The 56,929-nt window shown below is 61.6% G+C and carries 56 protein-coding genes (1 of these 56 running past the window's edge); 19 read left to right on the top strand and 37 right to left on the bottom strand.

Annotation, left to right across the window (positions count from 1 at the left end):
• The first annotated feature begins 54 nt into the window (after positions 1–54).
• The 5 genes from AADV58_RS12785 to AADV58_RS12805 all read left to right on the top strand — a co-directional run bounded on the left by AADV58_RS12785 (position 55) and on the right by AADV58_RS12805 (position 3,222).
• Entirely contained in the window at positions 55–417 is a 363-nt protein-coding gene (locus AADV58_RS12785) for a DUF1493 family protein (protein ID WP_028995287.1), read from the top strand.
• Positions 418–477: 60 nt separating this feature from the next.
• Positions 478–1,500: a GTP pyrophosphokinase gene (locus tag AADV58_RS12790; protein WP_051295438.1), complete on the top strand. Its 1,023-nt coding sequence runs from the start codon at positions 478–480 to the stop codon at positions 1,498–1,500.
• Positions 1,501–1,569: 69 nt separating this feature from the next.
• Complete coding sequence (locus AADV58_RS12795) at positions 1,570–1,944, top strand: hypothetical protein (protein ID WP_028995288.1); 375 nt, start codon at positions 1,570–1,572, stop codon at positions 1,942–1,944.
• Entirely contained in the window at positions 1,932–2,780 is an 849-nt protein-coding gene (locus AADV58_RS12800) for a hypothetical protein (RefSeq protein ID WP_169720493.1), read from the top strand. Before AADV58_RS12795 ends, AADV58_RS12800 begins: the two co-directional genes overlap by 13 nt.
• A gap of 52 nt (positions 2,781–2,832) precedes the next feature.
• Entirely contained in the window at positions 2,833–3,222 is a 390-nt protein-coding gene (locus tag AADV58_RS12805) for a hypothetical protein (protein WP_157272509.1), read from the top strand.
• 72 nt (positions 3,223–3,294) lie between these two features.
• On the opposite strand, the gene AADV58_RS12810 is transcribed toward AADV58_RS12805, so the two are convergent.
• Positions 3,295–4,491 (bottom strand): IS256 family transposase, encoded by a 1,197-nt coding sequence (locus tag AADV58_RS12810; RefSeq protein ID WP_341743058.1) that lies wholly within the window; start codon positions 4,489–4,491, stop codon positions 3,295–3,297.
• A gap of 278 nt (positions 4,492–4,769) precedes the next feature.
• On the opposite strand from AADV58_RS12810, the gene AADV58_RS12815 reads away from it, so the two are divergent.
• From AADV58_RS12815 to AADV58_RS12835, 5 genes are all read left to right on the top strand, one after another.
• Positions 4,770–5,435, top strand: a complete 666-nt coding sequence (locus AADV58_RS12815) for a hypothetical protein (protein WP_028995290.1) — start codon at positions 4,770–4,772, stop codon at positions 5,433–5,435.
• 155 nt (positions 5,436–5,590) lie between these two features.
• Positions 5,591–6,127, top strand: a complete 537-nt coding sequence (locus AADV58_RS12820) for a hypothetical protein (protein WP_157272510.1) — start codon at positions 5,591–5,593, stop codon at positions 6,125–6,127.
• Between the two features lie 95 nt (positions 6,128–6,222).
• A complete protein-coding gene (locus AADV58_RS12825) occupies positions 6,223–6,837 on the top strand; it encodes a DUF1294 domain-containing protein (RefSeq protein ID WP_028995291.1) in 615 nt (204 codons plus the stop codon).
• A gap of 118 nt (positions 6,838–6,955) precedes the next feature.
• A complete protein-coding gene (locus AADV58_RS12830; protein WP_028995292.1) occupies positions 6,956–7,411 on the top strand; it encodes an RDD family protein in 456 nt (151 codons plus the stop codon).
• Positions 7,412–7,432: 21 nt separating this feature from the next.
• On the top strand, positions 7,433–8,074 hold the full coding sequence (locus AADV58_RS12835; protein WP_028995293.1) for a hypothetical protein: 642 nt from the start codon (positions 7,433–7,435) through the stop codon (positions 8,072–8,074).
• A gap of 15 nt (positions 8,075–8,089) precedes the next feature.
• Here the strand turns inward: AADV58_RS12835 and lolA are convergent, their stop codons facing one another.
• Both lolA and AADV58_RS12845 read right to left on the bottom strand, forming a co-directional pair.
• Positions 8,090–8,710: an outer membrane lipoprotein chaperone LolA gene (lolA, locus tag AADV58_RS12840; protein WP_043421457.1), complete on the bottom strand. Its 621-nt coding sequence runs from the start codon at positions 8,708–8,710 to the stop codon at positions 8,090–8,092.
• Between the two features lie 72 nt (positions 8,711–8,782).
• On the bottom strand, positions 8,783–11,080 hold the full coding sequence (locus AADV58_RS12845) for a DNA translocase FtsK (RefSeq protein WP_341743378.1): 2,298 nt from the start codon (positions 11,078–11,080) through the stop codon (positions 8,783–8,785).
• Positions 11,081–11,255: 175 nt separating this feature from the next.
• On the opposite strand from AADV58_RS12845, the gene trxB reads away from it, so the two are divergent.
• The gene (trxB, locus tag AADV58_RS12850; RefSeq protein WP_028995296.1) at positions 11,256–12,215 is read left to right on the top strand and encodes a thioredoxin-disulfide reductase; all 960 of its coding nucleotides are present in this window, start codon (positions 11,256–11,258) and stop codon (positions 12,213–12,215) included.
• Entirely contained in the window at positions 12,175–13,068 is an 894-nt protein-coding gene (locus tag AADV58_RS12855; RefSeq protein WP_341743379.1) for a Smr/MutS family protein, read from the top strand. The genes trxB and AADV58_RS12855 overlap by 41 nt, the downstream gene beginning before the upstream one ends.
• Positions 13,069–13,113: 45 nt before the next feature.
• On the opposite strand, the gene AADV58_RS12860 is transcribed toward AADV58_RS12855, so the two are convergent.
• The 22 genes from AADV58_RS12860 to gyrA all read right to left on the bottom strand — a co-directional run bounded on the left by AADV58_RS12860 (position 13,114) and on the right by gyrA (position 37,597).
• The gene (locus tag AADV58_RS12860; protein ID WP_341743380.1) at positions 13,114–15,156 is read right to left on the bottom strand and encodes a sodium-translocating pyrophosphatase; all 2,043 of its coding nucleotides are present in this window, start codon (positions 15,154–15,156) and stop codon (positions 13,114–13,116) included.
• A gap of 517 nt (positions 15,157–15,673) precedes the next feature.
• The gene (locus AADV58_RS12865) at positions 15,674–16,012 is read right to left on the bottom strand and encodes a P-II family nitrogen regulator (protein WP_028995298.1); all 339 of its coding nucleotides are present in this window, start codon (positions 16,010–16,012) and stop codon (positions 15,674–15,676) included.
• A 28-nt stretch (positions 16,013–16,040) separates the two neighbouring features.
• Positions 16,041–17,657, bottom strand: coding sequence for an NAD+ synthase (locus AADV58_RS12870; protein ID WP_341743381.1), 1,617 nt, complete (start codon positions 17,655–17,657; stop codon positions 16,041–16,043).
• 1 nt (position 17,658) lies between these two features.
• Complete coding sequence (ppa, locus tag AADV58_RS12875; protein ID WP_028995300.1) at positions 17,659–18,207, bottom strand: inorganic diphosphatase; 549 nt, start codon at positions 18,205–18,207, stop codon at positions 17,659–17,661.
• Positions 18,208–18,272: 65 nt separating this feature from the next.
• Positions 18,273–19,058, bottom strand: a complete 786-nt coding sequence (locus tag AADV58_RS12880) for a 3'-5' exonuclease (protein ID WP_028995301.1) — start codon at positions 19,056–19,058, stop codon at positions 18,273–18,275.
• A complete protein-coding gene (cysM, locus tag AADV58_RS12885; protein ID WP_028995302.1) occupies positions 19,055–19,954 on the bottom strand; it encodes a cysteine synthase CysM in 900 nt (299 codons plus the stop codon). Before cysM ends, AADV58_RS12880 begins: the two co-directional genes overlap by 4 nt.
• Complete coding sequence (rfaD, locus tag AADV58_RS12890) at positions 19,947–20,945, bottom strand: ADP-glyceromanno-heptose 6-epimerase (protein ID WP_028995303.1); 999 nt, start codon at positions 20,943–20,945, stop codon at positions 19,947–19,949. The genes cysM and rfaD overlap by 8 nt, the downstream gene beginning before the upstream one ends.
• 9 nt (positions 20,946–20,954) lie before the next feature.
• Positions 20,955–21,881, bottom strand: a complete 927-nt coding sequence (gene rfaE1, locus AADV58_RS12895) for a D-glycero-beta-D-manno-heptose-7-phosphate kinase (RefSeq protein ID WP_043421499.1) — start codon at positions 21,879–21,881, stop codon at positions 20,955–20,957.
• Between the two features lie 7 nt (positions 21,882–21,888).
• The gene (gene lapB / locus AADV58_RS12900) at positions 21,889–23,061 is read right to left on the bottom strand and encodes a lipopolysaccharide assembly protein LapB (RefSeq protein WP_281984081.1); all 1,173 of its coding nucleotides are present in this window, start codon (positions 23,059–23,061) and stop codon (positions 21,889–21,891) included.
• Complete coding sequence (locus tag AADV58_RS12905) at positions 23,058–23,345, bottom strand: LapA family protein (protein ID WP_341743382.1); 288 nt, start codon at positions 23,343–23,345, stop codon at positions 23,058–23,060. The genes lapB and AADV58_RS12905 overlap by 4 nt, the downstream gene beginning before the upstream one ends.
• A gap of 67 nt (positions 23,346–23,412) precedes the next feature.
• Positions 23,413–23,697, bottom strand: a complete 285-nt coding sequence (locus tag AADV58_RS12910; protein ID WP_028995306.1) for an integration host factor subunit beta — start codon at positions 23,695–23,697, stop codon at positions 23,413–23,415.
• 12 nt (positions 23,698–23,709) lie between these two features.
• Entirely contained in the window at positions 23,710–25,386 is a 1,677-nt protein-coding gene (rpsA, locus tag AADV58_RS12915; RefSeq protein ID WP_281984077.1) for a 30S ribosomal protein S1, read from the bottom strand.
• A gap of 51 nt (positions 25,387–25,437) precedes the next feature.
• Positions 25,438–27,372, bottom strand: coding sequence for a bifunctional 3-phosphoshikimate 1-carboxyvinyltransferase/cytidylate kinase (locus AADV58_RS12920; protein ID WP_028995308.1), 1,935 nt, complete (start codon positions 27,370–27,372; stop codon positions 25,438–25,440).
• Between the two features lie 67 nt (positions 27,373–27,439).
• Positions 27,440–27,988, bottom strand: coding sequence for a dTDP-4-dehydrorhamnose 3,5-epimerase (rfbC, locus tag AADV58_RS12925; protein WP_028995309.1), 549 nt, complete (start codon positions 27,986–27,988; stop codon positions 27,440–27,442).
• The gene (gene rfbA / locus AADV58_RS12930; protein ID WP_281984072.1) at positions 27,988–28,884 is read right to left on the bottom strand and encodes a glucose-1-phosphate thymidylyltransferase RfbA; all 897 of its coding nucleotides are present in this window, start codon (positions 28,882–28,884) and stop codon (positions 27,988–27,990) included. Before rfbA ends, rfbC begins: the two co-directional genes overlap by 1 nt.
• On the bottom strand, positions 28,881–29,945 hold the full coding sequence (gene rfbB, locus AADV58_RS12935) for a dTDP-glucose 4,6-dehydratase (protein WP_028995311.1): 1,065 nt from the start codon (positions 29,943–29,945) through the stop codon (positions 28,881–28,883). Before rfbB ends, rfbA begins: the two co-directional genes overlap by 4 nt.
• 47 nt (positions 29,946–29,992) lie before the next feature.
• Positions 29,993–30,826: a DNA ligase gene (locus AADV58_RS12940; RefSeq protein WP_341743383.1), complete on the bottom strand. Its 834-nt coding sequence runs from the start codon at positions 30,824–30,826 to the stop codon at positions 29,993–29,995.
• 2 nt (positions 30,827–30,828) lie between these two features.
• Entirely contained in the window at positions 30,829–31,707 is an 879-nt protein-coding gene (locus tag AADV58_RS12945; RefSeq protein WP_028995313.1) for a prephenate dehydrogenase, read from the bottom strand.
• Complete coding sequence (hisC, locus tag AADV58_RS12950; protein ID WP_298399852.1) at positions 31,708–32,796, bottom strand: histidinol-phosphate transaminase; 1,089 nt, start codon at positions 32,794–32,796, stop codon at positions 31,708–31,710.
• Between the two features lie 9 nt (positions 32,797–32,805).
• Complete coding sequence (gene pheA, locus AADV58_RS12955) at positions 32,806–33,897, bottom strand: prephenate dehydratase (RefSeq protein ID WP_298399854.1); 1,092 nt, start codon at positions 33,895–33,897, stop codon at positions 32,806–32,808.
• A gap of 4 nt (positions 33,898–33,901) precedes the next feature.
• Positions 33,902–34,987: a 3-phosphoserine/phosphohydroxythreonine transaminase gene (serC, locus tag AADV58_RS12960; protein WP_298399856.1), complete on the bottom strand. Its 1,086-nt coding sequence runs from the start codon at positions 34,985–34,987 to the stop codon at positions 33,902–33,904.
• Positions 34,988–37,597 carry a DNA gyrase subunit A gene (gyrA, locus tag AADV58_RS12965; RefSeq protein WP_341743384.1) on the bottom strand — a complete coding sequence of 870 codons (2,610 nt, stop codon included), beginning with the start codon at positions 37,595–37,597 and terminating at the stop codon, positions 34,988–34,990. It abuts the gene before it with no gap.
• Positions 37,598–37,687: 90 nt separating this feature from the next.
• On the opposite strand from gyrA, the gene AADV58_RS12970 reads away from it, so the two are divergent.
• The 3 genes from AADV58_RS12970 to ubiG all read left to right on the top strand — a co-directional run bounded on the left by AADV58_RS12970 (position 37,688) and on the right by ubiG (position 40,516).
• Positions 37,688–39,046, top strand: a complete 1,359-nt coding sequence (locus AADV58_RS12970) for a TRZ/ATZ family hydrolase (protein WP_341743385.1) — start codon at positions 37,688–37,690, stop codon at positions 39,044–39,046.
• A gap of 44 nt (positions 39,047–39,090) precedes the next feature.
• On the top strand, positions 39,091–39,747 hold the full coding sequence (locus tag AADV58_RS12975; RefSeq protein ID WP_341743386.1) for an OmpA family protein: 657 nt from the start codon (positions 39,091–39,093) through the stop codon (positions 39,745–39,747).
• Positions 39,748–39,817: 70 nt separating this feature from the next.
• A complete protein-coding gene (ubiG, locus tag AADV58_RS12980) occupies positions 39,818–40,516 on the top strand; it encodes a bifunctional 2-polyprenyl-6-hydroxyphenol methylase/3-demethylubiquinol 3-O-methyltransferase UbiG (protein ID WP_341743387.1) in 699 nt (232 codons plus the stop codon).
• Here ubiG and AADV58_RS12985 read toward each other — a convergent pair.
• Entirely contained in the window at positions 40,503–42,647 is a 2,145-nt protein-coding gene (locus AADV58_RS12985) for an ABC transporter substrate-binding protein (RefSeq protein WP_341743388.1), read from the bottom strand. The genes ubiG and AADV58_RS12985 overlap by 14 nt on opposite strands.
• A 79-nt stretch (positions 42,648–42,726) precedes the next feature.
• Between AADV58_RS12985 and AADV58_RS12990 the strand changes: the two genes are divergently transcribed.
• The 3 genes from AADV58_RS12990 (at position 42,727) to AADV58_RS13000 (ending at position 45,956) form a co-directional block, all read left to right on the top strand.
• The gene (locus tag AADV58_RS12990; RefSeq protein ID WP_341743389.1) at positions 42,727–43,182 is read left to right on the top strand and encodes a peroxiredoxin; all 456 of its coding nucleotides are present in this window, start codon (positions 42,727–42,729) and stop codon (positions 43,180–43,182) included.
• Between the two features lie 30 nt (positions 43,183–43,212).
• The gene (locus AADV58_RS12995; RefSeq protein ID WP_341743390.1) at positions 43,213–44,631 is read left to right on the top strand and encodes a PhoH family protein; all 1,419 of its coding nucleotides are present in this window, start codon (positions 43,213–43,215) and stop codon (positions 44,629–44,631) included.
• An 80-nt stretch (positions 44,632–44,711) separates the two neighbouring features.
• Positions 44,712–45,956: a transglutaminase-like domain-containing protein gene (locus AADV58_RS13000; RefSeq protein WP_341743391.1), complete on the top strand. Its 1,245-nt coding sequence runs from the start codon at positions 44,712–44,714 to the stop codon at positions 45,954–45,956.
• Between the two features lie 9 nt (positions 45,957–45,965).
• Here the strand turns inward: AADV58_RS13000 and dnaB are convergent, their stop codons facing one another.
• The 9 genes from dnaB to AADV58_RS13045 form a co-directional block, all read right to left on the bottom strand.
• Entirely contained in the window at positions 45,966–47,372 is a 1,407-nt protein-coding gene (dnaB, locus tag AADV58_RS13005) for a replicative DNA helicase (RefSeq protein ID WP_028995324.1), read from the bottom strand.
• Positions 47,373–47,435: 63 nt separating this feature from the next.
• Positions 47,436–47,882, bottom strand: a complete 447-nt coding sequence (gene rplI / locus AADV58_RS13010; RefSeq protein WP_028995325.1) for a 50S ribosomal protein L9 — start codon at positions 47,880–47,882, stop codon at positions 47,436–47,438.
• 18 nt (positions 47,883–47,900) lie between these two features.
• Complete coding sequence (gene rpsR / locus AADV58_RS13015; RefSeq protein ID WP_028995326.1) at positions 47,901–48,176, bottom strand: 30S ribosomal protein S18; 276 nt, start codon at positions 48,174–48,176, stop codon at positions 47,901–47,903.
• Positions 48,148–48,543, bottom strand: a complete 396-nt coding sequence (gene priB / locus AADV58_RS13020; protein WP_342664006.1) for a primosomal replication protein N — start codon at positions 48,541–48,543, stop codon at positions 48,148–48,150. The genes rpsR and priB overlap by 29 nt, the downstream gene beginning before the upstream one ends.
• Positions 48,503–48,880: a 30S ribosomal protein S6 gene (gene rpsF, locus AADV58_RS13025; RefSeq protein ID WP_028995327.1), complete on the bottom strand. Its 378-nt coding sequence runs from the start codon at positions 48,878–48,880 to the stop codon at positions 48,503–48,505. The genes priB and rpsF overlap by 41 nt, the downstream gene beginning before the upstream one ends.
• A gap of 132 nt (positions 48,881–49,012) precedes the next feature.
• A complete protein-coding gene (locus AADV58_RS13030; RefSeq protein ID WP_341743392.1) occupies positions 49,013–50,752 on the bottom strand; it encodes a hypothetical protein in 1,740 nt (579 codons plus the stop codon).
• Between the two features lie 43 nt (positions 50,753–50,795).
• A complete protein-coding gene (locus AADV58_RS13035; RefSeq protein WP_081700223.1) occupies positions 50,796–51,461 on the bottom strand; it encodes an energy-coupling factor ABC transporter permease in 666 nt (221 codons plus the stop codon).
• 9 nt (positions 51,462–51,470) lie between these two features.
• Positions 51,471–52,403 (bottom strand): electron transfer flavoprotein subunit alpha/FixB family protein, encoded by a 933-nt coding sequence (locus tag AADV58_RS13040; protein ID WP_341743393.1) that lies wholly within the window; start codon positions 52,401–52,403, stop codon positions 51,471–51,473.
• A gap of 1 nt (position 52,404) precedes the next feature.
• Positions 52,405–53,154 (bottom strand): electron transfer flavoprotein subunit beta/FixA family protein, encoded by a 750-nt coding sequence (locus AADV58_RS13045; RefSeq protein WP_341743394.1) that lies wholly within the window; start codon positions 53,152–53,154, stop codon positions 52,405–52,407.
• Between the two features lie 113 nt (positions 53,155–53,267).
• On the opposite strand from AADV58_RS13045, the gene AADV58_RS13050 reads away from it, so the two are divergent.
• The gene (locus AADV58_RS13050) at positions 53,268–53,891 is read left to right on the top strand and encodes a TetR/AcrR family transcriptional regulator (protein WP_341743395.1); all 624 of its coding nucleotides are present in this window, start codon (positions 53,268–53,270) and stop codon (positions 53,889–53,891) included.
• A gap of 7 nt (positions 53,892–53,898) precedes the next feature.
• On the opposite strand, the gene ppx is transcribed toward AADV58_RS13050, so the two are convergent.
• Both ppx and AADV58_RS13060 read right to left on the bottom strand, forming a co-directional pair.
• A complete protein-coding gene (ppx, locus tag AADV58_RS13055) occupies positions 53,899–55,386 on the bottom strand; it encodes an exopolyphosphatase (RefSeq protein ID WP_341743396.1) in 1,488 nt (495 codons plus the stop codon).
• Between the two features lie 131 nt (positions 55,387–55,517).
• A protein-coding gene (locus tag AADV58_RS13060) for a propionate--CoA ligase (protein WP_341743397.1) crosses the window boundary here: on the bottom strand, positions 55,518–56,929 show its 3' portion. Its footprint extends 481 nt past the window's final position; 1,412 of the gene's 1,893 nt are visible here — the last part of the coding sequence; its start codon lies beyond the right edge, outside the window — the gene reads right to left on this strand; it ends in the stop codon at positions 55,518–55,520.

The following is a 56,929-nucleotide window of genomic DNA, read 5'->3' on the forward strand; positions in this document are numbered from 1 at the left end:
GACCTGCGCAAAAAGCCGCGCAGGCCGGTGAATTCAAACGTTAGGCAGCAATCTATGAGTCGGTTCACATTCGAAGATATCCGCGCATTTGCGGTTGCTGAACTGTGGGACTTGCGCGCAGCGATCACCGAACGCACAGCGCTTGCGCACGACTTCCAGATCGCAGGACTAGACGGGCAAGAATTCATGGCGGCATACGCGCAGAAGTTCGACGTCAACATGAAGGACTTCGACTGGATCGAGTATTTCGGTCCGGAGGCTGGCGGGAATCCGCTCGGTCTACCTCTGTATCTGTGGCAACGCTACATTCGAGGCATTCCGGCGCGAGACCTTTTGGACCTTCCGGAACTCACCCTTGGGCATCTTGTGGAGTGTGCCAATGAAGGTCAATGGAAGAGGCCCGCGCAACATGCCTAACAGGTCGTTCGTGTGGGACGGCTTCGCCGCCCCGCAACTTCAACGTTAGCCACCACAAATATGGACATCGACGCTCTGCACATTCAATACCAAGATCACGCTGGACGCGCGGAGCGCCTTCGCGAGGCCGTAGTCGTTCAGCTGTCTGCTCTGTTAGCGGCCAACGACGTAACTTTGGGCGTCCCGATGGAAAGCCGAGTCAAGACTTGGGCATCTCTCGCGGAAAAGATGGATCGCAAGCAGCTGACGCTTGATTCGTTGTTCCATCTACATGATCTGATCGGAGTACGCGCAATCCTGCTGTTTCGATCCGACCTAGCAAGGGTCTTAGAACTCATTAAGAACACGTTTGACGTTGTCTCCCTTGAAGATACGGCGGCGAGATTGGGGGATTCAGAATTCGGGTACCAGTCGCAGCATTTCGTAGTTCGTCTACCTAAGTCATGGCTTCTGTTGCCAAGTCTGGCGGGCCTCAACGACTTTTGCGTCGAACTTCAAGTAAGGACAATCGCACAGCACATCTGGGCTGCAGCATCGCACAAGCTTCAGTACAAGCAGGAGTCTGGGGTACCGCGGCCGCTTCGTAGAACAATTAATCGTGTGTCGGCACTGCTAGAGACAGTTGATTTGGAGTTTGAGCGCGTTCTTGACGAGCGCCGAGCTTATCTTCAAGACTCACAGACCCCACAAGCCGCGACGGAACCGCTGAATGTCGATTCTTTGGCGGCAGCCCTCGCGGAGCTGCTGCCCCCTGAGAACAAGAAGGAAGACGAGCCCTACGCGGACCTACTCACCGATCTCATTGCGCTAAAGATTGAGACCCCCGAACAACTACGGGTGATTCTCAACAGGCATACCGAGCACGTAAAGAACTCAGACCGTGAGCGCGTTGCTGAACTCCGTGCAGACTCCGGCATTTTCGACGAACCCGGAGTTTCTGAGCGTCTAGCACGAGGTGTCTTCTACGCCCATGTTGGGCTCGCGCGGGAGGCGTTACGCGCGGAGTACGGCGAAGAAGCAGTCGATACACTGTTCCGGAAGAGAAAGCAAAGCACTCGAAAGGGCAGAAAGAGTGGCGGCTAACCCCTCCATCGAGCGGACAGCTTCCGGCCTGCGGCCTCCAGCTGCCGCTCATGTCCAACGTGAGCCGCTATGACACCATCGCACCCCAAGCTCGCCAGTATTGTTGCCATCGCCTACGTCTTGATTGTTGTAGGGGGCATGCTGCTTCACTTTTTCAACACCGGCGACCTCGGCACTCTTAAGTACAGCCTTATGCTTCCCGCCACGCTGGCCGCCGTTTTCGTTGGCAGCCTAGTCGCATTTGGGCTTTGGCACCGCTTTGCCTGGGCGTGGTGGTTAGGCCTGGCTGCTGTTGGCACCCAGCTCATTCGCTTCGGTAGCTGGTTCATTGGTCGCTTGAGTGTTGGTGATGCGCCTGTGGCTTCATGGGCCATCGCCGTTCTGCTCTTGGCCTTCCTATTTCTGTTGCTCACTAAGGCCACGCGCCAACAATGCACTCGTTAAACGCGGCTAACCCAGCTGTCGACCTCGCTCCCTTCGGTCGCTGGACGCTGCGCGATGAAGCCCCGCAGCGCCGGTTATTTTCTGTTGAAGCCATGAGCCCACTATTCAAATCTTCAAACGTATTGTTCTTGTTGCTGGTCGGTATAGCTGCAAATGTCGGAGCACAAGAGCCCGATCCGCTGACAAAATTCATCCAAGATATGGCGCAGATGCACCAAGCCAAAACGATGTGCCTCGATAGTTCGTCATCCCCCGCGGTTCGCGCCAACATCATTACGTACTTGAAGACGATGGGCGAACAAAACTCGGCAACTGCTCAGACGCTCGCGGTGTCCATGTGGACGCTATATCCATGTCCGTTCTCGCCGTTCCGACCGGAGCTACGCCCTGCAACAGAGAAAGATATTGAGGGCGTTTGGCTTTTTCCTGAAAGCTCACAGAAGTTGCGGTTTCCGCCAAAATCTGGGCGCCAAGGTCCGGCTGGGCCAATGCCCGTCAGATGTGATGCCGTCGGCTACTATTCAAACGGGGAACTTAGGCACGCCGTCATCGCAGGGCAAGCTGCATGTCCGTTCGGGAAGGCCGCAGACCTTGATGTCGCAAGAAAGAACCCAATCGTTTCAACTTGGCGCCTATATCGTCCCGGTCGAATCGCGGTTACGCGAACTGACGTTGCCAACCACATCGAAGAGTGGGACGTCTTTTTCGTCGTTACGCCATTTACCTTCAGCGACGTCCAGTTTGCGGAAGGTGACCTCGTTGCTTATGTCCGCAAAGAGAACGGCAACGACGTTGGTGCGGCAACTCAGTTTCGTCACTTAAAGCGGCTGCCGTAGTGGCGACGAAATCTAATTCACGTTGGGCCTTATTATCACCAGGGAGATATAAATGAAGAAAGTATGTTTGATCGTTTGTGTAATTCTGTCTCTTTTCGGGACAACAGGTTGCTCGACTCTTGCAGATGCAAAAGCAGCCAAGGGAACTGGTAGTTCACGGGTCTATGACAAGCCCTATGAAGAAGTTTGGAATGCAACGCTGACGGTTGTAAAAGCTTCGGGTTTAAGTCTTGTTAATGATGACAAAGCTCGGGGTCAAATTCTTGCTCAGAATGGAATTTCTGCGTTCAGCTACGGAGAAAATGTCGCTATCTTTGTGGAAGAGGTTCAAGGCAAAGTCCAAACGCGTGTCGAGGTGGTAAATAAACGCGCAATGAGCACAAACGTATTCGCAGCGGATTGGGAGAGTCGCCTTTTGTCCGCTCTCGATAAACAGCTGTAGCCGATCGTGTCCCCGTTCGTGGTGTAAGAGGCAATCAGGAAGTCATGGATTCCGGTGAGGTTGGATTGCCAGTCAGAGGGTCACGGCGGACAAGCTGACGGCGGGATTGTCGCCGACCTCGGCCAAGGTTTCCAGGGTCATGTAACGTCGCTGCATGGCCCACTCGTCGTTCTGTTCAAGCAATAGGGCGCCGACCAGGCGGTAGATGGCCGCTTCGTTGGGAAAGATGCCGACGACGTCGGTACGGCGCTTGATTTCGGCATTGAGCCGCTCAATCGGATTGGTGCTGTGGATCTTGCTCCGGTGCTCGCGAGGAAAGCCCATGTGTGCGAGCACATCGTCCTCGGCATCATCCATCAGCCGGGCGATCTTTGGCAGGCGCTCACGGAGTTGGTCAGCGACGGTTCGCCACTGGTCCCGTGCCGCAGCTTCTGTCTCATGGGCAAAGATGGTGGCGATCAGGGCAGACACCATGCGACGCTGGTTGGTCGGCGCATGAACCAGGACATTGCGCATGAAATGTACCCGGCAACGCTGCCAGGTTGCAGAGATCACCTTGCGTACAGCAGCTTTCAGGCCCTCGTGGGCGTCCGAGATCACCAGCTTGACGCCGCGCAGGCCGCGACGCGACAGGCTGCGCAGGAATTCAGTCCAGAAGGGTTCGGCTTCAGAGGCGCCGACCTGCAGCCCAAGCACTTCGCGTCGGCCATCGCTGTTAGCGCCGATGGCGATTATGGCGGCGACGGAAACGATTCTTCCGGCCTGACGTACCTTGAGGTAGGTGGCGTCAATCCACAGATAGGGCCAGTCGCCTTCGATGGGACGGGCAAGGAAGGTCTGCACCCGCTCGTCGATCTCGGCGCAGAGGCGAGAGACCTGGCTCTTGGAGATGCCGCTCATGCCCATAGCCTGGACCAGATCATCGACCGAACGCGTCGAGATGCCCTGCACGTAGGCCTCCTGGATAACGGCCGCCAGCGCCTTTTCGGCGGTCCGCCGTGGTTCCAGGAAGGGCGGGAAGTAGCTGCCGGAGCGCAGCTTAGGGATGCGCAGCGCCACCGTGCCGGCGCGGGTATCCCACGCGCGATCCCGAAAGCCGTTTCGGGAATTGGTTCGCGCCTCGGAACGCTCGCCATGGCTGGCGCCGCAGCGGTTCTCGACATCCAGCTCCATCAGGCGCTGGGCCACAAAGCCGATCATCTCGCGCACGATATCGTCGGCGCCGGCCTTTTCAAGCAGCTCGGAAAGTTGCATTCTGTCTTGGGTCATCGGTTTACTCCTCAGTAGAGATTGAGATTCGCAAACCCAACCTTACCGGAGTTCTCCGATGACCTCCTGATTGCGCCCGCCGTGGTGGCCCTGCAGGGCCACCACGGCAAACTCAACACCTTCCGCTCTTACACCACTCCGCGGGACACCGCCCTGTAGCCCAACCGGTAGTCGAGCGGACCTGCGCAAATAGCCGCGCAAGGCCGCTCACTTCTTTAGGCAGTTTATTGCAACGCTGCTGTTACCACCTTTCTCCATTCGCTATGAGACAACCTGCCATGAATAGGAATTTGCTTGGTCTGTCGTGCCTGCTCATTTCGCTGGCGCAGAACATTTATGCGCAAGATGTGAATTCAGTTGTCGGCTCAAATCCAATACTGGAAGAGCGGCTGCGTAATGCTCAAGTAAAGGAAACAAAGTTGAGCAACGGAGCCGTTATTACAGAAGTCAGGTTCGCGGGAAGTCTCAAACCGAATTTCGATCTGGGATGCATTTCGATGGGCGAGGTCACTAGTGAATTCAATCCGCCAGCGCTGATTTACGCAGCGAAGAAGTGCATCAAAGAGCAAGAGTACTCGAAGGCGTGGGCGCTGCTTACAACCGGGTATGGCTTTGCTTATTACGACTTGAAACGACTGGCTGATCGCTCCACTCAAGGAGCGCGAACCGTTCTCAGCATGAACGCATTCGCCGACTTGACGAACGACGAACGAGAAAACTCCTCGAAGATAAGCAAGGAAATTCAGAAGGACCCAGCGCAAGTACAAGCATATTGTGATGCACTCAAGAAAATTGGGCCTCCGACTTACGAACCTCAGTGGGCAATCCTCCACGGCATCGGCGCCTATCAAGAACCACGGAGCGGTCACTACCTAACAAACGTTAATGTGAAGGCTCTCTGGGAAGAGGTGTTGCAGAATCGCTGCACCCCGCAGAAGTCTTAGCTTTCCGCCGTGCGCCACAGGCTGCCCAACCCTGCGATGCACCAGACCTATGAACACGGAAACCGATGATCTCGTAAATATTCATATTGATCTTCCAAACCGTTGGCGGTTCAAAGGAGAATCAATGTGGGCAAAACCACTCGGAAATGATCACTATGAAATACAGAATGTACCGTTCTGCGCATACGGTCTTAACCGGTCTAACAACGCCCTCTCGTCATTCGTTAGCCATGATTAGCCTAGTTGCCTTTGGAGTACCGCAACGCATCATATGGGGTGGATATTTTCTATTGGTTAGCATGGTCGTCGCTGCAGGCGACTCTCTTTACACCGCATATCTCTACCCCGTCATAGCACCAATCGTTGCTCTTGAAATCTGCTCGTGGAGAAAACTACGTTCTTTCTATCTATCCGGTGTTGCTGTAGTCATTTATTTGACCCTGGTCAGCTACCTCAGTATCAATTGGTTTTCGGCCAATCCAGAGGGGTTTCTCGTCGTCGGCCATCTTCTTTCGCTGCCAGGTCTTGTAATCGGCGCTATTGCTTTGTCCTTGCAAGATCGTCCAACTTACGGCCCCGCTGCATCAATTCTTCTCGGAGCTACAGGTGCCAGCATTGGCTTCTTACTAGCTCAGGGGGTTGTCTGTAACACCGTAATGTACTGCGGTGCTCTCTCTCCGGCCTTCAAATAGTGGCCGACACCGCGCTCACATTTGATTCCTCCGAATCTTCGCGAAAAGCCACTCAGTCCGTTGAATTCAGACGTTAATACTCTCATCAGATCAACATGCGCTATCAAGGTCGAATTACCACATGGAAGGATGACAAAGGCTTTGGATTCATCACACCCAACGGCGGTGGCGAGCAAGTCTTTGTGCACATCAACTCGTTTTCCAGCCGGCAGCGCCGACCGGAAGCAAACGTACTCGTCACCTACGAACTCACGGTCGATGGAAAGGGCCGCTCGCAAGCGAAGACTGTTGCATTCGTTGGCGAACGGCCGACACCGCCTAAAGCTCAGGGGCGCAGCAATCTTCCCCCGCTATTCGCAGCTTGTTTCTTGGTCTTTCTCGTTGGTGCTGTCGCCGCTGGCCGACTCCCCGCTACGGTCCTCGCGCTATACGCTGTCGCCAGCATCATTGCCTTCTTCGCCTACGCATTCGATAAATCCGCAGCCCTACGGAATCGATGGCGAACCCAGGAAAGCACGTTGCATTTATTCGCCCTTTTCGGTGGCTGGCCCGGCGCCCTGGCCGCGCAGCGATTGCTTCGGCACAAATCCGCCAAGGCGTCGTTTCAAGCCACGTTTTGGATCACCGTTGTGCTCAATTGCGGAGCACTCGGCTGGTTTTTATCGCCCTCAGGCGCTAAAACTCTCAACGCTTTGGTCGGTGCCCTGTAAGGGCGAGCCTCGCTTCAAACAGACCGTAGTGGCAACGAAGCGCTTGATATTCCATATGATTCACGGCACGATGTCGTCATTTTCAAACGATGTACCATGCCTTGGGGAGAGCGGCTAAATGAACGAACAAGAATATGCAGGATTTTGGATACGAACAGGCGCGGCAATTATAGATACGGTATTGATGCTGATCATAATCTTGCCGATACTCACCGCCATATACGGTACTGAGTACTGGGAGAGCGAATCGTTTTTTCTCGGTTTTTGGGATGCGATGTTCAATTACGTCATTCCGGCAATCGCAGTCATTATTTTCTGGGTGTACAAATCTGCCACACCGGGAAAAATGGCAACCCGGCTGACAATAGTGGACGCAAAAACCGGCGGCAAGCCTTCAACCGGACAGTTCATTGGCCGTTACCTTGCTTACTACGTTTCGATGATCCCATTGTTCCTGGGAATTATCTGGGTCGGAATTGACAGAAAAAAACAGGGCTGGCATGACAAGATTGCCGGAACGGTCGTCATCAGAAGCAACCACAAGGAACCCGTCAGCTTTGAACAGCAAGCTTGACGACCAATATTGAGCGTTGAAATGAAATATATTTTTCTATCTGTTCTGGCGCTGTCCCTATTCGCGTGCTCGGATAAAGAACCAGTCACTTCCGTAATCACTCAATCCACGGATGGCAAGAGATACACCAATGCCTACTTTGACATCCAGGTCGACAAGCCAGAAGGCTGGTTCGCCCAGGACCCGGAACAAACAATAAAACAGAGTTCGCAAGGGGCCCGTGTAGTAGCCGGCGATGACAAGAACATGAAAGCCATTCTGGCAGAGTCGATCAAAACGACCGTGCCAATATTCGCTTTTTTCAAACACGAACCTGGCACACCGGTTAAATTCAACCCAAGCGTAATAGGCGTTGCCGAGAATATCGAAGTCATGCCGGGTATAAAAACCGGCTGTGACTATCTATTCCACGCCCGTTCGTTGCTGAAAAACGCAGCAATCGAATTGGAGGTTACCGATGACTGCCACACGGAAAGTATCAACAACGCGCCGCTCGGATATTTCGACGCCCGCATAAGCGTTAATGGTGCAGATATTTATCAGAAATATTATGCCTGCATCAAAAACCAGCACGCTTTATCTTTCATTCAAACCTACTTCGACGATCAGAGCAGATCGGAAGTCGACCAGGTAATCAGCTCCCTGCTGCTGTCCTGCCAATAATCCTGAAACGCGCTGCTATTCCCCGATCACGTCGCTGCCCGGCGGCGGCGTGAAGCGGAACAGCCCGGCCGCCAGCGCCGGGTTGCGTTCGCCGCGCAGCAGGCGGATGTGCGTGGTCTGGCCGAAGTTGTCGTGCAGTTCCATCGCCTTCATGTCGCGTCCGGCCATGCCGATGCGCACCTTCTCGAAGCCGCTGTCGGCGGATTTCGGGATGGCCTCGACCCAGGCCAGGCCGTCGGCGTCGCCGGCTTCCCTGAGCGTGAAATTCTTTTCCAGTTCGTTGCTGCCGGCGAGCAGCGCGGCCGGCGAGCCGCCGATGGCCTGGCCGGCCTGACGGACCGTCACCTGTTGCAGTTCGGGATCGTGAATCCAGATTTTCTGGCCGTCGCCGACGACGAGTTGCGGATAGGGCTTGAGGATTTCCCAGCGCAGCTTGCCCGGTCGCTGGATGGCCAGCGTCCCCGACGACTCCTGCGGCTTGCGGCCGTTGCGGGCGATCACCGCCTGCTCGAAATCGGCCTTGTAGCTGCGCGTGTCGTTGAGAAAACCGCGCAATTGGTCGATGGCACCGGCGTGGGCGAGGATGGGCAGCGCGGCGAAGGCGGCACTGGCGATGAGTTGGCGGACGAGTTTCATGGGCGCAGCTTACGCCGGCACGATGGCCGGCGCTGTGTCAGTGTGTAAGTTTTTGTATTGGCCGCCGGGAAATCATTCGGCCGGTTTCTTCATCAGCACTTCGCGACCGCCGCGACCGTCCATGGCCGACACCAGGCCGGCGTTCTCCATGGCTTCGATGAGGCGGGCCGAGCGGTTGTAGCCGATGCGCAAGTGACGCTGGACGAGCGAGATCGAGGCACGCTGGTTCTTGAGCACGATGTCGACGGCCTGGTCATAAAGCGGATCGCTCTCGGCGTCGCCAGCCCCGCCCTCGCCCGCTTCGCCGCCGCCTTCGTCATCGCCGGCAGCACCGTTGAGGATGTCCTCGACGTATTCCGGGGCGCCGGTGGTCTTGAGGTGCTCGACGACGCGATGCACTTCGTCGTCGGAAACGAAAGCGCCATGAACGCGGGTCGGATAGCCGGTGCCGGGCGCGAGATAGAGCATGTCACCCTGGCCGAGCAGGGCTTCGGCGCCCATCTGGTCGAGGATGGTGCGCGAGTCGATCTTGCTGGAGACCTGGAAGGACAGCCGGGTCGGGATGTTGGCCTTGATCAGGCCGGTGATCACGTCGACCGACGGGCGCTGCGTCGCCAGCACCAGGTGGATGCCGGCGGCGCGGGCCTTCTGCGCCAGGCGGGCGATCTGTTCCTCGACCTTCTTGCCGACGACCATCATCAGGTCGGCCAGTTCGTCGATGATGACGACGATGTACGGCATGTGCTTGAGCGGCTCCGGGGCTTCCGGCGTCAGCGACAGCGGATTGGGAATGTGCTCGCCGCGCTTCTCGGCGTCCTTGATCTTGGTGTTGAGGCCGGCGATGTTGCGCACGCCCATGGCCGACATCAGCTTGTAGCGCTTTTCCATCTCGGTGACGCACCAGTGCAGCGCGTTGGCCGCCTGCTTCATGTCGGTGACGACCGGCGCCAGCAGGTGCGGAATGCCCTCGTAGATGGAGAGTTCGAGCATCTTGGGGTCGACCATGATCAGGCGGACGTTTTCCGGCTCGGACTTGTAGAGCATCGACAGGATCATCGCATTGACGCCGACCGACTTGCCCGAACCAGTAGTGCCAGCGACCAGCAGGTGCGGCGTCTTGGCCAGGTCGGCGACCACCGGCAGGCCGCCGATGTCCTTGCCCAGACAGACGGTCAGCGGGCTGCTCATGTCGTTGTACGGCTTGCTGGAAATGATCTCCGAGAGCTTCACCGTCTGCCGCTTCGGGTTCGGCAGTTCGAGCGCCATGCACGACTTGCCGGGCACGGTTTCGACGACGCGGATCGAGACCATGGCCAGCGCCCGCGCCAGGTCGCGCGCCAGGTTGACGATCTGGGCGCCCTTGACGCCGACCGCCGGTTCGATTTCGTAGCGGGTGATGACCGGGCCGGGCATCGCCGCCAGCACCTTGACCTGAACGCCGAAGTCGGCGAGTTTGCGTTCGATCAGGCGCGAGGTGTATTCGAGCGTTTCCGGGCTGACCGTCTCGGTCGGCGGCGGCGCCGGGTCGAGCAGGTGCAGCGGCGGCAGGGTGCCGCCGATGATCGCCTCGGGGAAGAGCAGCGCCTGCTTCTCGCGCTCGACGCGCTTCTCGGCCTTCTTCGAGACCGGCACTTCGACCGGCGCCGGCGGTTCGATGAAGATCGGCTCATGCAGTTCGACGCGCAGCTTCTCTTCCTGAACGACGACTTCGCGCTGCTGCGCAACTTCGCGCCCGATCTTGCGGTCGCGCCAGGCATCGATGCGGCCGTAGACGAAGAGGGTCAGCGCTTCGAGGATCAGGCCGAGTTTTTCGAAGGCCCACAGCCAGGACATGCCGGCAAAGGCGCTCCAGGCAGCGGCCATGACCGCCAGCAGGAACAGCGTGGCGCCGGTGAAACCGAGCGTGTCGGCCAGCCAGCGGCTGAGTTCGAGGCCGACCATGCCGCCGGGAGCCAGCGGCAGTTGGGCCTGCAGGGTATGGAAGCGCAAGGCTTCGAGCGCGGTGCTGGCGAGCAGCAAGGCCAGGAAACCGGGAATCGCCAGGTAGGGCGACGGCGGCAGTTTCTCGGGATGGCCGTGCAGGCGGCGGAAGCCCCACCATACGGTCATGCCGAGCAGCACCACCCACCACCAGGCCGACAGGCCGAAGACATAGAGCATCAGATCGGCCACCCAGGCACCGGCACGGCCGGCTGGGTTCTGCAGGCCGGCGACACCGACCGCGTGCGACCAGCCCGGATCGCTGCGCTGGAAGCCCCACAGGGCCATCACCAGGAATACCGCCAGCGCACCGACACCGAGCCAGCGGGATTCCTGCAGCAGGCTGCCGATCTTGTCGGGCATCGGACTGGGGTCGTTTCTCTTGGCCATCGGCTTTTCCTCTACCGCTTCCGGCTTAGTCGAAAACGGGCTAAATCATTATGCGTCATACAGTTAGCATGGAATTATAAACTGCTTTGATAGATCGGTTACGAAGCTCAACAAAACGATCGTCCATTAGCCGGCTATAATTTTCGCCGATCCCATCCTCAGGCAGAAAAAAGACATGAGCACACGTCACACCCCGCTGATCATTCTCGGTTCCGGCCCGGCCGGCTACACCGCCGCCGTTTACGCCGCCCGCGCCAACCTGAAGCCGGTGCTGATCACCGGCATGGCCCAGGGCGGCCAGCTGATGACCACCACCGAAGTCGACAACTGGCCGGCCGACGCCGACGGCGTCCAGGGCCCGGAGCTGATGCAGCGCTTCGAGAAGCACGCCACCCGCTTCGACACCGAAATCATCTTCGACCACATCCACACGACGAAGCTGACCGAAAAGCCGTTCACGCTGATCGGCGACGCCGGCACCTACACCTGCGACGCGCTAATCATCGCCACCGGCGCTTCCGCCATGTACCTCGGCCTGCCGTCCGAACAGGCTTTCCAGGGCAAAGGCGTGTCTGCCTGCGCCACCTGTGATGGCTTCTTCTACCGCAACAAGCCGGTCGCCGTCGTCGGCGGCGGCAACACGGCGGTCGAGGAAGCGCTGTACCTGGCCAACATTGCCAGCCATGTCACGCTGATCCACCGCCGCGACAAGTTCAAGGCTGAGAAGATCATGCAGGACAAGCTGTTCCAGAAGGAGAAGGAAGGCAAGGTCACGATCCTGTGGAACAGCACGCTCGACGAAGTGCTCGGCGACGATTCCGGCGTCACCGGCCTGGCCGTCAAGCATGTACAGACCGGCGAAGTGAAGCAGGTCGACGTGCATGGCGTGTTCATCGCCATCGGCCACAAGCCGAACACCGACATCTTCGCCGGCCAGCTCGAGATGGACCACGGCTACCTCGTCACCCAGGCCGGTCGCACCGGCAATGCGACGCAGACCAGCATCCCGGGCGTGTTCGCAGCCGGCGACGTACAGGACCAGATCTACAAGCAGGCCTGCACCTCGGCCGCCAGTGGTTGCATGGCAGCACTCGATGCCGAGCGCTACCTCGACAACCTTGGCCACCAAGCCTGACCCAGGCTCGCTGAAGGACGGCCTGCGGGCCGTCTGGCGACAGCGCGCGGCGGCTCCGGTCGCCGCGCCGCCTGCCAAACCGGCCAAACCACCGGCCAGTTCCGGCAACGAAGCAGACGAACAGGCCTTGTTCCGCCAGGCCGTAGCCGGCGCCCAGCCGCTGCCCGACGCCAACCGCGTGATCCTGGCCAAACCGCCGTCACGGCGCATCGTTGCCACCCGCTCGCCGGCCGACGACGATCAGCCAAAACACCGCAGCGCCGGCGACGATGCCCTGCCCGCTGGCTGGCAGGACGATACCCGCCCGCGCCGCCTGCCCGACGACCCCGAACAGGCCGCCTTGATGCTGGCGATGGTCGGCGTCGCGCCCTTGCCCGACAAGAATCTGGCCGAGTTGAACAAGCCGGCGCCAAAGCCTGCTCCTCAGCAATCGCTGGCCGACCGCCAGGCCGTGCTGCACGAAAGCCTGCACGCCCCGATCGCACTGCAGGATCGGCTCGAAGGCGGCGACGAGCCGGCCTACCTGCGCGACGGTCTGGCGCAGACCATCCTGCGCGACCTGCGGCGTGGCCGCTGGGTGATTCAGGACGAAGTCGACCTGCACGGGCTGAACCGCGAACAGGCCCGCCATCTCGTTGCCGGCTTCCTCCATACCTGCCTGCACCAGGGCAAGCGCTGCGTGCGCATTGTCCATGGCAAAGGCCACGGTTCGCCGCACAAGCTGTCAATCCTGCGCCAGTTGGTACGCGGCTGGCTGGCCCAGCGCAACGAGGTACTCGCCTACTGCCAGGCCAAACCTCAGGACGGCGGCGAAGGCGCCTTGCTGGTCCTGCTGCGCGCGCCCCGAGGTTGAAAAAAATGCGCCCCGCAGGGCGCATTCGGTGGTCCGGGATTTCGCTCAGACGATCAGCGGCACGATCAGCAGAGCGACCAAGTTGATGATCTTGATCAGCGGATTGACCGCCGGGCCGGCCGTATCCTTGTAGGGATCGCCGACGGTGTCGCCGGTCACGGCGGCCTTGTGGGCGTCCGAGCCCTTGCCGCCGTAATGACCATCCTCGATGTACTTCTTGGCATTGTCCCAGGCACCGCCGCCGGTGGTCATCGAAATCGCCACGAACAGGCCGGTGACGATGGTGCCGACGAGCAGGCCGCCCAGCGCCTGCGGGCCGAGCAGCAGGCCGACGACGATCGGCACGGCGACCGGCAGGATCGACGGAATCATCATTTCCTTGATCGCGGCGACGGTCAGCATGTCGACAGCCCGTGAGTAATCCGGCTTGGCCGTGCCTTCCATGATCCCTGGGATTTCCTTGAACTGGCGCCGAACTTCGACGACCACGGCACCGGCCGAACGACCGACTGCTTCCATGGCCATGGCACCGAACAGGTAGGGAATCAGGCCGCCGATGAAGAGGCCGATGATCACCATGTGGTTGGACAAATCGAAGCTGATGCCGGTCAGTCCGGCCGCTTCAAGGCCGTGGGTGTAGTCGGCGAACAGCACCAGCGCGGCCAGACCGGCCGAGCCGATGGCGTAGCCCTTGGTCACCGCCTTGGTGGTGTTGCCGACGGCGTCGAGCGGATCGGTCACCGCGCGCACTTCCGGCGGCAGTTCGGCCATTTCGGCAATGCCACCGGCGTTGTCGGTGATCGGACCATAGGCGTCGAGGGCGACGACGATACCGGCCATCGACAGCATCGAGGTGGCGGCAATCGCCAGGCCGTACAGGCCGCCGACCGAATACGCCGCCCAGATTGAGGCGCACACGGAAAGCACCGGCAGCGCCGTGGCCTTCATCGAAATGCCGATCCCGGCGATGATGTTGGTCGCATGCCCGGTCTGGCAGGCCGAGGCCACATGCTTGACCGGACCGTACTCGGTGCCGGTGTAGTACTCGGTGATCCAGACCATGGCGGCGGTCAGCACCAGGCCGATGATGGCGCAGGTGAACATGCTGCCGGTGGTGATCCCCGCTGCCGGGTCGCCGGCGCCAATCAGCCACGAGGTCACCGGGTAGTAGAAGGCCAGCGCCAGCACACCGGCCACGATCAGTCCCTTGTACAGGGCGCCCATGATCTTGCCGCCATCGGAAGTCTTGACGAAGTAGCAGCCGACGATGGAAGCAATGATGGAGACGGCACCCAGCGCCAGCGGATAGAGGATCAGCGCGTCGCCCAGTCCGGGGAAGGCCTTGAGCGTCAGTGCGCCGAGCACCATGGTGGCGACCACGGTCACCACGTAGGTTTCGAACAGGTCGGCAGCCATGCCGGCACAGTCGCCAACGTTGTCGCCGACGTTGTCGGCGATCACCGCCGGGTTGCGCGGGTCATCCTCGGGAATGCCGGCCTCGACCTTGCCGACCAGGTCGGCGCCGACGTCAGCGCCCTTGGTGAAGATGCCGCCACCGAGACGGGCGAAGATGGAAATCAGCGAGGAGCCGAAAGCCAGACCGATCAGCGCGTGCAGCGCCGTGTCCTGGTTCAGCCCGAAGGCCAGCAGACCGCCGTAATAGCCGGCCACGCCGAGCAGGCCCAGACCGACCACCAGCATGCCGGTGATCGCGCCCCCCTTGAAGGCCACGTCCAGTGCCGGCGCAATGCCCCCGCGTGCGGCCTCGGCAGTACGCACATTGGCCCGCACGGAAACGTTCATGCCGATGAAGCCGGCCGCACCGGACAGCACCGCACCGATGACGAAGCCAATGGCCGTCGCCATGCCCAGGAAGATGGCGATCAGCACCGCCATCACCACGCCGACCATCGCAATGGTCTTGTACTGACGATTCAGGTAGGCCGCGGCCCCTTCCTGGATCGCCTTGGCGATTTCCTGCATGCGCGCGTTCCCCGCCGGCAATGCAAGAATGGAACGACTGGACAACCAGCCGTAGGCAACCGCCAATACGGCACATAACAACGCCAACCACAATGCAGAAGACATTATTTCCCCTCTCTTCTAAACGGACAAACAAATGAACAGGCTATTTCTCCGAAAAACCTTCCGGACAGCATAAAACCACGCGAGGCAAATCGCGTCGTTTGCGGAAGTGAAGGAAAACGGGGGTTGGTCGGTCTGTGCCGACAGGGGTCTTGCCCTGGAAACTGCCTTGATCGCGGCAGCACTTCCTGTTTCTGCGAGGAAGGCTGGCCGCGTCGTCATGCGCTGACCCTTAGTTCAGGGACGTGACACGATCGGACACGCCGATCCTGCCATCGTCACACACCCTGAGGTGTGCGGGGAAGACTGGGGATAAGTGACGGCGAGTGCCGTCACATCTTCTCTCTGCCTGAATGAATTTCATGAAATCCCGCTTGCCACTGAATCATTGGAGAAACCTGACTGACGGACGAGGGGGCATGCCCCTCTGGTGGGGAAAATTACCCCCTTTTCCGGACTCGGTCAAACGGTTTGCTCAGACTTGATGCAAATAGGCCGCAAGCGGGAAAAAAGAACAATGTCAGATGGCGGCTTCGTTGGTTTCGCCGGTACGGATGCGGACCACCTGCTCGACCGAGGTGACGAAGATTTTGCCGTCACCGATCTTGCCGGTGCGCGCCGCCTTGACGATGGCATCGATGGCCGGATCGACCTGTTCGGTGGCAACGACGATTTCGATCTTGATCTTGGGCAGGAAATCGACGACGTATTCGGCGCCACGATACAACTCGGTGTGGCCCTTCTGACGGCCAAAACCCTTGACCTCGGTCACGGTCAGGCCGGTGATGCCGACCTCGGACAGGGCTTCACGGACTTCGTCGAGCTTGAACGGCTTGATGATGGCTTCGATTTTTTTCATGTTGAATACCCCTTCTCTCTGTGTAATCTCAATATTCGTCGGCGTAGCGATTGGTGATCGGATAACGCCAGTCCTTGCCGAAACCGCGCGGCGTGATGCGGATGCCGACCGGCGCCTGGCGGCGCTTGTACTCGGCGATGCGCAGCAGGCGGACGACGCGGCGGACATCGGCTTCGGGCAGGCCGGCGGCGATGATCTCGCGCGGGCTGCGGTCTTCTTCCATGTAGGCGCGGACGATGGCGTCGAGCACTTCGTACTCGGGCAGCGAATCCTGATCCTTCTGGTCCGGCTTCAGCTCGGCTGACGGCGGACGGACGATGATGTTCTCGGGGATCACCGGCGCGCCTTCACACAGCGTATTGCGATAGCGCGACAGGCGATAGACCAGGGTCTTGTAGACGTCCTTGATCACCGCGAAACCGCCGGCCATGTCGCCGTACAGCGTGCAGTAGCCGACCGCCATTTCCGACTTGTTGCCGGTGGTCAGGACCAGCTTGCCGGTCTTGTTGGAGAGCGCCATCAGGATGTTGCCGCGAATCCGCGCCTGGATGTTCTCTTCGGTGGTGTCGCTGGGCAGGCCAGCGAACAGCGGCGCCAGCATGGCTTCATAAGTCGCCATGGCCGGGGCGATGGCGATTTCGTCGTAGCTGCAACCGAGCTGGCGGATCATCTCGCGCGAGTCGTCGAGGCTCATCTGCGCGGTGTAGGGCGACGGCATCATGACCGCGTGCACCTTGTCGGCGCCCAGCGCGTCGACGGCGACGCACAGCGTCAATGCTGAATCGATGCCGCCGGAGAGGCCGATGATCGCGCCCTTGAAGCCGGTCTTGCCGATGTAGTCGCGCACGCCGAGGACCAGCGCGGCGTAGGCTTCGGCTTCCAGCGAGAGCGGTTCGGCGTGCTCGTCGGACTGCAGGCGGCCGCGATCGAAATCGACGATGCCGAGCGCTTCCTCGAACTGCGGCAGGCGCATGCAGATCTGTTCGCGTTCGTCGATGGCGAAAGAAGCGCCATCGAAGACCAGTTCGTCCTGGCCGCCGACCAGGTTGCAATAGATGGCGGGCACGCCGGTCGCCTCGACCCGCTCGCCGAGCACGCGGGCGCGCTCGTGGTGCTTCTCCAGATGACAGGGCGAGGCGTTGAGCACCAGCACCAGTTCGGCACCGGCGGCGCAGGCCAGTTCATAGGCGCCCGCTTCCCAGATGTCGGCACAGATGTTGATGCCGACATTGACGCCACCCAGGGTGACGACGCAGGCTTCCTGCCCCGGCTCGAAATAGCGTTTCTCGTCGAAGACGTCGTAGTTGGGCAGGCGAATCTTGCGGTAGACCGCAGTTTTCCGGCCATTTTCGATGACCGAGGCGGCGTTGTGGCAGACGCCGTTGAATTCTTCCGGATGGCCGACCACCAAGGCAATCCCGTCGACACGGGCAGCCAGATCGTCGAGCGCCCGCTGGCAGGCCCGGTAGAAATCCGGGCGCAGCAGCAGGTCTTCCGGCGGATAGCCGCTGAGCGCCAGTTCCGGCGTCAGCAGCACCTGCGCGCCGCGGGCCTTGGCCGCGGCAGCACAGGCGACGATACGGTCGACGTTGCCGGTCAGGTCACCGACAACGGCATTGAACTGGGCAACGGCGACACGCAGCATCTTAGTAGTTCGGCTTGTCTTTCGCGTCGTTGTAACGCTTGATGCCGGAGGTGATTTCTTCACGGGCGGCGTCGATACCCTGCCAGCCGTTGACCTTGACCCACTTGCCGGGTTCCAGATCCTTGTAGTGCTCGAAGAAGTGCGAAATCTGCTTGCGCAGCAGTTCCGGCGTGTCTTCGTAGGTCTTGACGTCGTTGTACAGCGGGGTCAGCTTGGACACCGGCACGGCCAGCAGCTTGGCATCCTCGCCACCTTCGTCGGTCATCGACAGCTGGCCCAGCGGACGGCAGCGGACGACGACGCCCGGCGGCAGCGGGAAGGGGCTGATCACCAGCACGTCGACCGGATCGCCGTCGCCGGCGATGGTGTGCGGGATGTAGCCGTAGTTGCACGGGTAGTGCATCGCCGTCGACATGAAACGGTCGACGAAGATGGCACCGCTGTCCTTGTCGACTTCGTACTTGACCGGGTCGGAATGCGCCGTGATCTCGATGATCACGTTGAAGTCGTCGGGGAGGGACTTGCCGGAGGGAACGTCGTTAAGCGCCATTATTATCTCTCTGCGATTGAGTTTGAAAAAGAAGCCTCGGAATTATAGCTTGCCCGACCGCGGGATCATTGCCAGGCGGCAAGAAACTCGCGCCAGTGCTGTGCATCGATTTTCGCCAACTGGGCCTTGATGAAGGCCTGCTCGGCAAGTTCCTCGTCGGCGGTCAACTCGCCGCGCATGCGGCGGAAACGATTGTAGACCAGGTAGGTATTGACCACGTCGGTCTCGCAGTAATCGCGGATATCGGCCGCCTGCCCTGCCTGCCAGGCTTCCCAGACCTTGCTGCCGTCCATGCCGAGCTTGCCGGGAAAACCGAACAATTTGGCCAGGTCGTCGAGCGGTGCGTTGGCACGGCCGTTGTACAGCGCCAGCAGGTCCATCAGGTCGAGGTGACGAGTGTGGTAGCGGCTGATGTAGTTGTTCCACTTGAAGTCGCGCGAGTCGGCGTAGTCGCCGTCGCCCATATCCCAGTAGCGCGGCGCCGAAACGCCGTGGAGCATGCCGCGGTAATGCAGGACCGGCAGGTCGAAGCCGCTGCCGTTCCAGGAAATGATCTGCGGCGTGAATTTCTCGATGCCGTCAAAGAAGCGCTGGATGATCGCGCCTTCGTCGAGATCCGGCTCGGCCAGCGACCACACCTTGAAGCCTTCGAGCGTACGCAGTACGCAGGAGATGGCGACGATGCGCTGCAGGTGCAGCGGCAGGAAGTCGTTGCCGCTCTTCGCCCGGCGCTGCTGGAAGGCCAATTCGGCGACTTCGGCGTCGGACAGTTCGGCCGGCAGGTCGTTGATCCGGCGCAGCCCCGGCACATCGGGAATGGTCTCGATATCGAAGACGAGAACCGGCTTCATGCAGGGAAGACGCCGGTCGACAGGTAGCGGTCGCCGCGGTCGCAGACGATGGAGACGATGGTCGCGTTTTCCAGGGTCTGGGCCAGACGCAGCGCCACGGCAAGCGCACCACCGGACGAGATGCCGGCGAAGATGCCTTCCTCGACGGCGAGCCGCCGGGTCATCGCCTCGGCGTCGGCCTGGCTGACGTATTCGATGCGGTCGACATTGGTCGGCGCGTAGATCTTCGGCAGGTAGGCTTCCGGCCACTTGCGGATGCCGGGAATCTGGCTGCCGTCTTCCGGCTGGCAGCCGACGATGGTGATCGCCGGGTTCATTTCCTTGAGGTAACGGCTGGTGCCCATGATGGTGCCGGTGGTGCCCATGCTGGAAACGAAATGGGTGACGCGGCCATTGGTGTCGCGCCAGATTTCCGGACCGGTGCCTTCGTAATGGGCGACTGGGTTGTCCGGGTTGGCGAACTGGTCAAGGATGATGCCCTTGCCCTCGTCGCGCATGCGTTCGGCGACGTCGCGGCACAGTTCCATGCCGCCGTCCTTGGGCGTCAGCACCAGTTCGGCGCCATAGGCGCGCATGCTCTGGCGGCGCTCGATGCTCTGGTTCTCGGGCATCACCAGGATCATCTTGTAGCCCTTGATCGCCGCCGCCATGGCCAGCGCGATGCCGGTGTTGCCGGAAGTCGCCTCGATCAGCGTGTCGCCCGGCTTGATGTCGCCGCGCGCTTCGGCGCGCTGGATCATCGACAATGCCGGCCGATCCTTGACCGAACCGGCCGGGTTGTTGCCTTCGAGCTTGGCCAGGATGACGTTGCCGCGGCGTTCGTTGTCGGCACTGGGAATGCGCTGCAGGCGAACCAGCGGCGTGTTTCCGACAAAATCCTGCAGGGTTTTATACATGGGCTTGCAACCAGTCGATATATTGGGAAACGCCCTCCTCGACCGTCGCCATCGGCGCGTCGTAGCCCGCGTCGCGCAGCTTGGTCAGATCCGCCTGCGTGAACGCCTGGTACTTGCCCTTCAAGGCTTCGGGGAAGGCGATGTATTCGAGCAAACCCTGTGCCCGGAGTTCCGCCAGACCGAGCGGCGCTTCGCCCTTGGCCTTGCGGCAGCCGTTGACCGCGGCCACGGCGACATCGTTGAAGCTTTGCGCACGGCCCGAGCCGAGGTTGAAGATGCCGGACTTTTCCGGGTGGTCGAGGAAGAACAGATTAACCTTGGCCACATCGCCGACGAAGACGAAGTCGCGCATCTGGCCGCCGTTCTCGTAACCGTGCGAGCCCTCGAACAGCTTGACCTTGCCGTCGGCGCGGAACTGGTGGAAGTTGTGGAAGGCCACCGAGGCCATGCGTCCCTTGTGGTTCTCGCGCGGGCCATAGACGTTGAAGTAGCGGAAGCCGACGATCTGCGACGAGGGCTGCAGCGCCAGACGCTTGCGGACGATCTGGTCAAACAGGAACTTGGAGTAGCCGTAAACATTGAGCGGCCCCTCGAATTCGCGCTCCTCGCGGAAGACGCTGGAAGCGCCATAGGTCGCCGCCGACGAGGCGTAGAGGAACTGCACGTCCTGATCGAGGCACCAGTCGAGCAGGATGCTGGAGTAACGGAAATTGTTCTCCATCATGTAGCGACCGTCGGTTTCCATGGTGTCGGAGCAGGCCCCCTCGTGGAAGATGGCTTCGACATCGCCGTCGAAATGACCGGCCTGGATGCGCTCGATGAAGTCCTGCTTGTCGATGTAATCGACGATGTCGCAGTCGATCAGATTCTTGAACTTCTCGGCCTTGCTCAGGTTGTCGACGGCGATGATCTTGGTCACGCCGCGCTCGTTGAGCGCCTTGACGATGTTGGAACCGATGAAGCCGGCGGCGCCGGTGACGATGGTTTTCATGCCTTCTCCTTACAGGGCGCCCGCGATTTCGTCGCGGGTGACAACGGCGGTACCCAGTTTGCCGACGACAATGCCGGCGGCGATGTTGGCGACCCGAATGGCCTCGGCCCAGTCGGCGCCGGCGGCGAGCATCACGGCCAGCGTGGCGATGACGGTATCGCCGGCACCGGAAACGTCGAAGACTTCACGGGCCTGCGCGGCCTGGTGGAAGGTCTGACCGTCGGCGAAGAGCGTCATGCCCTCCTCGCTACGGGTGACCAGCAGGGCTTCGAGGCCGAGTTCGCCACGCAGTTTCTCCGCCTTGGCGAACAGTTCGGCGTCCGACGACCAGCGACCGACGACGTCGCGCAGTTCGGAACGGTTCGGGGTGATGACAGTCGCCCCGGCGTATTTGCCCCACTCGTCGCCCTTGGGATCGACCAGCACCGGCTTGGCAGCGGCGCGGGCGAGACGGATCATCTCGGCAATATGGGTCAGCCCCCCCTTGCCATAGTCGGACAGGATGACGATGTCGCAATCGGCCAGGCGGCGCTCGAATTCGGCGAGCTTGGCCTGCAGGATTTCATGCGATGGCGGGGTTTCGAAATCGATGCGCAGCAATTGCTGCTGACGACCGATGACCCGCAATTTGACCGTGGTATCGATGTCGCGGTCGACCTGCAGGTCGGCAGCAATTTCCCCTTCAAGCAGCAGGCGCTTGAGCGCTCGACCGGCATCGTCATCACCGACAACCGACAGCAGGGTCGTCCTGGCACCGAGCGAGGCGGCATTACGGGCGACGTTGGCAGCACCGCCGAGGCGCTCTTCCATGCGCTCGACCTTGACCACCGGCACCGGCGCTTCCGGCGAAATCCGGCTGACGTCGCCGAACCAGTAGCGGTCCAGCATCACGTCGCCGACGACGAGCAGGCGGACCTGCGTGAGTTTTTCCAGCATGGGTGTCCTACAGGGATTGATCGAATTCTTCGCCGCGACGCGGCGGATTGGTTTCCCAGCCGCCGCAGGCCGGGCAGCGCCAGTAAAACTGGCGCGCCTTGAAGCCGCAATTATTGCACCGATAGCGCGACAGGCGGCGGGTATAGCCCTGGATGATGCTCTTGGCCAGCTCGACATCGCCGCGCACCTCCGGCGAAGCCAGCGGCAGCCGCGCGCTCATCAGCTTCTCCAGGCCGAGCAGGGTCGGATTGCGCTGCAGCTCGGCCCGCACCAGCCGGTAGGCCGCTTCGTTGCCCTGGCCTTCGAGTACCAGTTGATAGACCACGTCGAGCAGATCGAGCGAGGGATAGTGTTCAAGATAACCGCTGAGCAGCGCGATGCCTTCGTCACGGCGCGACAGCTTCAGGTAGGCGTCGAGCAGGCGCTGGGCAACCAGCGACAAGTAAGCGGGATCCTGCTGTTCGATGCCCTGCCAGACGGCAATCGCCTCTTCGGTCCGGCCTTCCTGAGCAAGCAGGTCGCCGAGCAGCATGCTGGCACGAACGCACTTGCGGTTCTCCTGCATCGCCACATCAAGGTAGGCCCTCGCCGAATCGCTGCGCGAGCGCATGATTTCGCCGGCTGCGAGTTCGCAGTAGTACTCGGCGATTTCCTTGTGCGAGGCCAGATCGGGCAGTTCGCGGGCGATCTCGATGGCTTTCTGCCACTCTTTACCGACCTGGTAGATTTCCAGCAGCGAACGCTTGGCGTCGGCATCGCGCGCCGTGCCGACCAGCTTGTTGAAGATTTCCTCGGCCCGGTCGAGCAGGCCGGCCTTGAGGAAGTCCTGGCCGAGTTCGACCATGGCTTGCAAGCGGTGCTTTTCCTCGATATCCGGCAGCCCCAGCAGGTTCTGGTGCATGCGGATGGCCCGCTCGGTCTCGCCGCGACGGCGGAACAGGTTGCCGAGCGCAAAATGCAGCTCGACGGTCTGCGAATCGACCTTGGCAACTTCGAGGAAGGAGTCGATGGCCTTGTCCGGCTGCTCGTTGAGCAGGAAATTCAGGCCCGTGAAATAGGAGCGCGGCAGGGCGCGCGATTCGTGCACCACCTGGCGCATGTCAATGCGCGCAGCCATCCAGCCGACGGCAAAAAACACCGGAACCAGCAGGAGTTGCCAGTATTCGAAGATATCGTTCATTGCGGGGGAGGCACGTCGGGCAGCACGGGCGCGGCTGACTCGGCCTGGCCTGCGGCGCGCCGGAGTCGGGACAGTTCGCGACGCTGGCGAAAAACCACGCCGACCAGCGACAGCACGCCAAGAATGGCGCCGCCGGCAAAAAAGACCAGCAGCAGGATGACCAGCGGCGTCTGCCACTGATAGTCGAGCACCAGGTTCAGGGTGACCGGTGCCGTATTCTGGACGGCAAAGACGACCAGAAAGGCGAAGATGATGAAACGCAGGAACCAGGTAAGCGCTGTCATGACATTCAATGAAAAGGGGCAGTGAAATTCACTGCCCCGAATCTACCACATTGGGCCAAGCCCGGCTTTAGATCGACTGATCGACCCGCTCGCGCAATTCCTTACCAGCTTTGAAGTGGGGAACCCACTTTGCCGGCACGCTGACCTTTTCCCCGGATTTCGGGTTACGTCCAACGCGCGGCGGCCGATAGTTGAGCGCGAAGCTGCCGAATCCGCGGATCTCGATGCGGTCCCCGCGCACCAGCGCTTCGGACATCGCATCGAGAATCATCTTGACTGCGAAATCGGCATCTTTCGCCACCAACTGCGGAAAACGTTCCGCCAGCCGGGCGATGAGCTCGGATTTGGTCATGTCGCCTGCCTATCAGCCTTGCTGGTTCAGCTTGGCCTTGAGCAGGGCACCCAGGTTGGTCGTACCGGTGGCAGCGGAAGTGTCAGCAGAGAACTTCTGCATGGCTTCGTGCTGCTCGGCTTGATCCTTGGCCTTGATGGACAGATTGATGCCACGGGTCTTGCGATCCACGTTGATGATCATGGCTTCGATCTCGTCGCCCACCTTCAGGTGCTGGGACAGGTCTTCGGTACGCTCGCGGGAGAACTCGGAGGCGCGCAGGTAGGCTTCGTTCTCGCCATCCAGCGTGACCACGGCACCACGGGCGTCAACCGTCTTGACGATGCCGCGCACGATGCTGTTCTTCTCGTGGGTAGCGATGAAGTTGGCGTACGGGTCTCCGTCGAGCTGCTTGATGCCCAGGGAGATACGCTCCTTCTCGACGTCGATGCCGAGAACCACGGCTTCGACTTCGTCACCCTTCTTGAAGTTGCGGATGGCTTCTTCGCCGGTCGCGGACCAGGACAGGTCGGACAGGTGAACCAGACCGTCGATGCCACCCGGCAGGCCGATGAAGATACCGAAGTCGGTGATCGACTTGATACCGCCCTTCACCTTGTCGCCCTTCTTGTGGTTCATCGCGAAGTCGTCCCACGGATTCGCCTGGCACTGCTTCATGCCCAGCGAGATACGGCGACGCTCTTCGTCGATTTCCAGGATCATGACTTCGACTTCGTCGCCGAGCGAGACAACCTTGGACGGGTGGACGTTCTTGTTGGTCCAGTCCATTTCGGAGACGTGCACCAGGCCTTCGATGCCCTGTTCGATTTCGACGAAGCCGCCGTAATCGGTCAGGTTGGTGACCTTGCCGAACAGGCGGGTGCCGGCCGGGTAACGGCGGGCAATACCAACCCACGGATCGTCGCCCAGTTGCTTCATACCCAGCGAGACGCGGTTCTTCTCGGCGTCGAACTTGAGGATCTTGGCGGTCACTTCGTCACCGACATTGAGCACTTCGCTCGGGTGACGGACACGGCGCCAGGCCAGGTCGGTGATGTGCAGCAGACCATCGATGCCGCCCAGGTCGACGAATGCGCCGTAGTCGGTGATGTTCTTGACGATGCCCTTGACGGTGGCACCTTCCTTGAGGTTTTCCATCAGCTTTTCGCGATCCTTGTCGGCGGTCGCTTCGAGGACGGCACGACGGGACAGGACGACGTTGTTACGCTTGCGGTCAAGCTTGATGACCTTGAACTCCATGGTCTTGCCTTCGTACGGCGTGGTGTCCTTGACCGGACGCATGTCGACCAGCGAGCCCGGAAGGAAGGCACGGACGCCGTTGGACATGACGGTGAGACCACCCTTGACCTTGCCGGTGATGGTGCCGGAAACCAGGGCACCGTCGTTGAGGGCTTGCTCGAGGAAGTTCCAGGAGGCGATGCGCTTGGCGCGATCGCGGGACAGACGGGTCGAACCATAGCCGTCTTCCAGCATTTCGATGGCGACCTGGACGAAATCGCCGACGGCGACTTCAACTTCACCCTGGTCGTTCAGGAATTCTTCTACGGGAACGTAGGATTCGGATTTCAGGCCGGCATTGACCACGACGAAATTGTGGTCGATGAGCACCACTTCTGCAGTGATGACTTCGCCTTGACGCATTTCCTGGCGAGCCAGGGATTCTTCAAAAAGTTGAGCAAAAGATTCCATTACGGAGTGAGTTCCTTGCCACGAATCAGACGACCCGCGACGGGTTGAAGGTTAATGAAACGATGCTTCGGCAAACCAGTCCAGCACCTGCTTCACCGCCTGTTCGATGGTGAGATGGGTGGTGTCCAGCAGCCGGGCATCGGCCTCCTGCCTGAGCGGCGCCACGCTGCGTTGCGAATCGCGCGCATCACGTTGCTGCAGGTCCGACAGAAGGTCCGGGAGATTAGCAGAGAAACCTTTTTCGATCAACTGCTTATAGCGACGTTCAGCGCGCGCCTCGGCCGTCGCCGTCAGGAAGACCTTGAGCGGTGCGCGCGGGAAGACCACCGAGCCCATGTCGCGACCGTCGCCGACCAGGCCGGGTGCCGTGTTGAAGGCGCGCTGGCGGAACAGCAGCGCCTCGCGTACGGCCGGCAGCGCCGCGACTTTCGAGGCACCCGCCGAAATCTCTTCGGTGCGGATGGCATCGCCAACCAGAACGCCGGCCAGGCGAATATCCTCACCAGTAAACACCACGTCGAGACCGGCGGCAATGGCGGCAACGCCGGCCTCATCGCCCCAGGCCACACCGGCCCGCTGTGCGGCCAGCGCAGTCAGGCGGTAGAGTGCGCCGGAATCGAGATAGGCAAAACCGAGTGCCGCCGCCACGCGCGCCGCCACCGTCCCCTTGCCGGAAGCCGACGGGCCGTCGATGGCAATCACCGGCGCCGCCCGGGTGACTTCGGCAAAGCGCTCGAAGTAATCGGGGAAGGTCTTGCCGACGCACTTCGGATCGTTGATCCGCAGCGGCGTCGCAAACGCCGCCAGCGAGAAGCACATGGCCATGCGGTGATCGTCATAGGTATCGATGGCCGCCGGCTTCAGCGGCGCCGGGGTGACGCGGATGTAATCGGCGCCCTCCTCGACTTGGGCGCCGAGCTTGCGCAGTTCGGTCGCCATCGCGGCGATGCGGTCGGTTTCCTTGACCCGCCAGCTGGCGATGTTGCGCAGCGTGGTCGTGCCCTTGGCGAACAGCGCAGCGGTAGCCAGCGTCATCGCCGCATCGGGAATGTGGTTGCAATCGAGGTCGACGGCGACCAGCCCGCCCTCTGGCGCACGCGCTGCCATCCAGTTCGGCCCGGTTTCGATGATGGCGCCCATCTGCGCCAGCGCTTCGGCGAATTTCACGTCGCCCTGGATCGAATCGGCGCCAACGCCTTCGACGCGCACCGGTCCGCCACCAATCGCCCCGAGCGCCAGGAAGTAGGACGCCGACGAGGCATCGCCTTCGACATACACCGTGCCCGGCGACTGGTAGCGGCTACCGGCCCTGACCGAAAAGCGCTGCCAGCCGTCGCGCTCGACGACAACCCCGAAGCGGGCCATGGTCGCCAGCGTGATCTCGATGTAGGGCTTGGAAATCAGCTCGCCGACCACTTCGACGGCCACCGTCTCGCCGGTCAGCGGCAAGGCCATCAGCAGGCCGGTCAGGAACTGGCTGGAGACATCGCCGCGCACCTTGACCACGCCGCCAGGGCGGATGGTCGCTGGCTTGAGCTGCAGCGGCGGGTAACCGTCGTTGCCGAGGTAAGTGACATCGGCGCCGAGCTGGCGCAAACCATCGACCAGGTCGCCAATCGGCCGTTCATGCATGCGGGCGACGCCCTTCAGCACGTAGTCGCCGCCGACCAGCGCCAACGCCGCCGTCAGCGGCCGGAAGGCGGTGCCGGCGTTGCCGAGGAACAATTCCGCTGCCTTGACCGGAAAGCGACCGCCGCAACCGGCAATTTTCCAGTGCTCACCGCCCAGGTGCGTGACGCCAACGCCCAGCGCCTGCAGCGCCTCGAGCATGCGCTCGGTATCGTCCGACGCGAGCAGGTCGCGCACCTCGGTCTCGCCCTCAGCCAGCGCAGCGAGCAGCAGGACGCGGTTGGAAATGCTCTTCGAACCGGGCAGGCGAACGGTACCGGCAGCAGACAATAATTGCGGGAGGTCGAGGAATTCCATGGCGACGGGACTGTGTGGAAAGTCCGCCAGTTTACCCGTGGACTGCGAAAGTCCGAAGCACGAAACCTCAGAAGCCCTTCTCGGCCTCGGCAAAACTCGGCGCCACCGCATCTTTGGCCGACAGCAACGGCGTCCCGGCAAAGCCCCAGTCGATGGCCAGGGCGGGATCGTCCCAGCGAATGCAGCGTTCATGCGCGGGCGAGTAGTAGTCGGTCGTCTTGTACAGAAACTCCGCCGTTTCGCTCAAAGTCACGAAACCGTGCGCAAAACCGGGCGGAATCCATATCTGCCGCTTGTTTTCGGCCGACAGCAACGTCCCGGACCAATGACCGAAAGTCGCCGAATCGCGACGCAGGTCCACCGCAACATCGTAAACCTCGCCCTGAATGACGCGTATCAGTTTGCCTTGAGCCTTGGGCGGCAGTTGGTAATGCAAGCCCCTGAGCACTCCGATGGTACTTTTTGAGTGATTATCCTGAACAAACCTGACATGCTCCCCGACGAGTTCATCGAAGGCACGCTGATTGAAACTCTCGAAGAAAAAACCGCGCGTATCACCGAATACTGTCGGCTCCAACAGCAGGACACCGGGAAGGGGCATGGCGAGCAAGCGCATCACATCGCCCTGTCCGACAACAGAGCGGACAAATACTGACCATAGGGGTTCTTGAGCATCGGCGCAGCCAGCACTTCAAGTTGCCCGGCATCTATCCAGCCCTTACGGAAGGCGATTTCCTCGGGACAGGATATTTTCAACCCCTGTCGCTTCTCGATGGTGGCTATGAACTGGCTGGCCTCGAGCAGGCTCTCGTGGGTACCGGTATCTAGCCAGGCGTGACCGCGCCCCATGAGCCTGACGTTCAACTGACCGCGCTCAAGATAAAGGCGGTTGATATCGGTGATCTCCAATTCGCCTCTGGCCGACGGGCGAAGATCGCGGGCCATGTCGATCACCTGATCATCATAGAAATAAAGACCGGTAACAGCATAGTGTGACTTCGGCAGCCTGGGCTTTTCCTCCAGACTGACCGCACGACCCTCCTGGTCGAACTCGACGACGCCATAACGTTCCGGATCATGTACATGATAGGCGAAAACGGTGGCACCACTGGCCTGGGCACCAACTTCCGCCAGATCGGCGGCCAACTCATGGCCATAGAAAATATTGTCACCTAGGATCAGCGTCGAATTGTCGTTGCCGACGAATTCGCGGCCGATGATGAAGGCCTGTGCGAGGCCGTCCGGGCTCGGCTGTACCGTGTATTGCAGGTTCAGTCCCCACTGGCTGCCGTCGCCGAGCAGTTGCTGGAAGCGCGGGGTGTCCTGCGGCGTCGAGATGATCAGGATGTCACGGATACCTGCCAGCATCAGCGTGCTCAGCGGGTAATAAATCATCGGTTTGTCGTGGATCGGCAGCAATTGCTTGGAAACTGCCAGCGTGACCGGATACAGGCGGGTACCGGAACCGCCGGCAAGGATGATGCCCTTGCGCTGTTTTTTTCCCGAACTCATGCGCACTCTCCATAGTGTTTGCCCAGCCAGTCGCGATATGCGCCGCTGGTGACGTTTTTCACCCAGTCCTGATTGTCCAGATACCAGCGGACCGTCTTGCGGATGCCGGTTTCGAAGGTTTCCGCCGGCTTCCAGCCGAGTTCGCGCTCCAGCTTCGTCGCATCGATGGCGTAGCGGCGATCGTGGCCCGGCCGGTCGGTCACGAAGGTGATCTGTTCCCGGTACGACTTGCCGTCGGCACGCGGACTCAATTCGTCCAGGATCGCGCACAGCGTGTGCACCACGTCGAGATTGGCCTTCTCGTTCCAGCCGCCAACGTTGTACACCTCGCCCAGCCGGCCAGCTTCGAGCACACGGCGGATGGCGCTGCAGTGATCCTTGACGTACAGCCAGTCGCGGATCTGCTGGCCGTCACCGTAGATCGGCAGGGGCTTGCCGGCCAGCGCGTTGTGGATGCACAGCGGGATCAGCTTTTCCGGGAAATGGTAAGGGCCGTAGTTGTTCGAGCAGTTGGTGGTCAGCACCGGCAGCCCGTAGGTGTGGTGATAGGCGCGCACCAGATGGTCGGACGCCGCCTTGCTCGCCGAGTACGGGCTGTTCGGCTCGTAGCGGTTGGTCTCGGTAAAGGCCGGATCGTCCTTGGCCAGCGAGCCGTACACCTCGTCGGTCGACACGTGCAGGAAACGGAAGGCGGCCTTGTCGGTTTCGTTCAGCCCGCCGAAATAGGCGCGCACGGCTTCCAGCAGGCGGAAAGTGCCGACGATATTGGTCTGGATGAAATCTTCCGGGCCATGAATGCTGCGATCGACATGCGACTCGGCGGCAAAATTGATGACTGCGCGCGGTTTGTGCTCGGCAAGCAGTCTGGCGACCAGACCGAAATCGCCGATGTCGCCGCGGACGAATACATGCGCCGGATTCCCGTCGAGCGTCGCGAGATTTTCCAGATTGCCCGCGTAAGTCAGGGCATCGAGGTTGATGACGCTCTCGTTATGCTGCGCGCACCAGTCAAGAACGAAATTGCTGCCGATGAAGCCGGCGCCACCTGTGACGAGGATCATGAAAGTCGCTGCCTACGAAATAAGCCGGATTTTATCCCAGCCGCCATTCATTCCTGACGAATCCTCAGGAAACTGGCGAAGCGCGGCAGACCGTTGGGCGTCAGTTCGCGATAGCGGTAAGTGACCGTCGCACCAAGCGGCGGAGGGTTTCTGCGTTGCGCATCGGTAAATCCCGTACCCAGACGAAATTCACGACCGTCCGGCATGCGCAGGCGCAAGGCGCCCATCAGCCCGAGATATTTTCCCTTGCCTGGCAGATGCGCAATGACGACAGCCTCGGCATCAAGCCAGGGCTTGAGTTTGAGCAGGGTATCGGAACGACCGGTTTCGTAGAGGGCATCGGCGCGGTGCAGCATCAGGCCTTCGCCGCCAGCCTTGACGGTCTGCGCCAGCATCCGCTGCAGTGCTTCCCGACTGGACACTCGGGTTTGCGGTATGGCTTCCAGCCAGGGCAAGCCGGCGGCGGCGACAATTTCCCGAATGCGACCGGCGCGCTCGGAAAAATCGCCGGGCGCTCCCGGCAGCTCGAAGATCATGTAGCGGACCTGACGCCACTCCTCATCAACGGCTTGATCCCGGCGCACGATGCCGGACAGCCGATCGAACTGGCCGCGGGCCAGCCAGAGCTCGCCGTCCAGGGCGGTTTTCGGCAAGGGGTCGGTGAACCACGCCGGCGCATTGACCCGGTAGCCGCTGCGAGCACGCAGCGTTTCGCCATCCCAGACGGCGCGCACACCGTCGAGCTTTTCGCTGACCAGATAAGCGGAAACATCGATGCCGTCGCGGTAAACGTTGGCCAGCAGGAGTTCCGGTGGCGCGGCGGCGAGCGGCAGCGAGAACAGCAACGCGAGTCCGCAGAGCAGCGCGCGCAGCCGCCGCATGCTCAGCTTCCCGCCCACTCCCGGCGCGCCTGACGGGCGATGCCGAAGACATCTTCGAGGCGCTCGCCGTCGGCCTTGTCGAGGGCGTCACGCAGGTCGTCGAGCTGGGCGCGATAGCTGTCGAGTTCGCCGAGCAGCGCCTGGCGATTGGCCAGGCAGATGTCGCGCCACATTTCCGGATGACTGGCGGCGATCCGCGTGAAATCGCGGAAACCGGAAGCGGCGAAGGTGAAGAACAGCTCGGCGTCGTCGCGCACTGCCAGGTCATGGACCAGGGCGAAGGACAGCAGATGCGGCAGGTGGCTGACGGCGGCGAAGACGCGGTCGTGCATTTCCGGCGTCAGCTCGTAGATGTCGGCGCCGCACAGCGCCCAGGCGCGCTTGACGCGGTCGAGGCGCTCGTCGTTGTTCTCGTCAAGCGGCGTGACGACGACCTTCTTGCCCTGATAAAGGTCGTGTCTTGCGGCCGACGGCCCGCTGTTCTCGGCACCGGCAATCGGATGCGCGGGCACGAACTTGCCGATGTGGCCCCGAAACGCCGCCCGCGCGGCCGCGACGACGTCGCCCTTGGTCGAACCACCGTCGGTGACGATGGTGTTCGGCCCGAGATAAGGCGCGATGCGGGCGAAGATTTCCGGCATCTGCGCCACCGGGGTCGCCACCAGGACGATGTCGGCATCGCCGATTTCGTGCGCCGGGTTGATCCCGGCGCGGTCGATGACGCCGAGTTCCTGCGCCACACGCAGCGTCGACGGCGTGCGGCCGAAACCGACCACCTCCTCGACGGCGCCGGCCGCCTTCAGCCCGAGCGCAAAGGAACCGCCAATCAGGCCGGTGCCGAAAACGACGATCTTGCCGAACTCGGGCTGACCGGCGTCCATTTACAGGGCCTTTTCCAGCGCCGCAATGAAGCGCGCGTTCTCGACCTCGGTGCCAATCGTCACGCGCAGCCACTCGGGCATGCCGTAGCCGCCGATCGGCCGGACGATGACGCCCTGCTGCAGCAGCTTCTGGTTCACCGCCGCGCCGTCGCCGGCCTTGAAGGTGACGAAGTTGCCGTAGGACGGGATGTAGGCCAGGCCGAGTTTTTCCAGTGCGGCGACGATCTGCGCCATGCCGTGGCGGTTGAGTTCGTAGCTGGCCTGCAGGAATTCTTCGTCGTCGAGCGCGGCGAGCGCCCCGGCGAGCGCCAGGTTGTTGACGTTGAACGGCTGGCGGACGCGGTTCATCAGGTCGGCCACCGCCGGCGAGGCAATGCCGTAACCAACGCGCAGACCGGCCAGGCCGTAGATCTTCGAGAAGGTGCGGCAGACCACCAGATTCGGGAATTCGGCGACCCAGGCCGCGGTATCGACGCGCGCCTCGGGCGGGATGTATTCGTTGTAGGCCTCGTCGAGGACAACCGTGACATCGGCCGGCACGCGCTCAAGGAAAGCGCGCACTTCGGGATAGGGCAGGAAGTTGCCGGTCGGGTTGTTCGGGTTGGCGATCCAGACGACGCGGGTGTCCGGACGGATCGCGGCGAGCATCGCGTCGAGATCGTGGCCGAAATCCCTGGCCGGCACGCAGATCAGTTCGGCACCGGTGGACAGCGTGGCCAGCGGATAGACGGCGAAGGCATGCTGGGCGAACACCGCCGAACGGCCCTGAGCGAGGAAGACGCGGGCGATCAGGTCGAGCACGTCGTTGGAGCCGTTGCCGAGCACCACCTGATTCTGGGCAACGCCGCAGCGCGCCGCCAGCTTGGCGATCAGCTCGAACTGGTCCGGATAGCGTTCGACACCGGCCAGCGCCGCTTCCACCGCACGCTTCGCCTTCGGGCTGACACCGAGCGGATTCTCGTTGGAGGCAAGCTTGACGATGCTGTCCACCGGGATGCCCATTTCACGGGCCAGTTCGGTGATCGGCTTGCCCGGCTGGTAGGGTGAGATGGCGCGGACGTAGGCGAGTGCTTGTTCAGTGAGGGACATCGACATTCCTCAGAAGACGGCAACCGGGTAGGAGCCGAGGATTTTCAGGTAGGCGGCGTTGCCGGCCAGTTCGGTGAGCGCGGCCTTGACCGCCGGCTCGTCGCAATGGCCTTCGATATCGACGTAGTAGACGTATTGCCACAGGGCATTGCGCGCCGGCCGCGACTCCAGCCGGCACATCGACACACCATTGGCGGAAAACGGCGCCAGCAGCGCGTGCAGCGCCCCGGCACGGTTGGCCGCCGACATGATCAGCGAAGTCTTGTCGCGTCCGGAGGCGCCGGTATCGTGGCGACCGAGGACCAGGAAACGGGTGGTGTTGTTCGGCTCGTCCTCGATGCTCTCGGCGAGCTTGGCCAGTTCGTAGCGAGCCGCCGCAGCCTCGCCGGCAATCGCTGCCGAACCGGGCTCCTCGGCAGCCTTCTGCGCCGCCTGGGCATTGCTGCCGACCGAGATGCGCTGCGCCTGCGGCAGCATGCGATTCAGCCATTCATGGCACTGCGCCAGCGACTGGGCATGCGAATAGACGCGGGTGATCGCGCCGAGCTCGCTTTCCTTGGACAGCAGGTTCTGGTGGATGCGCAGCACGACTTCGCCGCAGATCTTCAGCGAGGTACCGAGCAACAGGTCCATCGTCCGGCCGACCGCACCCTCGGTCGAATTCTCGACCGGGACGACGGCGTAGTGGGCATGGCCCGACTCGACTTCGCGGAAAACGTCGTCGATCGAATCCAGCGGCAGCAGACGGGCGGCGTGGCCGAAATGCTTGGTCGCCGCCGACTCGGAGAACGTACCGAGCGGGCCGAGGAAGGCGATGCCGAGCGGCTGTTCGAGCGACAGGCAGGCCGACATCACCTCGCGGAAGAAGAAGGTGATGTTCTCGTTCGGCAAGGGCCCGGGATTGACGTCCTGCAGTCGACGCAGCACTTGCGCCTCGCGCTCCGGGCGGTAGATGAAGCCGGCGTCGCCGAATTCGGCCTTGATCTCGCCGACGCGCTGGGCGCAGCGGGCACGTTCGTTCAACAGGCGCAGGATGTCGCCGTCGATGCGGTCGATATCGGCGCGCACGCCGGCCAGGGCCTTCTGCAGATCGTCGTTCATGCGCTCACCCGTTCCGCTTGGCGAAATCGTTCATGAAACCGACCAGCGCCTTGACCGCGTCAAGCGAGACGGCGTTGTAGATCGACGCACGCATGCCGCCGACCGACTTGTGCCCCTTCAGGCCGAGCACGCCGGCGTCCTTGGCCGCCGCCAGGAAAGGCGCGTCGAGCGCGGCGTCGGCCAGCACGAACGGCACGTTCATGCGCGAACGGCAGTCGGGATCGACCGGGTTGGTGTAGAAACCGCCGGAGTTGTCGATGCACTCGTAGAGAATGCGCGCCTTTTCGGCGTTGATCGCGTCGATGCCGGCCAGACCGCCCTGCTTCTTCAGCCACTGGAAGACCAGGCCGGCGATGTAGATGCCGAAGGTCGGCGGCGTGTTCAGCATCGAACCATTCTCGGCCATCACCGCATAGTCCATCACCGTCGGGATGTTCAGCGGCGCCATGCCGAGCAAGTCACGATGAACGATGACCAGGGTCACGCCTGACGGGCCGATGTTCTTCTGCGCGCCGGCATAGATCAGGCCGAATTTTTCGACATTGACCGGCCGCGACAGGATGTGCGACGACATGTCGGCAACCAGCGGCACGCCGGTGTCGGCGATGCGCTGGGCGGGAATCTCGACACCGTGGATGGTCTCGTTGGTGCACACGTGCAGGTAGGCGGCGAAGGGATCAAGCTTGATCTCCTCGGCCGTCGGCAGGCGGGTGAAGCCGCTATCCTCGGTCGTCGCCGCGACGCGGACATTCCCGATGCGCTGCGCTTCCTTGACCGCCTTCTTCGACCACGAGCCGGTGACGATGTAGTCGGCCGAACGGCCGGCCAGCAGGTTCATCGGAATCTGCGCAAACTGCTGCGTGGCGCCGCCCTGCAGGAACAGCACCTTGTACTGCTCGGGAATCCCCATCAACTCGCGCAGGTCGGCTTCGGCCTGCGCCAGGATGGACATGAACTCCTTGCCGCGATGGCTCATTTCCATGACGCTGCAACCGGCGCCCTGCCAATCGAGCAGTTCTTCCTGCGCCTGGCGCAGGACTTCCTCGGGAAGTGCAGCCGGACCGGCGCTGAAATTCCAGATACGCGTCATTTAGGCTTCTCCACCTTGCTCGTCGGCTGCCGGCGCTTCGCCTTCGACGGCGGTTTCGCTTTCGGCGTCATTTTCCGCGACCGACTCGGCAACCTTCTCCAGGCCGGCCAGCTTCTCGCCCTCATCAAGCGAGATCAGCGTCACCCCCTGCGTCGCCCGTCCCATGCCGCGGATTTCCGAAACGCGGGTACGGATCAGCACGCCGCCGGTGGTGATCAGCATCACCTCGTCGTCGTCGCCAACCAGCTTGGCACCGACCACGATGCCGTTGCGCTCGGAATCGGCAATCGCCTTGACGCCCTGCGTGCCGCGACCGGAGTGGCGGAAATCGGCGAGCACGGTGCGCTTGCCGAAACCGTTCTCGGTGGCGACCAGCACCGTCTGCTGGTCATCCTCGGCGACCAGCAACGAGATGACGCTCTGCCCTTCCTGCAACTTCATGCCGCGCACGCCGCGGGCACCGCGACCCATCGGCCGGACGTCTTCCTCGTCGAACCAGACTGCCTTGCCGGCATTCGAGACGAGCACGATGTCGCTCTGGCCGGTGGTCAGTTCGACACCGATCAGGTAGTCGTCGTCGAGCAGATCGACGGCGATGATGCCGGCCTTGCGCGGGTTGGAGAAGTCGGACAACGGCGTCTTCTTGACCGTGCCGTCGCGGGTGGCCATGAACACGTACTTGTCGTCGGCAAATTCCTTGACCGGCAGCACGGCGTTGATGCGCTCGCCCTCTTCCAGCGGGAACAGGTTGACGATCGGCTTGCCGCGGCTGGTCCGGCTGCCCTGCGGCGCCTCGAAGACCTTCAGCCAGTAGCAGCGGCCGCGGTTGGAGAAGCACAGGATGTAGTCGTGGGTGTTGGCGACGAACAGGTGATCGACGAAATCCTCGTCCTTGATCGCCGCCGCCTGCTTGCCGCGGCCGCCACGGCGCTGGGCGCGGTAGTCGGCAAGCGGCTGGGCCTTGATGTAGCCGCCGTGCGACAGGGTGACGACCATGTCCTGCGGCGTGATGAAGTCCTCGATGCCGAGTTCCTGCGTGTGCAGCACGATTTCCGAACGACGGTCGTCGCCGAACTGTTCGCGCACCGCCGTCAGCTCGCCGACGATGATCTCGGTGATGCGTTCCGGGCGGGCCAGGATGTCGAGCAGATCGAGGATCTTGGCCATGACTTCCTTGTACTCGCCGACGATCTTGTCCTGCTCCAGACCGGTCAGGCGCTGCAGGCGCAGTTCGAGGATGGCCTGGGCCTGGGCGTCGGACAGGCGGTAACCCTGTTCGGACAGGCCGAATTCCGGCAGCAAGCCGTCCGGACGAGAAACGTCGGAAGCCGCGCGCAGCAGCATTTCCTCGACCACCGGGCTGCGCCAGGTGCGCTCCATCAGGCCGCGCTTGGCATCCGGCGGCGTCGGCGCCGCCTTGATCAGGGCGATGATTTCGTCGACGTTGGACAGCGCGACGGCCAGGCCTTCGAGGATGTGGCCGCGCTCGCGCGCCTTGCGCAGTTCGTAGACGGTACGCCGGGTGACGACTTCGCGGCGGTGCGACAGGTAGCACTCGAGCATCTGCTTGAGGTTCAGCAGGCGCGGCTGGCCGTCGACCAGCGCCACCATGTTCATGCCGAAGGTGTCCTGCAGTTGTGTCTGCTTGTACAGGTTGTTGAGGATGACCTCGCCAACCTCACCGCGCTTCAGCTCGATGACGATGCGCATGCCCGACTTGTCGGACTCGTCGCGAATATCGGAAATGCCCTCGATCTTCTTCTCGTTGACCAGTTCGGCAATTTTCTCGATCAGCGATTTCTTGTTCACCTGATAGGGAATTTCGTCGACGATCAGCGCCTGGCGGTCGCCCTTGCCGATGTCTTCGAAGTGCGTGCGGGCACGCATGACGACGCGGCCGCGGCCGGTCTTGTAGCCTTCGCGCACGCCCATCACGCCGTAGATCAGCGCGGCGGTCGGGAAATCCGGCGCCGGGATGTGCTCGATCAGCTCGTCGATCGAGATCGCCGGGTTCTCCAGGAGCGCCAGGCAGCCGGCAACGACTTCCTTGAGGTTGTGCGGCGGGATGTTGGTCGCCATGCCAACGGCGATGCCGGACGAACCGTTGATCAGCAGGTTCGGGATGCGCGTCGGCAGGACCAGCGGTTCCTGCTCTGAGCCGTCGTAGTTCGGCCCGAAGTCGACGGTTTCCTTGTCCAGGTCTTCGAGCAGCTGGTGCCCGATCTTGGCCATGCGCACTTCGGTATAACGCATCGCCGCCGCGTTGTCGCCGTCGATCGAACCGAAGTTGCCCTGGCCGTCGACCAGCATGTAGCGCAGCGAGAAATCCTGAGCCATGCGGACGATGGTGTCGTACACCGCCGAATCACCGTGCGGGTGGTACTTACCGATGACGTCGCCGACGATACGCGCCGACTTCTTGTAAGCCTTGTTCCAGTCGTTGTTCAGTTCGTGCATCGCGAACAGCACGCGACGATGCACCGGCTTCAGGCCATCACGCGCATCCGGCAGCGCCCGGCCGACGATCACGCTCATCGCGTAATCGAGATAGGAACGCCGCATCTCGTCTTCGAGGCTGATCGGCAGGGTTTCTTTGGCGAATTGATCCATGTCTCTCGTGTCCGCGCCGGCATTGCCGACGCCTTGTTTGGTTGTAGCACGCGTAATTTGTTAGTTTACCACGCCGCCCACGGCGTACAGATGCCCAATTCCATGACACCGACACCCGAAACCATCGATCTGCTGATTGAAGCCCGCTGGATTGCCCCCGTAGACACCGACGAAGTCCTGAGCGGGCATGCGGTTGCCATCGACAACGGCCACATCCTCGCCGTCCTGCCAGCAGCCGAAGCCCGCCGCCGCTACCAGGCGCGCGAACACCGGCAGCTCGACCAGCACATCCTGATCCCCGGCCTGATCAACCTGCACACGCACGCCGCGATGAGCCTGATGCGCGGCATTGCCGATGACCTGCCGCTGCAGGAATGGCTGCAGCAGCACATCTGGCCGGCCGAAGCCGCCCACGTATCGAGCCAGTTCGTGCTCGACGGCACGCGCCTGGCCTGCGCCGAAATGCTGCGCGGCGGCATCACCTGCTTCAACGACATGTATTTCTTCCCCGACGCCGCCGCCCAGGCGGCCACGGAATTCGGCATGCGCGCGGCACTCGGCGTCACCACGCTGGAATTTCCCGGCAACTACGCCAGCGATGCCGACGATTACATCGCCAAGGGCCTGGCCGCCCGCGAAGCCTTTCGCGACCATCCGCTGATCAGTTTCTGCCTGGCCCCGCATGCACCCTACACGGTCTCCGACCGTACCTTCCAGCGCATCACCACGCTCGCCGAGCAACTGGACCTGCCCATCCACTGCCACCTCCACGAAACCCGTCAGGAAATCACCGATTCCGGCGCCCAGCATGGCAAACGCCCGCTGCAGCGTCTGCAGGAACTCGGCCTGATCGGCCCGGGCTTCATCGGGGTTCATGCCGTACATCTCGACGACGCCGAAATCGCCACCATGGCCGAGGCCGGCTGCAGCATCGCCCACTGCCCGACGTCCAACCTCAAGCTGGCCAGCGGTTTTGCCCGTATTGCCGAAATGCACCGGGCCGGCATCAACATCGGACTGGGCACCGACAGCGCCGCCAGCAACAACCGCCTGGACATGTTTGGAGAAATGCGTTTGGCAACCCTGCTGGCCAAGGGGCTGAGCGGTGACGCCAGCGCCCTGCCGGCCATCGAAGTCTTGCGCATGGCAACGCTCAACGGCGCCCGCGCACTCGGTCTGGACGAGGTCACCGGATCGATCACTGCCGGCAAATCAGCCGACCTGTGCGCAGTCAGTCTCGAGGATATTGTTTGCCAGCCCTGCTTCGATCCGCTGTCCCAATTGATTCACGTCGCTGGCAGGGAACAGGTCAGCGACGTCTGGATTGCCGGAAAATGTCTCGTCGAGCACAAAACTTTACGCATTGGCAAGGAATTTCACTTGGATGCCAGCGCAGCGCTATGGCAGAATAAGTTGGAAGTGAGCACAGGAAAACAACGCTCATCCTGATGCAAGCCGCTGTAATCAAACCCATTCTTCAACGAGGGAAGACTATGATCAAGAATATCGCCAAAAAAACCCTGGCCGTGGCCCTGCTGGCCGGCATCGGCTTCTCCGCCGTTGCCCAGGAACGCGTCTATGTCATCGACCAGCGCGACGTCGTCGCCAAGTCGGGTACCGGCCTGTGCTGGCGCACCGGCTACTGGACCCCGGCCGGCGCCGCCGCCGACAAGGCCGGTTGCGAATGCGACAAGGACCTGCTGCCGAAGGAAACCTGCGAAGGCAAGGCTGCTGCCCCGGCCCCGGCCGCTGTCGCCGCGCCGAAGCCGACCGGTGAGAAGATCACCGTCGCCGCCGACGCACTGTTCGACTTCAACAAGGCTGTTCTGCGTCCGGAAGGCCAGGCCAAGCTCGACGAGCTGGTTGCCAAGGCTGCCCAGATCAAGCTCGAAGTGATCCTGGCCGTCGGCCACACCGACCGCATCGGCGGTGCCGCCTACAACCAGGCCCTGTCCGAGAAGCGTGCTGCTGCGGTCAAGGAATACCTGGTTGCCAAGGGTATCGAAGCCAACCGCATCTACACCGAAGGCAAGGGCAAGACCCAGCCGGTCACCGGCGACACCTGCAAGGGCAACGCCAAGACCCCGGCCCTGATCGCCTGCCTGCAGCCGGATCGCCGCGTCGACATCGAAGTCATCGGCACCAAGTAATCTGCCGCTGCTACAATGGAAAGCCCTGCCTCGGCAGGGCTTTTTCTTTTTCCACATAGCGAATCGCACCATGATCAACGCCGACCCCGCAGAACTCGAGAAATTTGGCGAACTGGCCCACCGCTGGTGGGACCCGAACAGTGAATTCAAGCCTCTGCATGACATCAACCCACTGCGCCTGGGCTGGATCAATGCCAGCATTCCGCTGCGTGGCAAACGCGTACTCGATGTCGGCTGCGGCGGTGGACTCTTGTCCGAAGGCATGGCGGCACTGGGTGCCGAGGTCACCGGCATCGACCTGTCGGAAAAGCCGCTGGGCGTGGCCAAACTGCATCTGCTGGAAAGCGGCCACAAGGTCGATTACCGGAAAATTTCGGTCGAGGAACTGGCCGAGGAAATGCCGGCCAGCTTCGATGTCGTGACCTGCCTGGAAATGCTCGAACACGTACCCAATCCGTCGAGCACGATCACCGCCTGCGCACGCCTGGTCAAGCCGGGTGGACAGGTGTTTTTCTCGACACTCAACCGCAATCCCAAGTCCTACCTGTTCGCGGTCATCGGTGCCGAATACGTGCTGCAGATGCTGCCCAAGGGCACGCACGATTACGCCAAGTTCATCAAGCCGTCGGAGCTTTCGCGCTGGGCAAAGATGGGCAATCTCGAACCCAGCGAACTGATCGGCATGAGCTACAACCCGTTCACCAAGGAATACAGCCTGGGCCGAGACACCAGCGTCAATTACCTGATGCGCACGGTCAGGACGGCCTGACCACGGCCCGCTCCCGACGCCGGTACGCAAGTATCGCCGGGAGCGATATCAGGACCAGCAGCAACAGGCCGGTCCACAGCGGCCAACTCGCCGGCGCGTTCCACGCCTGGCGGGCTGCTGCCCGATCGGCGGCATCGATGCGCTGATACTTCAGCGTGTTGTTGCCGACATCGTTGGGCTTGCGGTTTTTCAGCCAGCGATGGGTCAGGGTGTAACTCTTGGGATGCAGCCCAAACACCCAGGGCGCGTCGTAGCGCAGGATGTCCGTCATCTGGCGGACGATGTGCAGGCGCTCCGGCGTGTTTTCCATGTCTTTCATCCGCAGGAACAGGCGGTCATAGACCGGATTCTCGTAATTGGCCGAATTGGCCCCGCCCTGCAGACGGCCCTCCGGGCCATGCAGCAGGAAGAGGAAATTTTCCGGATCGGGATAGTCGGCATTCCAGCCCAGGTAGAAAAGCTGGAAGTTGCCCTTGCGCAGCTTGTCCTGAAAACGGTTGAAATCGGTGCTGCGCACCACGAGCTGGACATCGATCTTGGCAAACTGGCGATTGAGCCAGTCCAGCCTCGATTTGTCGCCCATGCCGCCGCCGGTGGTGTCGAGGTAAAGCACCAGCGGCTCGCCGGTCCTGGCATGGCGACCATTCGGGTAGCCGGCCTCGACCATCAGGCGGCGCGCCACTTCGGGGGACTTGCGTACCGCCCGGCCATCGACCCAGTCATAAACCACGCGATTGATGCCGGCTTCGCCGTCCTCGTAACCGAAAATCCCCGGTGGAATCGGCCCTTGCGCAGCAATCCCGCGACCATTCTGGAAGATCGAGATGAATTCTTCCTGATCGATAGCGATCGACACCGCCTGGCGCAGTTTTGCCGCTTTTTCGTCGAGTCCGCCGACCACGGCATCCTGCATGTTGAAACCCATGTAGAAGGTCGAACTGCGCACCGCGGTCAGCAGACTGATGCCCTTGTCGCGCATTTCGTCGGACAGGGCCACATCGCCGCCAACATTCACGCGCACCGCCTGATCGAAACTGTCGGAGGAAATCCCGGAAGCATCGTAATAGCCTTGCAGGAACTTGTTCCAGTAGGGAATGGCTTCTTTCTCGCGGGTGAATACTGCCTGCTCGATAAAGGGCATCGGCTTGCCGCAATCGGCCAGCAAACCGGCCTCGGCATCGCCCGGCTCGCCGTCGCAGGGATAGGGCTCACTGCGGAAATTCGGATTGCGGCTGAGCACCATGCGCCGGTTGGGATCGTTCTCGGTGAGCATGTAGGGACCGGTGCCGACCGGCCACCAGTCGAGGGTCAGGTTCTTTTCCCGCATGCCGGGCTGGGCGAAGAAGCGGTCGACTTCGCGCGGCACCGGCGCGAAGAACGGCATCGCCAGCCAGTAGGCGAACTGCGGATACTTGCCGCGGATGCGGATCCGCCAGGTCTGCGCGTCGACGCGTTCGACCCCACTCAGCGGATAGGCATCGAGATCGAACCAGGCATCGGCAGGCTGGGTCTTGGCCGCCTCGCGCAAGGCATCGCCGAGTTCGCGCAGACCAACGATACGCTCGGCCATCATGCCGAAGATCGGCGAATGCAATCGGGGATGCGCCAGTCGCTTGATCTGGTAGATATAGTCGTCGGCGACCAATTCGCGCGTTCCGACCTGCGGAAAATCGGCGATGCGCTGACGCCCTTCGGCCGCCCCGGGCCCGAGGTAGACCGGCTGCTCGGCGGCATCCAGCGCGAACGCCGGATGGGGCTGATAGCGGATACCCGGACGCAGTTTCAGTTCATAGACGCTTTCGGCAATCGCCTCGGCCGGCGCATCGTCGGGCAAGGCCCGGCCGTCGGCGGCAAAGTAGCGCGGGTGCGGCAACTGCTCGACCGTCGCCGGGATCAGCTCATAAGGGCGACGCAGGTAGTGATACTGCAACGGCGGTTCGTAAATCTGGGCAATGAAGGTATTTTCGTCTTCGGTGTAGGACTGCGCCGGATCGAGATGCTTGGGCCGGTCGGTGAAGGCCGTATAGAGAATCTCGCGACCGTCGTCGCCGGCACCGTAGGGCGCATTCCACACCTCGCCGCAAGCGGCGAGAAAGACGCACAACAAAAGACTGATCGACAGTTTTCCCATGGACGCGAGTTTAACAAAGGCTTGACCCGGCCTGCGCCCTCCGAACAAAATGCCTTGAAACCCATAACAGGAAGGCATCATGCTCGATACCAAGCTCCCCGACTTCACTCTGCCTGCAACCAGCGGTACGTCGTTCAGGCTATCCGAGCAGTACGGCAAGATCGTCGTCATCTACTTCTACCCCAAGGACAGCACGCCGGGCTGCACCACCGAAGGCCAGAACTTCCGTGACCTGCACGACCAGTTCGTCGCCGCCGGCGCCGTGGTTCTCGGCATTTCCCGCGACAGCCTGAAGGCCCATGAGAACTTCAAGGCCAAGCAGTCCTTCCCCTTCGAACTCGGCTCGGACGCGGATGAAGCCGTGTGCACGCTGTTCGACGTGATCAAGCAGAAGATGATGTACGGCAAAGCCTGTCGCGGCATCGAGCGCAGCACCTTCGTCATCGACCGCGACGGCGTTCTGCGTCGCGAATGGCGCGGCCTGAAGGTGGCCGGCCATGCCCAGGAAGTCCTCGATTTCGTGAAGTCCCTCTGACCCCTTCCCCAACCCCGCCGAGACCATTCCATGCCGCGCCAACCCGCCGCCAAGAAATCCGCGATAACCAAGATCTTCGTGCTCGACACCAACGTCCTGATGCACGATCCCAGCTGCCTGTTCCGCTTCGAGGAACACGACATCTTCCTGCCGATCATGACGCTGGAAGAACTCGACAACCACAAGAAGGGCATGTCGGAAATCGCCCGCAATGCCCGCCAGGCCTCGCGTACGCTCGACGAGATGCTGGCCGGCGACGATGTCGATATCGACGAAGGGATTGACCTCAAGGGCCCATCGAGCAAGCTGGCCAGCGGCCGCCTGTTCCTGCAGACCGAGGCGATCAGCGCCGAGTTGCCGCAGGGCCTGCCGACGTCCAAGGTGGACAACCAGATCCTGTCGGTAGTCATCCACCTGCAGAAGAAATTCCCCAAGCGTCCGGTCATCCTGGTGTCGAAAGACATCAACATGCGCATCAAGTCGCGCGCGCTCAACCTGCTGGCCGAGGACTACTTCAACGACAAGGTGCTCGAGGATACCGACATCCTCTACGCCGGCACGCGCGCCCTGCCCGAGGATTTTTGGGACAAGCACGGCAAGGGCATGGAGTCCTGGAAAAAGGACGCCAAGACCTACTACAAGGTGACCGGCCCACTCTGCCCGCAACTACTGGTCAACGAGTTCGTCTGGCTGGAGAAGGACGGATTTTCGGCCATCGTCAAGGAAGTGGCCGGCAAGACCGCCGTCCTCGAAACCCTGATCGATTACACGCATCCAAAAAATGCCGTATGGGGCATCACCGCGCGTAACCGCGAGCAGAATTTCGCGCTCAACCTGCTGATGAATCCCGACATCGACTTCGTCACCCTGCTCGGCCAGGCCGGTACCGGCAAGACCCTGCTGACGCTGGCCGCCGGCCTGACCCAGACGCTGGAAGGCAAGCAGTTCGCCGAGATCATCATGACCCGCGTCACCGTCCCGGTCGGCGAGGACATCGGCTTCCTGCCGGGCAGCGAGGAAGAGAAAATGGCACCGTGGATGGGTGCTCTCGAAGACAACCTCGAAGTCCTCACCCACACCGACGAAAGCAGCCCCTACGGCGGCGACTGGGGCAAGGCGGCGACGCATGACATCATCCGCTCGAAGATCAAGGTCAAGTCGCTGAATTTCATGCGCGGCCGCACCTTCCTGAAGAAATACCTGATCATCGACGAGGCGCAGAACCTGACGCCGAAGCAGATGAAAACACTGGTTACCCGCGCCGGTCCTGGAACCAAGGTGGTCTGCCTGGGCAATATCGCCCAGATCGACACCCCCTACCTGACCGAAGGCAGCTCCGGCCTGACCTACGTCGTCGACCGCTTCAAGGGCTGGACGCACTCCGGTCACATTACCTTACAAAGAGGCGAACGTTCGCGTCTGGCAGACCATGCGGCCGACGTGCTATAGTCGCTGCAAATATTGAGCCACAGGCCGTGTCCACGACACGGCCTTTTCATTTCGAATTCGACATCCGCTCGAGGACAGCCTTGAAACGCAGAGACTTCCTGGCCAGCACCGCCCTTTTTTCCCTGTTTGCCGGCGACGCCCTGGCCGATACCAAGAAAAAGGCCAGCACAACCAAGAAAAAACCTGCAGCAAAACCCAAGAAGAAACCTCAAACAGCAACCAGGAAAGTCAGCACTTCGGCGACTGCAACCCCCAGTGTCCATAGTGCAAGCAATCCGCTGATCGACAACCCGCCGGACGGTACTTCGGCATCCCGCCTGCCGCCAGTCAGGGCGCAGGAACTGCCCACCGAATGGCAGACCTACCAGATCATCACCACCTTGCGACTCAACGCGCCGGGCAAACATGCCAGGCTCTGGCTCCCTCTGCCGTCTTCGCGTGAAACCACCTACCAGCGCACCGTCAGCCACACCTGGCAGGGCAATTCCCAAAATACAGGGATACAGCGCGAACCGGATGAGCGTCTTGAAGTCCTGCACTGTGAGTGGAACGATGGCGCCAATGCCACGCTGCAAGTTGTCACCACCGTCAGCACGGCCGACCGTCACTTTGACATCACGCGGCGCACCGTCGCTCCCGACCGCGACGATATCCTGCGCGCCAATCTCCGCGCCAGCAACCGGATTCCCAACGATGGTCCGGCCAGGAGCCTGGGTGAAAGCATCGTCGGCCGAATCAGGGACCCGATTGCCCAGGTCAAGGCAATCTACGACTGGGTCTGCGAAAATTCCATTTACGACCCGAACGCCCCGGGCTGCGGCATCGGCGATGTCCGCGAGCTCCTTTATTCCGGGCGCTACATGGGCCGCTCCGCCGACATCAACGGATTATTCGTAGCCATCTGTCGCGGCATCGGCATTCCCGCACGTTGCGTATTCGGCATCCGCACCGGCCCTTCCCGGCTGTTCCGCAGTCTGGGCTTGCGCAGCGACGATGCCAGCCAGGGACAGCACGTCCGCGCTGAGTTCTACCTGCCCGGCTACGGCTGGATTCCGGTCGACCCGAGCGATGTCTGCCGGGCCGCCAGCTACGAAGTGTTGTCCAGAAACGACCCCCGCCTGCAATCGCTCAAGCGCGTGCTGTTCGGCGTCTGGGAAATGAACTGGGTGGCCTTCCACAACGGCACCGACCTGCAATTGCCGGGAGACGGCAAGCTCCTGCCCTTCTTCATCCAGCCTGAACTGCTGGTGGATGGAAAACCGGCCGGCGAACCGAAGATCGGCGAGCGGATCTGGTCGATCAGCGCCCGCCGCATCGCGGGCTGAGCGAAGGAATCAGTCCCGCGCGTCCTGGAAGCCGCCCGAAGCGAGATTCTCGAAACGCGTGTATTCGCCGAGGAAGGCCAGGCGCACGGTCCCGGTCGGGCCGTTACGCTGCTTGCCGATGATCACTTCGGCCATGCCCTTGTCAGGCGAATCGGGCTTGTAGTATTCGTCGCGGTACATCATCAGGATCACGTCAGCATCCTGCTCAATGGCCCCGGATTCGCGCAAGTCGGACATCATCGGGCGCTTGTCGGTGCGTTCCTCGACCTTACGCGACAACTGCGACAGCGCGACGATCGGCACCTGCAGCTCCTTGGCCAGCGACTTGATCGAGCGGGAGATTTCGGACACTTCGGTGGCCCGGTTCTCGCCCTGCTTGTTGCCGCTCATCAGCTGGATGTAGTCGATCACCAGCAGGCCGAGCTTGCCGCCGTACTGACGGGCCAGACGCCGGGCACGGGCACGCAGGTTGGCCGGGCTGAGGCCGCCGGTTTCGTCGATGTATACCGGCGCTTCGTGCAGCTTGCCAAGCGCGAACGACAGGCGCGACCATTCGTCGTCGCTCATGCGGCCGGTGCGCAGGCTTTGCGAATTGAGCCGGCCGATCGACGCCAGCATCCGCATGGCCAGTTGGGCACCGCCCATTTCCATGGAGAACACGCCGACCGGCAGGCCGGTATCGACCGCCACATTCTCGGCGATGTTCAGGGCAAAGGCCGTCTTGCCCATCGACGGACGGCCGGCAACGATGATCAGGTCGCCGGGCTGGAAACCCGAGGTCTTCTGGTCGAGGTCGGCGAATCCGGTGGGCACACCGGTGATGTCGGACGGATTGTCGCGGTCGTGCAGTTCCTGGATGCGCTCGACCACCTGGGTCAGCAGCGGGTTGATATGCACGAAGCCTTCGGCATGACCGGCGCCGGCTTCGGCAATCTTGAAAATCTTCGACTCGGCTTCGTCGAGCAGGGTGGCGGCATCGCGGCCAAGCGGGTTGAGTGCATCGCCGGCGATTTCATCTGCCGTCGCCACCAGTTGCCGGAGGACGGCACGCTCGCGGACGATTTCGGCATAGCGCCGGATATTCGCCGCCGATGGCGTATTCGCTGCCAGCTCGCCGAGATAAGCCAGACCGCCGGTCTGATCGCCTTCCCCGGCTGCGTCGAGTGCTTCGGCGACGGTAACCACGTCGGCCGGCTTGGCCTTTTCCAGCAGATTGCGGATCTGACGGAAGATGCGCCGGTGCTCGTCGCGGTAAAAATCGGTTTCGGCAACCTGGTCGCCAATGCGATCCCAGGCATTGTTGTCAAGCAGCAAGCCGCCAAGCACCGACTGCTCGGCCTCGATCGAGTGCGGTGGCACGCGCAGCGCGTCCAGTGAGGGATCGGTGGTTCTCTGCTTGCTCTGACGCTGATTCATGGTGATGCCCGAAATGAAAAAGGCCTCGCGATTGCGAGGCCCTGAAGCGTAAGTTAAACCGTCTTACTCGGCAACTACCGCAACGCTGATATTGGCGACCACATCGGTGTGCAGGGCAACATCAACCGGGAATTCGCCGAGTGCCTTGAGCGGGCCGTCCGGCAGGCGGATGGCCGACTTGTCGACAGTGAAACCGGCGCCGGCCAGTGCTTCGGCGATATCGGCATTGCCGACGGAACCGAACAGACGACCGTCCATGCCAGCCTTGCGGGCGACGGAAACGGCAACGCCGTTCATCTTTTCGGCAACGCCCTGGGCAGCGGCCAGCTTCTCGGCAGCAGCCTTTTCCAGTTCGGCACGGCGTGCTTCGAACTCGGCCATGGCAGCCGGCGTGGCACGCTTGGCCATACGTTGCGGGATCAGGAAGTTACGGGCGTAACCGTCCTTGACCTTAACCACATCACCCAGGTTACCCAGGTTGACAACCTTCTCGAGCAGAATGATTTGCATGTTTCGTCTCCCCGGAAATTATTGATGGTTGTCGGTGTAAGGCAGCAGGGCCAGGAAGCGGGCGCGCTTGATCGCGGTGCCCAGCTGGCGCTGATAGCCGGCCTTGGTGCCGGTCAGGCGAGCCGGCATGATCTTGGCGTTTTCCTGGATGTATTCCTTGAGGACGTCGACGTCCTTGTAGTCGATCTGTTCGACCTTTTCTGCCGTGAAGCGGCAGAACTTGCGACGCTTGAACAGGCTGTTGCCGCGACGCTTTTTCTTGTCATCAATCTTCTTCTTGAAGAATCGTGCCATTTTCGTTTCCTTCCAAATATTCGATAGTGTTCGCGTGAATCACGGGTGTTCTGCTGTTGCGTCCCCGGGCGGCGATGAATCCTTCGATTCGCATCATGCCGCCGAGCGGTGCTGCCTCTAGCCAGCGTGCTGCATCACCGAGCGCCAGGACTGCCATTTCAACTTCCACCTGTCTTTCGCTGCCGTTTTCGATCAGCGTCGAGTGGTGTTGCAGCCTGCCCTCACTGACCGGTATGCCTGCCGGTGTGTAGCGCAAGGCTTTGCGCTCGACCAGGCTGCCGGACAGGGTGATGGTGTTCAGTACGCGCTTCCCCGTGAAACCCGGATCAGGCAGCAGCGACTTCGGCTGCAGCTTCGGTTTCGCCAGCCAGCAGCGACTTCGACTTTTCTTCCTTCATCATCGGGGAAGGCGTCGTCACGGCGGACTTCATCTTGACGGTCAGATGACGCAGGACTGCATCATTGAACTTGAAGGAATGCTCGAGCTCGCCCAGGGTCTCGCCGTCACATTCGATATTCATCAGCACGTAGTGTGCCTTGTGGATCTTCTGGATCGGGTAAGCCAGTTGGCGGCGACCCCAGTCTTCCAGACGATGCACCGAACCACCCTTGGCGGTCACGATGGAACGGTAGCGCTCGACCATGCCGGGCACTTGTTCGCTCTGGTCCGGATGGACGATGAAGCAGATTTCATAATGGCGCATGCAAACTCCTTTTGGGATAAACCCCCCGTCATGCGTTAGCGGTGGGGCAAGGTGGAAAAGCCCGCAACTATATCACAGATCGCGGGCTTGATGAAGCATTTCTAGAATCGGGAATGTACGACCAAAGCAGGCTTAAGCAGCCTTTTCCTTTTCCATCCGGTTGGATGTTTCCTTCAGCTCGATCAGGAACAGGATTTCCTCGACCACCGGCAACGGGAAGCCCAGACGCTGACCACCGCGATTATCGCGAAGCAACTGGTACATGTAACCGACCACATCTTCCGCTTCCCACATGCGCAGGATGGTAGACATGATGCGCGGCATTTCCTCGACCCCTTGTGGCTTCGGCAGGGCCGGCACCCCATCGGGCGAGGCATCGCCATCGAGCACCAGGTCGACCGCCGCCGAAGGCAGTTCCCAGGGCTGAATCTCGACATTGAATTGCTGGTTGAGATTACGGGCCAGAACATCGAATTCTTCACGCATGCCGGCCATGCGATAAACATCCATCAGGCGAAGCCAGGGCTGCAGCGCCTCCGAAGGATTGTTGTCGACATATTCCTGCAAGGCCTGTGCGGCCCCCTTGACGCGACCGAAGGAGAGCATGATATCGGCCAGCTCCATGACCGGATTGGCTTCAAAATGCTCATCAAGCGTCGTTGCATTGATCGACAGGATGGAATCACCTGGACGGGCCGGCAGGGGTGCCGGCGCTTCAGCCGGTGCAGCAGCACCGCCCTCAAGTTCGACATCAAGCTGTGCCTTGGTACCGGAGACATCGCCATCAAGATGCAGGTCAAGGACGGCCTTTTCCTTCAATTCCTCGTCGCGCGGCGCATCCATGACCGGCTCGGGCGAACCGGCCAGCACGGAATTCAGATCATCATCTTCGGCCCCATGCTGCTGACGCCGGCGCCAGAAAAGCCAGCCAGCCAGCCCGAGCAAAAGACCCAGCAGCAAGCCATAGAATCCCCAGCTGGAAAACAGGTCTTCATCCTGAACCGAGGCCGGAGCAACAGGCTGCGCCGGGGTTTTGGGCACTGCCGGCGTTGCTGCCGCCTGCCCGCCCGCTTTTTCGGTCAGCGCCAGTGTCTTGCTCTGCAATTCATCCAGCGCCGCTTCCATGCTGCGCAGCTTTTCCGCCGCCGCCAGCTGGCTGCTGGCCTGCTCGTGCAGCGCCGCCAGCATGCGATATTCCAGGCGGAGGATTTCCCGCTGTGCTTCGGCAATTTCTCCGGCCAGCATATGCTCACCAAGAACCGCATCGAGCCGCAGCGCACTTTCTCCATCACCACCACCGGCTGAAAGCATCAGCCGATCACCACCATCCCCAAGAACGGGTAAAAGCGGGGCAGTATCCTTCGGTGGAGCCGGTTGAGGCTGCCGCACTTTCGGCGCAGCCTGGGTTCGTGGCGCCCTCGGCGGCGCTTTGGCTACCGGCCGCTCAAGCGGCTCGCTGACCCGGGCCGGCATATCGACGACACCACCAGTCGGCGGCTCGACGCGCGGCGAAGCGAGCAAGGTATATTCCCGATAAATCTCATGTCCGCAGGCAATATGCAGGGCGACCTGAACAATTGGCTCGCGGACTCTTTGCCGGCCGGCGATCGACAAAACTGGCGGCTTTCCTTGCTGGATTCGCAGATCGGCATCCCGCAACCAGGGCAACTGGTCGCCACCGCGCGGCTTGATCAGCCTGAAACAGGCTGCGTCGAGGACAAGACCGTCAGCGCCAAGAACACTGACGGAAAGTTCGGGATGGTCACCAAGAACGAGCTGTCCACGCAAATCGCCAAGGCCAATAGCGGCCGCCGCACCTGATACGGCGAATGCCAGTGCGCCCAGCGTTATACGAAAACCCTGTCGATTCAACGACACACCCCTCAATGACGATCCAATATCTTAATTGTAGCGCTTATTTATCGGAAAGATAACGAGAATCTTCGAAAGAATCCACCCAATTCGGACGATATACGACAAATAGTGTCAACACCATACCGGATAACCACGCCTCGGAAAATGCCAACAGCAAATAATAAGGCAAATATTCCCCAAACAGGTAGTTCCACGCATAAACATCCGCCACGCCAAGCAACAGGGTCGACGCCAAGCCGACAGCCATGATCACCAATCCGCCGCAAAGGAAGGCATTGACGAATACGTAGATGAAAAAATGCGGGGGCAGCAAGCGGGCAACCAGCCTGAATAGCTGATGGGCGATGAACACAGACACGCCGGCCAGCAAGAGCGCGTTTGCCGCAAAGGCAAAACCGCCGGCAGCGCCATTCAGGGTGATGCCCAGCGTCACCAGCGACAGGCCGATAAAGGCAAGATGCGGCCCGAAAGCCAGGGTAAAGACATTGGCACCGAGCAGGTGCAATGAGAGGCCAGGTTTGACGCCGGCCTTGAGGCTCCAGACCAGGATCAGCAGGACAACCATACCCAGCCAGAGGTTGGAATGCTCCGATTCCCGGAAGCGCTTCCACGGTGCCCGCCAAACGCTACGGGCGAAAAGCGGCAGCCAGACGGCCCAAGCCGCCCAGTACCACATTTCGCCCAGCAGATCGTCGGTCAGATTCACCCGGGCATTTTAGCCCAGCGACTGCTCCAGTTGCGGCACCGTCTCGAAAAGATCGGCGACCAGACCATAATCAGCCACCTGAAAGATCGGTGCGTCCGGATCCTTGTTGATCGCCACGATCACCTTGGAGTCCTTCATCCCGGCCAGATGCTGGATGGCGCCGGAAATACCGATGGCCAGGTAGAGTTGCGGCGCAACCACCTTGCCGGTCTGACCGACCTGGTAGTCGTTCGGGACGAAACCCGCGTCGACGGCAGCACGGCTGGCGCCAAGCGCAGCACCGAGCTTGTCGGCCAGCGGCTCGAGCAGCTTGTGGTAGTTCTCGCCGCTACCCAGACCACGACCACCGGAAACGATGATCTTGGCGGCCCCCAGTTCGGGACGCTCGGACTTGGTCAGCTCGCGGCCCTGCAACTGGGTCGTGGCGGTATCGGTCGCAGCAGCAATCGCTTCGACCGGCGCATTGTTGCCGGCAGCGATGGCGTCGAAAGCCGTCGTCCGCACGGTGATGACCTTGACCGGATCGGTACTCTGCACGGTGGCCATGGCGTTGCCGGCATAGATCGGACGAACGAAGGTATCGGCCGATTCCACAGCGGTGATTTCGGAAATCTGGGCGACGTCGAGCAGCGCTGCGACGCGCGGCAGCAGATTCTTCCCGAAGGTCGTGGCCGGCGCCAGGATATGGGTACGACCGGCAGCATTGGCCAGCACCAGCGCGGCCAGGTTTTCCGCAGTCTGCGCTTCGTAGTGGGCGGCATCCGCCACCAGCACCTTGCTCACCCCCTGCAGGGTGGCGGCCTGGGCAGCGGCAGCCGCACAGCCGGCACCGGCGACCAGGACATGGATATCGCCACCAATACGGGCGGCCGCGGCAACGGTATTGAGCGTCGCTGCCTTCAGGGTTTGCTGGTCATGTTCCGCAATGACGAGAATGCTCATGTCAGATCACCTTCGCTTCGTTCTTGAGTTTGTTCACCAGTTCGGCCACATCGGCCACCTTGATACCCGCCGAGCGCTTGGCCGGCTCTGCCACCTTGAGGGTCTTCAGGCGCGGCGCCACGTCGACGCCCAGGTCTTCCGGCTTGACCGTGTCGAGCGGCTTCTTCTTGGCCTTCATGATGTTCGGCAGCGTCGCGTAGCGCGGCTCGTTCAGGCGCAGATCGGTGGTCACAACCGCCGGCAGGGCAAACTGCAGGGTTTCCAGACCGCCGTCGATTTCACGGGTGACCGTGGCCTTGCCGTCGGCAACAACGACCTTCGAGGCAAAGGTAGCCTGCGGCCAGCCGGCCAGCGCAGCCAGCATCTGGCCGGTCTGGTTGGCGTCGTCGTCAATGGCCTGCTTGCCGCACACCACCAGTTGCGGCTGCTCCTTGTCGCACAGCGCCTTGAGCAGCTTGGCGACCGCCAGCGGCTGCAACTCGACATCGGTTTCGACGAGGATGCCGCGATCGGCGCCGATGGCCATCGCAGTACGCAGGGTTTCCTGGCAGGCCGCCGGGCCGCAGGAAATGGCGATGACCTCGGTGGCAATACCGGCTTCCTTGAGACGAACCGCTTCTTCAACGGCGATTTCGTCGAACGGGTTCATGCTCATCTTGACGTTGGCCAGATCGACACCGCTGCCATCCGCCTTGACCCGGACCTTGACGTTGTAGTCCACCACCCGTTTGACGGGAACGAGAATTTTCACTGGCATCTCCTTTATCGGTCAGTAGTGTTATCAGAATTGTCGCTGTTTGACAGACGACCTGGCAAACCGCACAATCACCATACTGTGTCGTATGGAAAAGCATACGGTAGCGTATGGAAAATAAACCTGTCAAGTCCCCCACCCGAAACCGGCGTACCGCAACTGGCGCCAAGCCTGCCGGCAGCCGCACCCAGCTCGATCCGACGCGCTGGGTGGACGTCGCCATCGACCTGCTTGCCCGCGAGGGTATCGCCGGTCTGCGCGTCGAAGTTCTGGCCAAGCGTTGCGGGGTGACCAAGGGCAGTTTCTACTGGCATTTCAAGGATCGTCAGGCGCTACTCGACGCCGTGCTGGAGCGCTGGCGCGAAGGCCGCATCCGCGACATCGAGAAAACCACCAGCGTACTCCCCGGCAAGGAGCTGGAGCAACTCCATTACGCCATCGAGGTTTATGGCGCCAGCCGCAACCGCAAGGGCATGTCGATCGAACTGGCGGTGCGTGACTGGGCCCGTCACGACGCACGCGCTGCCGCCGTGGTCGAGTCGGTCGATCTTTACCGCCTGGAATGCACGCGCCGGCTGTTCGTCGCTTCCGGCATGAGCGACGCCGACGCCAAGAGCCGCAGCCTGCTGCTCTATGCCTGCGTGTTCGGGCTGTCGCTGATGCACTACAGCCATTTCGACGACCGCCTCGACGATCTCAAGCAACGGATCGCCGAGCGCATCGTCGCCCGCTGAGGACCACTTATTTGCGGGAGCGGACCAGGAACTCGCGTCCGATCTGCTTCCAGACCACCGTTTCCTCGCCCAGGGCGGCGGCCGTCCAGGGATTTCCGGCCAACCAGGCATCGGGCAGTTCCAGCAGATAACCGCGCTCGGTGGTGGACACGCGCCAGGCCGGCAGCGCGCGGTCATCGCGTGTGCGGTGCAGCGAAACCGCCAGCCGCAGGCAGAAGACCAGGCGCCAGATGCTGTCCTCGGCCGGCACCGACCCCAGTTTTTCCAGCTTGCCCCGGTGACCGAGCACCAGCATCGCCAGGCGCGCCTGCTCCTTCTTCGAGAAACCTGGCATGTCCGCGTAGGTCAGGATGTAGGCGCCATGCTTGTGGTAGGCGTTGTGGGCAACGGAAATGCCGATCTCGTGCAGGCGGCAGGCCCACGACAGGTACTGCAGGTCATTTTCATCGGGCGTCCCGCCTGACAACTGGGTCAGCGCGGAAAGCGCTGTCGCCTCGACACGGTCGACCTGATCGCGTTCGACCTGGTAGCGCTTGCGGAAACTCTTGACCGTGGAATCGCGCATGTCGTGATGGTGGAAACGCCCGAGCAGGTCGTACAGCACGCCAAGGCGCAAGGCGCCGTCGGCATAGGTCATGCGTTCGATGTCCAGCTCCTCGAATACCGCCGCCATGATGGCGATACCGCCGGGCAGAACCGGCAGACGGTCACCCTTGACGCCGCGCAGTTCAAGCGCATCGGCCGAACCCGCCTTGACCATCAGCGAACACAGACGCTCCAGCCCGGCCCGGGTGATGCCGCTCTCGCCGCCCGGATTCATGTCGTTCATCTCGAGGATGTCGGCAATGGCGCGCGCCGACCCCGACGAACCAACGGCTTCCTTCCAGCCAAAGCGCTGGTAATCGTGGGCGATCAATTCGATTTCCTTGGCTGCGGCGACCTGCGCCTCGCGCAGGCGACGCTTGTCGACCTTGCCACCGGGGAAGTAGCGCATGGTGAAACTGACGCAGCCCATGTACAGGGATTCCATCAACTGCGGATCATGCCGCTTGCCAATGATGAATTCCGTGGAACCGCCGCCGATGTCGACGACCAGCCGCTTGTGTCCTGCCGTCGGCAGGGAATGCGAGGCGCCGAGGTAAATCAGACGAGCTTCTTCGCGGCCGGCGATGACTTCGATGGGAAAACCCAGAGCCTCTTCTGCCCGGGGCAGAAAGGAGGAAACGTTCTTGGCCACCCGCAAGGTATTGGTAGCAACAGCGCGCACTGCGGCACGGTCGAGGCCGCGCAGACGCTCACCGAAAAGGCGCAGGGCGGACAGGGCCCGCTCCTGGGATTCAACATCGAGCATTTTCTCGGCAGTCAGGCCGGAAGCCAGTCGGACCGGTTCCTTGAGTGCATCGAGCGGGTAGATCTGGTCATCGACGACACGTCCAACCTGGAGACGGAAACTGTTGGAACCCAGGTCGACCGCAGCTACTGTTTCATAAATCATTGCTCGTCATCATCACTAAGATCAGGCAGCCGATGATTTTAGCACCCCAGTCATCGCCTTATTGTTACAAGGCGTCACATAAAAAAACCCCGCCGATTCCAAGCGGCGGGGTTTTGCGGACAGGAAAACGATCAGCCAGCCAGCAGCTTCTTGATGTTTTCCAGCGTGGACGGGTCTTCGATCGTCGTCAGATCGCCCGGATCGCGGCCTTCGGCCAGTGCCTGCAGCGAACGACGCAGCATCTTGCCGGAACGCGTCTTCGGCAGGCCGGTAACGAAATGCACGCGGGCCGGACGACCGATGGCGCCCAGGATGCCGTCCACCGTGGCGAACACTTCCTTTTCCAGCGCCTTGACCATCTCAGGCGTTGCCACCTTGCTGGCATCCTTGACCACGGCAAACGCCATCGGCACCTGGCCCTTGAGCTTGTCCTCGATGCCGACCACGGCCACTTCGGCGATAGCCGGGTGATTCTGCACGGCTTCCTCGATTTCACGGGTGCCCAGACGGTGACCGGCAACGTTGATCACGTCGTCGGTACGGCCGAGGATGGTGAAGTAACCGTCTTCGTCCTTGATCGCCCAGTCGTAGGAGGAGTAAACCAGCGGCTCCTTGAACAGCGTGAAGTAGGTGCTGACGAAGCGATCGTCCTGCCCCCAGACGGTGGACAGGCAGCCCGGCGGCAGCGGCGGGATGACCGCGGCGATACCCTTCTCGTTGGCGCCGCACTCGGAACCGTCCTCGCGGAAGATCTTGAGGTTGTAGCCGTAGACCGGGAAGCTCGGCGAACCGAACTTGATCGGCGTCTTTTCGACACCGTGCAGCGCGGCCAGCATCGGCCAGCCGGTTTCGGTCTGCCAGTAGTTATCGATGACCGGACGGCCCAGTTCGTTCTGGAACCACTCGTGCGTCGGCTGGTCGAGCGGCTCGCCGGCCATGAACACATGCTTGAGCGACGACAGGTCGTATTTGTGCATGTAGGCCGGATCCTGCTTCTTCAGCACGCGGGCGGCGGTCGGCGCCGAGAACATCACCGAGACCTTGTACTTCTCGACGATCTGCCACCAGATGCCCGGATCGGGGCGCAGCGGCGTACCTTCGTACATGATCGTGGCCATGCCGGCGATCAGCGGACCGTAGATGATGTAGGAGTGACCGACGACCCAGCCGATGTCCGAGGTCGAGAAATAGGTTTCACCCTCGTTGCCGCAATAGATGTGCTTCATCGACGAAGCCAGGGCCACGGCGTAACCGCCGGTATCACGCTGCACGCCCTTTGGCTTGCCGGTGGTACCGGAGGTGTAGAGGATGTAGGACGGCTCGGACGATTCCAGCCATTCACACTCGACGCGGGCATTCAGATTCTGCTCGCGCAGCGTGGCGTAATCGACGTCACGCCCGGCAACCTTGTTGAATCCCTTGTCCAGGCCGCGATCGACCATCAGCACATGGGCCGGCTTGTGTTCGGCAATCTCGATGGCTTCGTCGAGCAGGTGCTTGTACGGCACGGCCTTGCCGCCGCGCATGCCGGCATCGCTGGAAA

Source organism: Azonexus hydrophilus, assembly GCF_038368255.1.
Lineage (GTDB): Bacteria > Pseudomonadota > Gammaproteobacteria > Burkholderiales > Rhodocyclaceae > Azonexus > Azonexus hydrophilus.

Coding starts and splice junctions, on each gene's coding strand:
- AADV58_RS12785 (WP_028995287.1), top strand. CDS start 55: ATGAGTCGGTTCACATTCGAAGATATCCGCGCATTTGCGGTTGCTGAA.
- AADV58_RS12790 (WP_051295438.1), top strand. CDS start 478: ATGGACATCGACGCTCTGCACATTCAATACCAAGATCACGCTGGACGC.
- AADV58_RS12795 (WP_028995288.1), top strand. CDS start 1,570: ATGACACCATCGCACCCCAAGCTCGCCAGTATTGTTGCCATCGCCTAC.
- AADV58_RS12800 (WP_169720493.1), top strand. CDS start 1,932: ATGCACTCGTTAAACGCGGCTAACCCAGCTGTCGACCTCGCTCCCTTC.
- AADV58_RS12805 (WP_157272509.1), top strand. CDS start 2,833: ATGAAGAAAGTATGTTTGATCGTTTGTGTAATTCTGTCTCTTTTCGGG.
- AADV58_RS12810 (WP_341743058.1), bottom strand. CDS start 4,491: ATGACCCAAGACAGAATGCAACTTTCCGAGCTGCTTGAAAAGGCCGGC.
- AADV58_RS12815 (WP_028995290.1), top strand. CDS start 4,770: ATGAATAGGAATTTGCTTGGTCTGTCGTGCCTGCTCATTTCGCTGGCG.
- AADV58_RS12820 (WP_157272510.1), top strand. CDS start 5,591: ATGAAATACAGAATGTACCGTTCTGCGCATACGGTCTTAACCGGTCTA.
- AADV58_RS12825 (WP_028995291.1), top strand. CDS start 6,223: ATGCGCTATCAAGGTCGAATTACCACATGGAAGGATGACAAAGGCTTT.
- AADV58_RS12830 (WP_028995292.1), top strand. CDS start 6,956: ATGAACGAACAAGAATATGCAGGATTTTGGATACGAACAGGCGCGGCA.
- AADV58_RS12835 (WP_028995293.1), top strand. CDS start 7,433: ATGAAATATATTTTTCTATCTGTTCTGGCGCTGTCCCTATTCGCGTGC.
- lolA (WP_043421457.1), bottom strand. CDS start 8,710: ATGAAACTCGTCCGCCAACTCATCGCCAGTGCCGCCTTCGCCGCGCTG.
- AADV58_RS12845 (WP_341743378.1), bottom strand. CDS start 11,080: ATGGCCAAGAGAAACGACCCCAGTCCGATGCCCGACAAGATCGGCAGC.
- trxB (WP_028995296.1), top strand. CDS start 11,256: ATGAGCACACGTCACACCCCGCTGATCATTCTCGGTTCCGGCCCGGCC.
- AADV58_RS12855 (WP_341743379.1), top strand. CDS start 12,175: ATGCCGAGCGCTACCTCGACAACCTTGGCCACCAAGCCTGACCCAGGC.
- AADV58_RS12860 (WP_341743380.1), bottom strand. CDS start 15,156: ATGTCTTCTGCATTGTGGTTGGCGTTGTTATGTGCCGTATTGGCGGTT.
- AADV58_RS12865 (WP_028995298.1), bottom strand. CDS start 16,012: ATGAAAAAAATCGAAGCCATCATCAAGCCGTTCAAGCTCGACGAAGTC.
- AADV58_RS12870 (WP_341743381.1), bottom strand. CDS start 17,657: ATGCTGCGTGTCGCCGTTGCCCAGTTCAATGCCGTTGTCGGTGACCTG.
- ppa (WP_028995300.1), bottom strand. CDS start 18,207: ATGGCGCTTAACGACGTTCCCTCCGGCAAGTCCCTCCCCGACGACTTC.
- AADV58_RS12880 (WP_028995301.1), bottom strand. CDS start 19,058: ATGAAGCCGGTTCTCGTCTTCGATATCGAGACCATTCCCGATGTGCCG.
- cysM (WP_028995302.1), bottom strand. CDS start 19,954: ATGTATAAAACCCTGCAGGATTTTGTCGGAAACACGCCGCTGGTTCGC.
- rfaD (WP_028995303.1), bottom strand. CDS start 20,945: ATGAAAACCATCGTCACCGGCGCCGCCGGCTTCATCGGTTCCAACATC.
- rfaE1 (WP_043421499.1), bottom strand. CDS start 21,881: ATGCTGGAAAAACTCACGCAGGTCCGCCTGCTCGTCGTCGGCGACGTG.
- lapB (WP_281984081.1), bottom strand. CDS start 23,061: ATGAACGATATCTTCGAATACTGGCAACTCCTGCTGGTTCCGGTGTTT.
- AADV58_RS12905 (WP_341743382.1), bottom strand. CDS start 23,345: ATGACAGCGCTTACCTGGTTCCTGCGTTTCATCATCTTCGCCTTTCTG.
- AADV58_RS12910 (WP_028995306.1), bottom strand. CDS start 23,697: ATGACCAAATCCGAGCTCATCGCCCGGCTGGCGGAACGTTTTCCGCAG.
- rpsA (WP_281984077.1), bottom strand. CDS start 25,386: ATGGAATCTTTTGCTCAACTTTTTGAAGAATCCCTGGCTCGCCAGGAA.
- AADV58_RS12920 (WP_028995308.1), bottom strand. CDS start 27,372: ATGGAATTCCTCGACCTCCCGCAATTATTGTCTGCTGCCGGTACCGTT.
- rfbC (WP_028995309.1), bottom strand. CDS start 27,988: ATGCGCTTGCTCGCCATGCCCCTTCCCGGTGTCCTGCTGTTGGAGCCG.
- rfbA (WP_281984072.1), bottom strand. CDS start 28,884: ATGAGTTCGGGAAAAAAACAGCGCAAGGGCATCATCCTTGCCGGCGGT.
- rfbB (WP_028995311.1), bottom strand. CDS start 29,945: ATGATCCTCGTCACAGGTGGCGCCGGCTTCATCGGCAGCAATTTCGTT.
- AADV58_RS12940 (WP_341743383.1), bottom strand. CDS start 30,826: ATGCGGCGGCTGCGCGCGCTGCTCTGCGGACTCGCGTTGCTGTTCTCG.
- AADV58_RS12945 (WP_028995313.1), bottom strand. CDS start 31,707: ATGGACGCCGGTCAGCCCGAGTTCGGCAAGATCGTCGTTTTCGGCACC.
- hisC (WP_298399852.1), bottom strand. CDS start 32,796: ATGTCCCTCACTGAACAAGCACTCGCCTACGTCCGCGCCATCTCACCC.
- pheA (WP_298399854.1), bottom strand. CDS start 33,897: ATGAACGACGATCTGCAGAAGGCCCTGGCCGGCGTGCGCGCCGATATC.
- serC (WP_298399856.1), bottom strand. CDS start 34,987: ATGACGCGTATCTGGAATTTCAGCGCCGGTCCGGCTGCACTTCCCGAG.
- gyrA (WP_341743384.1), bottom strand. CDS start 37,597: ATGGATCAATTCGCCAAAGAAACCCTGCCGATCAGCCTCGAAGACGAG.
- AADV58_RS12970 (WP_341743385.1), top strand. CDS start 37,688: ATGCCCAATTCCATGACACCGACACCCGAAACCATCGATCTGCTGATT.
- AADV58_RS12975 (WP_341743386.1), top strand. CDS start 39,091: ATGATCAAGAATATCGCCAAAAAAACCCTGGCCGTGGCCCTGCTGGCC.
- ubiG (WP_341743387.1), top strand. CDS start 39,818: ATGATCAACGCCGACCCCGCAGAACTCGAGAAATTTGGCGAACTGGCC.
- AADV58_RS12985 (WP_341743388.1), bottom strand. CDS start 42,647: ATGGGAAAACTGTCGATCAGTCTTTTGTTGTGCGTCTTTCTCGCCGCT.
- AADV58_RS12990 (WP_341743389.1), top strand. CDS start 42,727: ATGCTCGATACCAAGCTCCCCGACTTCACTCTGCCTGCAACCAGCGGT.
- AADV58_RS12995 (WP_341743390.1), top strand. CDS start 43,213: ATGCCGCGCCAACCCGCCGCCAAGAAATCCGCGATAACCAAGATCTTC.
- dnaB (WP_028995324.1), bottom strand. CDS start 47,372: ATGAATCAGCGTCAGAGCAAGCAGAGAACCACCGATCCCTCACTGGAC.
- rplI (WP_028995325.1), bottom strand. CDS start 47,882: ATGCAAATCATTCTGCTCGAGAAGGTTGTCAACCTGGGTAACCTGGGT.
- rpsR (WP_028995326.1), bottom strand. CDS start 48,176: ATGGCACGATTCTTCAAGAAGAAGATTGATGACAAGAAAAAGCGTCGC.
- rpsF (WP_028995327.1), bottom strand. CDS start 48,880: ATGCGCCATTATGAAATCTGCTTCATCGTCCATCCGGACCAGAGCGAA.
- AADV58_RS13040 (WP_341743393.1), bottom strand. CDS start 52,403: ATGAGCATTCTCGTCATTGCGGAACATGACCAGCAAACCCTGAAGGCA.
- AADV58_RS13050 (WP_341743395.1), top strand. CDS start 53,268: ATGGAAAATAAACCTGTCAAGTCCCCCACCCGAAACCGGCGTACCGCA.
- ppx (WP_341743396.1), bottom strand. CDS start 55,386: ATGATTTATGAAACAGTAGCTGCGGTCGACCTGGGTTCCAACAGTTTC.